This window comes from Acidovorax sp. T1 (assembly GCF_002176815.1).
In the GTDB taxonomy this organism is placed as follows: domain Bacteria; phylum Pseudomonadota; class Gammaproteobacteria; order Burkholderiales; family Burkholderiaceae_C; genus Acidovorax.
Genome location: NZ_CP021648.1, coordinates 3,996,179 through 4,052,354, shown reverse-complemented (window position 1 = coordinate 4,052,354; position 56,176 = coordinate 3,996,179). Strand labels below are relative to the sequence as shown.

The 56,176-nt window shown below is 65.1% G+C and carries 52 protein-coding genes and 2 pseudogenes (1 of these 54 only partly in view); 38 read left to right on the top strand and 16 right to left on the bottom strand.

The genetic code is table 11. The features are described from left to right. Positions 1-103 precede the first annotated feature (103 nt). From CCX87_RS18780 to vapC (CCX87_RS18730), 11 genes and pseudogenes are all read left to right on the top strand, one after another. The gene (locus CCX87_RS18780; RefSeq protein ID WP_087748054.1) at positions 104-892 is read left to right on the top strand and encodes a Stp1/IreP family PP2C-type Ser/Thr phosphatase; all 789 of its coding nucleotides are present in this window, start codon (positions 104-106) and stop codon (positions 890-892) included. Between the two features lie 43 nt (positions 893-935). After that, complete coding sequence (locus CCX87_RS18775) at positions 936-1,595, top strand: FHA domain-containing protein (RefSeq protein WP_087748053.1); 660 nt, start codon at positions 936-938, stop codon at positions 1,593-1,595. A 98-nt stretch (positions 1,596-1,693) separates the two neighbouring features. Next, positions 1,694-2,485, top strand: a complete 792-nt coding sequence (locus CCX87_RS18770) for a 3',5'-cyclic-nucleotide phosphodiesterase (RefSeq protein ID WP_087748052.1) — start codon at positions 1,694-1,696, stop codon at positions 2,483-2,485. A 69-nt stretch (positions 2,486-2,554) separates the two neighbouring features. After that, positions 2,555-2,788 (top strand): type II toxin-antitoxin system VapB family antitoxin, encoded by a 234-nt coding sequence (gene vapB, locus CCX87_RS18765; RefSeq protein WP_087748051.1) that lies wholly within the window; start codon positions 2,555-2,557, stop codon positions 2,786-2,788. Beyond that, the gene (gene vapC / locus CCX87_RS18760) at positions 2,788-3,198 is read left to right on the top strand and encodes a type II toxin-antitoxin system tRNA(fMet)-specific endonuclease VapC (protein ID WP_087748050.1); all 411 of its coding nucleotides are present in this window, start codon (positions 2,788-2,790) and stop codon (positions 3,196-3,198) included. Before vapB ends, vapC (CCX87_RS18760) begins: the two co-directional genes overlap by 1 nt. A gap of 328 nt (positions 3,199-3,526) precedes the next feature. Next, the gene (locus tag CCX87_RS18755) at positions 3,527-3,826 is read left to right on the top strand and encodes a BrnT family toxin (RefSeq protein WP_087748049.1); all 300 of its coding nucleotides are present in this window, start codon (positions 3,527-3,529) and stop codon (positions 3,824-3,826) included. Next, positions 3,810-4,076: a BrnA antitoxin family protein gene (locus tag CCX87_RS18750; RefSeq protein ID WP_087748048.1), complete on the top strand. Its 267-nt coding sequence runs from the start codon at positions 3,810-3,812 to the stop codon at positions 4,074-4,076. The genes CCX87_RS18755 and CCX87_RS18750 overlap by 17 nt, the downstream gene beginning before the upstream one ends. Positions 4,077-4,263: 187 nt before the next feature. After that, positions 4,264-4,884, top strand: a complete 621-nt coding sequence (locus CCX87_RS18745; protein ID WP_087748047.1) for a type IV toxin-antitoxin system AbiEi family antitoxin domain-containing protein — start codon at positions 4,264-4,266, stop codon at positions 4,882-4,884. Further along, positions 4,881-5,123: pseudogene (locus tag CCX87_RS18740) on the top strand (nucleotidyl transferase AbiEii/AbiGii toxin family protein); the annotation flags it as partial. The gene CCX87_RS18745 and the pseudogene CCX87_RS18740, both read left to right, overlap by 4 nt. Positions 5,124-5,210: 87 nt before the next feature. Further along, the gene (locus CCX87_RS18735; RefSeq protein ID WP_087748046.1) at positions 5,211-5,444 is read left to right on the top strand and encodes an antitoxin; all 234 of its coding nucleotides are present in this window, start codon (positions 5,211-5,213) and stop codon (positions 5,442-5,444) included. Then, positions 5,441-5,842 (top strand): type II toxin-antitoxin system tRNA(fMet)-specific endonuclease VapC, encoded by a 402-nt coding sequence (vapC, locus tag CCX87_RS18730; RefSeq protein WP_087748045.1) that lies wholly within the window; start codon positions 5,441-5,443, stop codon positions 5,840-5,842. The genes CCX87_RS18735 and vapC (CCX87_RS18730) overlap by 4 nt, the downstream gene beginning before the upstream one ends. Positions 5,843-5,889: 47 nt before the next feature. On the opposite strand, the gene CCX87_RS18725 is transcribed toward vapC (CCX87_RS18730), so the two are convergent. Next, positions 5,890-7,287 carry a Fic family protein gene (locus tag CCX87_RS18725; protein ID WP_087748044.1) on the bottom strand — a complete coding sequence of 466 codons (1,398 nt, stop codon included), beginning with the start codon at positions 7,285-7,287 and terminating at the stop codon, positions 5,890-5,892. Between the two features lie 610 nt (positions 7,288-7,897). On the opposite strand from CCX87_RS18725, the gene CCX87_RS18720 reads away from it, so the two are divergent. From CCX87_RS18720 to CCX87_RS18705, 4 genes are all read left to right on the top strand, one after another. Beyond that, positions 7,898-8,440: a pilin gene (locus CCX87_RS18720; RefSeq protein WP_087748043.1), complete on the top strand. Its 543-nt coding sequence runs from the start codon at positions 7,898-7,900 to the stop codon at positions 8,438-8,440. A 107-nt stretch (positions 8,441-8,547) separates the two neighbouring features. Continuing rightward, positions 8,548-9,369 carry a hypothetical protein gene (locus CCX87_RS18715; RefSeq protein WP_232476446.1) on the top strand — a complete coding sequence of 274 codons (822 nt, stop codon included), beginning with the start codon at positions 8,548-8,550 and terminating at the stop codon, positions 9,367-9,369. Between the two features lie 329 nt (positions 9,370-9,698). Then, positions 9,699-9,974, top strand: coding sequence for a type II toxin-antitoxin system ParD family antitoxin (locus CCX87_RS18710; RefSeq protein WP_087748042.1), 276 nt, complete (start codon positions 9,699-9,701; stop codon positions 9,972-9,974). Beyond that, positions 9,974-10,267: a type II toxin-antitoxin system RelE/ParE family toxin gene (locus CCX87_RS18705; protein WP_087748041.1), complete on the top strand. Its 294-nt coding sequence runs from the start codon at positions 9,974-9,976 to the stop codon at positions 10,265-10,267. Before CCX87_RS18710 ends, CCX87_RS18705 begins: the two co-directional genes overlap by 1 nt. A 164-nt stretch (positions 10,268-10,431) precedes the next feature. On the opposite strand, the gene CCX87_RS18700 is transcribed toward CCX87_RS18705, so the two are convergent. Together CCX87_RS18700 and moaC are read right to left on the bottom strand one after the other, a co-directional pair. Further along, positions 10,432-11,046, bottom strand: a complete 615-nt coding sequence (locus CCX87_RS18700; protein WP_087748040.1) for a Uma2 family endonuclease — start codon at positions 11,044-11,046, stop codon at positions 10,432-10,434. A gap of 65 nt (positions 11,047-11,111) precedes the next feature. After that, positions 11,112-11,597 (bottom strand): cyclic pyranopterin monophosphate synthase MoaC, encoded by a 486-nt coding sequence (gene moaC / locus CCX87_RS18695; protein ID WP_087748503.1) that lies wholly within the window; start codon positions 11,595-11,597, stop codon positions 11,112-11,114. Between the two features lie 85 nt (positions 11,598-11,682). On the opposite strand from moaC, the gene CCX87_RS18690 reads away from it, so the two are divergent. Continuing rightward, a complete protein-coding gene (locus CCX87_RS18690) occupies positions 11,683-13,239 on the top strand; it encodes a M48 family metalloprotease (protein WP_087748502.1) in 1,557 nt (518 codons plus the stop codon). On the opposite strand, the gene CCX87_RS18685 is transcribed toward CCX87_RS18690, so the two are convergent. The 3 genes from CCX87_RS18685 to CCX87_RS18675 all read right to left on the bottom strand — a co-directional run bounded on the left by CCX87_RS18685 (position 13,207) and on the right by CCX87_RS18675 (position 14,958). Continuing rightward, on the bottom strand, positions 13,207-13,560 hold the full coding sequence (locus tag CCX87_RS18685; RefSeq protein ID WP_087748039.1) for a phage holin family protein: 354 nt from the start codon (positions 13,558-13,560) through the stop codon (positions 13,207-13,209). The two genes, CCX87_RS18690 and CCX87_RS18685, sit on opposite strands and share 33 nt — an antisense overlap. Positions 13,561-13,671: 111 nt before the next feature. Next, positions 13,672-14,124, bottom strand: coding sequence for a hypothetical protein (locus tag CCX87_RS18680; RefSeq protein ID WP_087748038.1), 453 nt, complete (start codon positions 14,122-14,124; stop codon positions 13,672-13,674). A gap of 105 nt (positions 14,125-14,229) precedes the next feature. Next, a complete protein-coding gene (locus CCX87_RS18675) occupies positions 14,230-14,958 on the bottom strand; it encodes a TerC family protein (protein ID WP_087748037.1) in 729 nt (242 codons plus the stop codon). Positions 14,959-15,515: 557 nt separating this feature from the next. Here CCX87_RS18675 and CCX87_RS18670 point away from each other — a divergent pair. Then, positions 15,516-15,950 (top strand): DUF3717 domain-containing protein, encoded by a 435-nt coding sequence (locus CCX87_RS18670; protein ID WP_087748501.1) that lies wholly within the window; start codon positions 15,516-15,518, stop codon positions 15,948-15,950. 73 nt (positions 15,951-16,023) lie between these two features. Here the strand turns inward: CCX87_RS18670 and CCX87_RS18665 are convergent, their stop codons facing one another. Both CCX87_RS18665 and purB read right to left on the bottom strand, forming a co-directional pair. Continuing rightward, positions 16,024-16,584 (bottom strand): YaeQ family protein, encoded by a 561-nt coding sequence (locus CCX87_RS18665; protein WP_010464548.1) that lies wholly within the window; start codon positions 16,582-16,584, stop codon positions 16,024-16,026. 81 nt (positions 16,585-16,665) lie between these two features. Continuing rightward, on the bottom strand, positions 16,666-18,045 hold the full coding sequence (gene purB / locus CCX87_RS18660; RefSeq protein ID WP_087748036.1) for an adenylosuccinate lyase: 1,380 nt from the start codon (positions 18,043-18,045) through the stop codon (positions 16,666-16,668). Positions 18,046-18,147: 102 nt separating this feature from the next. Between purB and CCX87_RS18655 the strand changes: the two genes are divergently transcribed. Further along, a complete protein-coding gene (locus CCX87_RS18655) occupies positions 18,148-18,762 on the top strand; it encodes a glutathione S-transferase N-terminal domain-containing protein (RefSeq protein WP_087748035.1) in 615 nt (204 codons plus the stop codon). Positions 18,763-19,140: 378 nt separating this feature from the next. Here CCX87_RS18655 and CCX87_RS18650 read toward each other — a convergent pair whose 3' ends face one another. Both CCX87_RS18650 and glnE read right to left on the bottom strand, forming a co-directional pair. After that, positions 19,141-20,358: an HD-GYP domain-containing protein gene (locus CCX87_RS18650; RefSeq protein WP_087748034.1), complete on the bottom strand. Its 1,218-nt coding sequence runs from the start codon at positions 20,356-20,358 to the stop codon at positions 19,141-19,143. A gap of 165 nt (positions 20,359-20,523) precedes the next feature. Next, positions 20,524-23,292, bottom strand: coding sequence for a bifunctional [glutamate--ammonia ligase]-adenylyl-L-tyrosine phosphorylase/[glutamate--ammonia-ligase] adenylyltransferase (gene glnE / locus CCX87_RS18645; RefSeq protein ID WP_087748033.1), 2,769 nt, complete (start codon positions 23,290-23,292; stop codon positions 20,524-20,526). Between the two features lie 102 nt (positions 23,293-23,394). Between glnE and CCX87_RS18640 the strand changes: the two genes are divergently transcribed. Genes CCX87_RS18640 through CCX87_RS18625 form a run of 4 tightly spaced genes read left to right on the top strand, consistent with a single transcriptional unit; the run spans position 23,395 to position 31,032 of the window. Continuing rightward, on the top strand, positions 23,395-27,549 hold the full coding sequence (locus tag CCX87_RS18640; protein ID WP_087748032.1) for a YhdP family protein: 4,155 nt from the start codon (positions 23,395-23,397) through the stop codon (positions 27,547-27,549). After that, positions 27,546-28,361 carry a carbon-nitrogen hydrolase family protein gene (locus tag CCX87_RS18635; protein ID WP_087748031.1) on the top strand — a complete coding sequence of 272 codons (816 nt, stop codon included), beginning with the start codon at positions 27,546-27,548 and terminating at the stop codon, positions 28,359-28,361. The genes CCX87_RS18640 and CCX87_RS18635 overlap by 4 nt, the downstream gene beginning before the upstream one ends. After that, positions 28,358-30,403 carry a two-component system sensor histidine kinase NtrB gene (locus tag CCX87_RS18630; RefSeq protein ID WP_087748030.1) on the top strand — a complete coding sequence of 682 codons (2,046 nt, stop codon included), beginning with the start codon at positions 28,358-28,360 and terminating at the stop codon, positions 30,401-30,403. The genes CCX87_RS18635 and CCX87_RS18630 overlap by 4 nt, the downstream gene beginning before the upstream one ends. Further along, entirely contained in the window at positions 30,403-31,032 is a 630-nt protein-coding gene (locus CCX87_RS18625) for a response regulator transcription factor (RefSeq protein ID WP_087748029.1), read from the top strand. The genes CCX87_RS18630 and CCX87_RS18625 overlap by 1 nt, the downstream gene beginning before the upstream one ends. Before the next feature lie 34 nt (positions 31,033-31,066). Here CCX87_RS18625 and CCX87_RS18620 read toward each other — a convergent pair whose 3' ends face one another. Beyond that, positions 31,067-31,714, bottom strand: a complete 648-nt coding sequence (locus tag CCX87_RS18620) for an OmpA family protein (RefSeq protein ID WP_087748028.1) — start codon at positions 31,712-31,714, stop codon at positions 31,067-31,069. Positions 31,715-31,852: 138 nt separating this feature from the next. Then, positions 31,853-31,990 (bottom strand): hypothetical protein, encoded by a 138-nt coding sequence (locus CCX87_RS21160; protein ID WP_198314814.1) that lies wholly within the window; start codon positions 31,988-31,990, stop codon positions 31,853-31,855. Here CCX87_RS21160 and mltA point away from each other — a divergent pair. After that, positions 31,989-33,137: a murein transglycosylase A gene (gene mltA, locus CCX87_RS18615; RefSeq protein WP_232476445.1), complete on the top strand. Its 1,149-nt coding sequence runs from the start codon at positions 31,989-31,991 to the stop codon at positions 33,135-33,137. The two genes, CCX87_RS21160 and mltA, sit on opposite strands and share 2 nt — an antisense overlap. A gap of 132 nt (positions 33,138-33,269) precedes the next feature. On the opposite strand, the gene CCX87_RS18610 is transcribed toward mltA, so the two are convergent. Both CCX87_RS18610 and CCX87_RS18605 read right to left on the bottom strand, forming a co-directional pair. Next, positions 33,270-34,988, bottom strand: a complete 1,719-nt coding sequence (locus CCX87_RS18610) for an MFS transporter (RefSeq protein WP_087748027.1) — start codon at positions 34,986-34,988, stop codon at positions 33,270-33,272. A gap of 150 nt (positions 34,989-35,138) precedes the next feature. Continuing rightward, positions 35,139-35,624: an Lrp/AsnC family transcriptional regulator gene (locus tag CCX87_RS18605; RefSeq protein WP_087748026.1), complete on the bottom strand. Its 486-nt coding sequence runs from the start codon at positions 35,622-35,624 to the stop codon at positions 35,139-35,141. Positions 35,625-35,791: 167 nt separating this feature from the next. On the opposite strand from CCX87_RS18605, the gene CCX87_RS18600 reads away from it, so the two are divergent. The 5 genes from CCX87_RS18600 (at position 35,792) to CCX87_RS18580 (ending at position 45,338) form a co-directional block, all read left to right on the top strand. After that, positions 35,792-39,367, top strand: coding sequence for an indolepyruvate ferredoxin oxidoreductase family protein (locus CCX87_RS18600; RefSeq protein ID WP_087748025.1), 3,576 nt, complete (start codon positions 35,792-35,794; stop codon positions 39,365-39,367). A 298-nt stretch (positions 39,368-39,665) separates the two neighbouring features. Then, positions 39,666-40,001: a preprotein translocase subunit YajC gene (yajC, locus tag CCX87_RS18595; RefSeq protein ID WP_087748024.1), complete on the top strand. Its 336-nt coding sequence runs from the start codon at positions 39,666-39,668 to the stop codon at positions 39,999-40,001. A 156-nt stretch (positions 40,002-40,157) separates the two neighbouring features. After that, positions 40,158-42,041, top strand: a complete 1,884-nt coding sequence (gene secD / locus CCX87_RS18590; RefSeq protein WP_087748023.1) for a protein translocase subunit SecD — start codon at positions 40,158-40,160, stop codon at positions 42,039-42,041. 14 nt (positions 42,042-42,055) lie between these two features. Further along, positions 42,056-43,006 carry a protein translocase subunit SecF gene (gene secF, locus CCX87_RS18585; protein ID WP_087748022.1) on the top strand — a complete coding sequence of 317 codons (951 nt, stop codon included), beginning with the start codon at positions 42,056-42,058 and terminating at the stop codon, positions 43,004-43,006. Between the two features lie 25 nt (positions 43,007-43,031). Beyond that, entirely contained in the window at positions 43,032-45,338 is a 2,307-nt protein-coding gene (locus CCX87_RS18580) for a DUF1631 domain-containing protein (RefSeq protein WP_087748021.1), read from the top strand. Between the two features lie 37 nt (positions 45,339-45,375). Here the strand turns inward: CCX87_RS18580 and dprA are convergent, their stop codons facing one another. Together dprA and CCX87_RS18570 are read right to left on the bottom strand one after the other, a co-directional pair. Then, positions 45,376-46,530, bottom strand: a complete 1,155-nt coding sequence (gene dprA, locus CCX87_RS18575) for a DNA-processing protein DprA (RefSeq protein ID WP_087748499.1) — start codon at positions 46,528-46,530, stop codon at positions 45,376-45,378. Between the two features lie 59 nt (positions 46,531-46,589). Further along, positions 46,590-47,792, bottom strand: coding sequence for a LysM peptidoglycan-binding domain-containing protein (locus CCX87_RS18570; RefSeq protein ID WP_087748020.1), 1,203 nt, complete (start codon positions 47,790-47,792; stop codon positions 46,590-46,592). 200 nt (positions 47,793-47,992) lie between these two features. Here CCX87_RS18570 and def point away from each other — a divergent pair, with 200 nt between their 5' ends. From def to CCX87_RS18520, 10 genes and pseudogenes are all read left to right on the top strand, one after another. Beyond that, positions 47,993-48,502 (top strand): peptide deformylase, encoded by a 510-nt coding sequence (gene def / locus CCX87_RS18565; protein WP_087748019.1) that lies wholly within the window; start codon positions 47,993-47,995, stop codon positions 48,500-48,502. After that, the gene (locus CCX87_RS18560) at positions 48,499-48,999 is read left to right on the top strand and encodes a hypothetical protein (RefSeq protein WP_335622371.1); all 501 of its coding nucleotides are present in this window, start codon (positions 48,499-48,501) and stop codon (positions 48,997-48,999) included. Before def ends, CCX87_RS18560 begins: the two co-directional genes overlap by 4 nt. A 20-nt stretch (positions 49,000-49,019) precedes the next feature. After that, a complete protein-coding gene (fmt, locus tag CCX87_RS18555) occupies positions 49,020-50,096 on the top strand; it encodes a methionyl-tRNA formyltransferase (RefSeq protein WP_087748018.1) in 1,077 nt (358 codons plus the stop codon). Next, positions 50,093-50,914, top strand: coding sequence for an AzlC family ABC transporter permease (locus CCX87_RS18550; RefSeq protein WP_087748017.1), 822 nt, complete (start codon positions 50,093-50,095; stop codon positions 50,912-50,914). Before fmt ends, CCX87_RS18550 begins: the two co-directional genes overlap by 4 nt. Next, on the top strand, positions 50,911-51,246 hold the full coding sequence (locus tag CCX87_RS18545; protein WP_087748016.1) for an AzlD domain-containing protein: 336 nt from the start codon (positions 50,911-50,913) through the stop codon (positions 51,244-51,246). Before CCX87_RS18550 ends, CCX87_RS18545 begins: the two co-directional genes overlap by 4 nt. 84 nt (positions 51,247-51,330) lie before the next feature. Beyond that, a complete protein-coding gene (locus CCX87_RS18540; RefSeq protein ID WP_087748015.1) occupies positions 51,331-52,530 on the top strand; it encodes a phosphoglycerate kinase in 1,200 nt (399 codons plus the stop codon). A gap of 130 nt (positions 52,531-52,660) precedes the next feature. Next, the gene (pyrF, locus tag CCX87_RS18535; RefSeq protein ID WP_087748014.1) at positions 52,661-53,485 is read left to right on the top strand and encodes an orotidine-5'-phosphate decarboxylase; all 825 of its coding nucleotides are present in this window, start codon (positions 52,661-52,663) and stop codon (positions 53,483-53,485) included. A gap of 96 nt (positions 53,486-53,581) precedes the next feature. After that, a pseudogene (locus tag CCX87_RS18530) lies at positions 53,582-54,475 on the top strand (LysR family transcriptional regulator). 115 nt (positions 54,476-54,590) lie between these two features. Further along, positions 54,591-55,571: a Bug family tripartite tricarboxylate transporter substrate binding protein gene (locus tag CCX87_RS18525; RefSeq protein WP_087748013.1), complete on the top strand. Its 981-nt coding sequence runs from the start codon at positions 54,591-54,593 to the stop codon at positions 55,569-55,571. After that, positions 55,568-56,176, top strand: the 5' portion of a protein-coding gene (locus tag CCX87_RS18520; protein ID WP_087748012.1) for a succinylglutamate desuccinylase/aspartoacylase domain-containing protein. The gene runs 378 nt beyond the window's last position; the window shows 609 of its 987 coding nt (coding positions 1-609); it begins with the start codon at positions 55,568-55,570; its stop codon lies beyond the right edge, outside the window. Before CCX87_RS18525 ends, CCX87_RS18520 begins: the two co-directional genes overlap by 4 nt.

Sequence of the window (56,176 nt, the reverse complement as noted above, 5' to 3'; positions counted from 1 at the left end):
CTGACATGGCAGATTTCCTGGTAACCGTGATGAAACCTCCCGCTGTCCGGAATTCGGCGCTTTCACAGTCTTCGGCTGCCTGACGACGCACGCGGCAACCTCCATGACCTACGAATTTTTCGCCCGCACCGACCGTGGACGGGTGCGCAGCAACAACGAAGATGCGGTGGCCTTTGACCGCGATGCGCAACTGGCCATACTGGCGGACGGCATGGGCGGCTACAACGCTGGCGAAGTCGCCAGTGCCATGGCCACCACCTTCATTCGTTCGGAAATGGCGCGTTGGCTCACTCAAATGGGCAAGGCTGCGCAAGTTGTCGACGTTCGAAAGGCGCTCGAAATCTGCGTGGAAAACGCAAACCACGCCGTTTTGGGCGCATCCCTTTCCAACCCCCAGTACGCCGGCATGGGCACCACGCTGGTGGTGGGCGTATTTCGGGGCGACCGGCTCATTTTGGGCCACGTCGGCGATTCGCGTTGTTATCGCCTGCGCGATGGCGTGTTGCAGCAAATCACGCGCGACCATTCCTGGCTACAGGAACAGGTGGACGCAGGCTTTCTCACCCCCCAGCAAGCCGCCGCGTCCGGCAACCGCAATCTGGTCACGCGTGCGCTGGGGGTGGAGCCGCATGTGCAAATGGAAGTGAACGAGTTCCAGGTGGCCCCGCACGATTTGTTCCTCATGTGCTCGGACGGCCTGACCGACATGGTGTCCGATGCCGACCTGGCCGAAATGCTGCGCGCATCCGTGCCGCTGCAAGACAAAGCCACTTTGCTCATCGACACCGCCAATGCCCAGGGCGGGCGCGACAACATCAGCGTGCTACTGGTGCAAACCACAGCGCGCGGCAAGAAACGTGGCTTCATGTCCCGATGGGTCAGGACTGCATGATGCCGTTCACGCATACAACAACTCAACATCTTAGGAGTGGATCATGCCCAGATTGATCGTTTCGATCGACAGCGTTGTCATCAAAGAGGTCGAGTTGACCAAGGACCGAACCACGCTGGGCCGACGCCCCTACAACGACATCGTCATTGACAACCTTGCCGTCAGCGGAGAGCACGCCGTCATCCACATGACCGAAGACGAGGTCGAAATCGAAGACCTGGGCAGCACCAATGGCACCTATGTCAACGCCAAGGCCATCAAGCGCCAGGAGCTGCGCAACGGCGACGTCATTGAACTGGGCAAATACAAGATCCGCTTCCTTCAAGCAGCCGAGAGCGAAAACTTCGAAAAAACCACGGCCTTCAGGCCCAGCATGGCGGCCTCGTTTGCGGCGGCGGCGCCCCGCCCCGCCCCTGCACCAACCCCATCGGGGGTCGCCCCCTATTCGGCGCGCATTCGCGTGCTGTCGGGCGCGGCCGCCGGGCGCGAGGTGGCCTTGCGGAAAGTGGTTACCACCATTGGCAAGCCCGGCGTGGCCGTGGCCGCCATCACCAAGCGCCACCAGGGCCATGTGCTCGCCCACGTCGAAGGGGCCAACATGCCTTTGATTAACGGCGCCCCCATGGTGGGCGCCTCCGTGCCCCTCCAACATGGTGACCGCATCACCCTGGCAGGCACCGACATGCAATTCGAACAAATCTGATAACTCTGTGGGTTGCTGCATTGCCAGCAGCGCCCCGGGGGTGGCTTTTGGGTGCCGACAAAACAGACCGTTCTGATTCAACTTCGAGCAAGGCTGGCATGAAGGTTCGCGTGTTGGGCTGCTCCGGCGCCATTGCCCAAGGCTGCCGCACCACCTCGTTTCTGGTGGATGGGCGCATTCTCATCGACGCAGGCACCGGCGTGGGCGACCTCACCCTGGCAGAAATGCGCCAGATCGACCATGTGCTGCTCACCCACTCGCACCTGGACCATGTGGCAGCCCTGCCCCTGATGCTCGATGCCGTGTCCTCCCTGCGCAGCACGCCGGTGCAGGTGCACGCCCTGCCCGCCACCATCGCCGCGCTGCAGTCCCACATATTCAACAATATCATCTGGCCTGATTTCAGTGGCATACCCAGCGCTGCAGCGCCTTTGCTGGCCTACACAGCACTACAAACCGGGCAGGTGCTGCAGTTGGCCGGCCTGCACATCGAAGTGCTGCCCGCCATCCACACCGTGCCCGCCGTGGGCTACGCCGTGCAGGGCCACACCGGCTGGTGGGTGTTCAGCGGCGACACCGGCCCCAACCCCGCCTTCTGGCAACGCATCAACCAGCTGCCCCTGGCCATGCTGGTCATAGAAACCGCCTTCAGCAACCACGAAAGCGCCCTGGCGCAGCGCAGCCTGCACCTGGCGCCCCACACCCTGGCGCAAGAGCTGGCGCAGCTCGCCCCCGGCAAACAATGCCCCATCTACATCACGCACACCAAGCCGTCCGAGACGCAATTGATCGTGCAAGAAGTGCGCCGCTTCGACGCCCTCACGCACCCTGGTAACGCAGCGCCACATGACATTTCGTGGCTGCAGGCGGGGCAAGCGTTTGAGGTGTAGGGCACAGCTGTGGCACGGCAACCCGTTGCCATATACTTTCGCCATATACCCTTGCCCAGGAGCGCGGCCATGACCATCAGCACCGTCTTCATCAACAACCGCACGCAAGCCGTCCGCATCCCCATCGACCTGCGCCTGCCCGACGGCGTGCGCAAAGTCGAAGTGCGGGCCAAAGGCAACGAGCGCATCATTTCCCCCGTGGGGCAGACATGGGACAGCTTCTTTCTGAACGGCCCTGCAGTGAGCGACGACTTCATGCCAGAGCGCGCCAGCCAGCACCAGGCAGAGCGGGAATCGCTCTGATGCTGCGCTACCTGCTCGACACCAACATCGTCATCTACGTTGTGAAGCGCCGCCCCGTCGAGGTCATGCCGATCTTTAACGCCAACGCCGGCCGCATGGCCATATCGGCCATCACCTTGTCGGAGCTGATGCACGGCGCCGAAAAAAGCAGCAAGGTCAGCGAAAACCTGGCGGTTATCGAAGACTTTTGCAGCCGCCTTGAAGTGCTGCCCTACGGCAGCAAGGCGGCCCAGCACTACGGCGCCATCCGCGCCGGGCTGGAAAAAATCGGCCAGCCCATTGGAGTGAACGACCTGCACATAGCGGCCCATGCGCGCAGCGAAGGGCTCGTCATGGTGACCCACAACGTGGGCGAGTTCGCCAGGGTGCCCGCCCTGCAAGTGGAAAACTGGGTCGGCACGAACAAGTGACCCCCATCGCATGCACCACGGCAAGTCAGAGGGTGCTATGGGGGTCTGACCCCAATTTCTGGTGCCGCGCACGCGCAGAGCCTTGCGCCACGATGCTGCCATCGGCCACCCACTGGCCAAGCCAGCGCTGTGCCGTGCGGCGCGCCACGCTGGGGTGGCGCTCCAGCAACTGCGCCAGCGTTAACCCGGCCGGGGCATTCTGAATGCAGCGCAGCAGATCAGCCGGCTTTGCATGGTCTGCTATGGGGGTCTGACCCCAATTTCTTTGGGGGTCTGACCCCAATTTCTTCGATTTTTAAAGAAATTGATATGATGATAATATACAAATATGATTGATTTCAGCACCATCACCGGATTCAACTGGGATGACGGTAACGCCCGCAAGAACGACAAACACGGTGTTTCCATGGCAGAAGCTGAGCAAGTATTTTTCAACGCTCCGTTGTTACTTGTGGAGGACACGAACCACAGTCAGACAGAGCTTCGCCTTCATGCGCTGGGCAAGACAGACGACGGGCGGGCTTTGCACATCACGTTCACCCTGCGCCAGTCAGGCGCATTGATCCGTGTCATTTCAGCGCGGGACATGCACCGAAAGGAGCGAGCCATTTATGAACAAGCCCACTAAAGCCATTCCCACATTCGCCAACGAGGCCGAAGAGCGTGCCTATTGGGAAACGCACAGCTCGACCGAGCATCTCGATTGGTCGAAGGCCACAAAAGTCACCCTGCCGAACTTGAAGCCCACCACCAAGACCATCTCTCTGCGGCTGCCCCAGCACCTGCTGGACTCACTCAAAGTGGCGGCCAACGCGCGCGACGTGCCCTACCAGTCGCTCATCAAAGTCTGGCTACAAGAAAAGCTGCACAGCCATTGAGTGCGCTGGCTGCGCGGGCTTGTAGGCTCAATGCAGTTCTGGGCGCGGGTCGGGTGGGCCGCATTCTTAAAAAACCTGCCCCAGCAAAATTGGAATCTGACCCCAATTAACCTGACCCCAATTTTTTTGGGTTTCCATTATCAAGTCATTTGTTGACAAATGACTAATAATTACAACAAAATCCCGCATGACACCCAGCTCGGAATCCACCACGCTCGAACAAGCCGTCCTGGCGCTTGCTGAGCGCCAGCCGCTCATGCGTGCGCGCGATCTCGCTGGGCAGGGCCTTCCGACAGTGGTTCTCAGCCGCCTGGTCTCCGTCGGCAAGCTCGAGCGTGTCGCCCGCGGCGTTTACAGCCTGCCGGGGCGCGTGCTCAGCGAGCACCGGTCTCTGGCCGAGGTCGCCCTGCGTGTGCCGCGTGGCGTGGTGTGCCTGCTGTCGGCGCTGCGTGTCCACGGCATCGGCACGCAGGCACCGCACGAGGTCTGGACAGCCATCCCCCACCATTCGCCCACGCCCCGCCTGGACCAACCGGCGCTGCGCGTGGTGCGCATGTCGGGGGCGGCTTTGACCGAAGGCATCGAAACGGTCACGATTGATGGCGTGCAGGTGCCCGTGTACAACGCGGCCAAAACAGTGGCCGACTGCTTCAAATACCGCAACAAAATCGGCCTGGACGTGGCGCTGGAAGCGCTGCGCGATGGCTGGTCACAACGCAAGCTGACGATGGATGCGCTCTGGCGCTACGCCACCGTGGATCGCGTGGCCAATGTCATGCGGCCTTATCTGGAAAGCATCGTGGCATGAGCCGCAACCTGGCTGCCTCCATCCGCGCCCGCCTGAAGCAGCGCGCCGATGCCACGAAGCAAGACTTCAACCTCACGCTCACCCACTTCGGGTTAGAGCGGCTGCTGTACCGGCTGTCCATCTCGCCACATGCCGCCAACTACCTGCTCAAGGGCGCGCTGCTGTTTTCACTGTGGTACGACCAACCACATCGGCCAACGCGCGATGCCGATCTGCTTGGATTTGGCCCGGAGAAATTGGGGTCAGACTCCAATTTGCCTTGCCCTGTTTGCGGGAACACAAGAGAGTAGCTACCATTGGTGATTATCAATGATCAAAGGCACACCATGGAAACCGCCCGTCTCTTTCAATCGGGTCGCAGCCAAGCGGTCCGGTTGCCCAAGGAATTTCGTTTCACAGGGACCGATGTCGGGGTTCGACACTTCGGCAACGGCGTGCTGCTGCTGCCGCTGGACAACCCTTGGGACACCCTCGAAGCCGCCCTGTCGGCTTTCGAGCCCGGCTTTGTGCTTGCGCGCGAACAGCCGCCACAGCAGGTGCGCCCCGAGATTTGCGCATGATTCTGCTGGACACCAACATTTGCATCTACATCATCAACGCCAGGCCACCCGAAGTGCTGGCGCGGTTTCGCCAATACCGCCTGGGCGACGTGGGCCTGTGCAGCGTGGTGGCGGCAGAGCTGGCCTACGGCGTGGCCAAAAGCGGCTCGGCGCGCAACAGGGCCGCACTGGAGATGTTTTTGGCGCCGCTGGAAATACTGCCCTTCGACACCAACGCGGTCTGGGCTTATGGCGACTTGCGCGCCAACCTGGAGCGCCAAGGCCAACCCATCGATGCCCTAGACACCATGATCGCCGCCCACGCACTCAGCCTGGACGCGCCCCTGGTCACGCACAACACACGCGAGTTCGAGCGGGTGCCCGGCCTGCGGCTGGAAAACTGGGTGCAGCAGTCATAGCCCCCCAGGGCGAGCGGGTCAAACTTCACAGGGCCGGATCCATAGGTTTAATCCTTACCCGCCTGCCACGCCGCAAACTCCGACGGCCGCAGCCCATAACGCGCCAGCACACCTTCATGCAGGCGGCGCAGTTCTTCCACGATGAGCGCGTGCACTGCGGGCCGCTCGGTTTCTGGCACGTGCGCGGCCACGGCTTGCGCGATGAGGGCCAGTGCGTCGCCGCCCAGGTGCGTCACCACCGCATGGATGGTTTGCTTGATCAGACCCCGGTAGGCCAGCCGGGTCGGGTCTGGCTCGGCCAAGTCTTGCTTGATGGCCAGATACTCCTGGGTAGAGCGCTCATAGGCCCAGACAAACACGTCGCGCAGCAACTCGACCCGGGTTAACTCATACACGCCCAAAATGGCGCGGCTGTAAGCCTGCTCGGGCACATCCACAAAAGTGAGCGGGCACAGATTGGCGCGAAACAGCGGCAGGTTGGCCGCCAGGCGTGAGGTGCGCTTGTTGATATCCGCAAAAGGCTGCAGATAAGGCACATGCACCAGCATGAAAAAAGACTGCTCAAACGGGTCGCTGATTTGCCCCGCCTTGTCCAGCAGTTCGTTCAGCGCCTCATCGAGCTGCTGCGGCACCGACAGCGGGCGAAACACGCTTTGCCCAATCTCCACCACATGCTGGCGCAAACGCCCCTCGTCAGCCGGGTTGGGCAGCAGGTTTTCTGCCAGTGCCGCATGCAAATTCATCAGCGTGTAGCGGTCCAGGCGCGCAGTGCCAGCGTTCTCTACCAGCAGCTCGATGGCCGATTTGTGGTTCAAGATCATCTGCGTCTCGATGCCCGCCTTGCCAGCGGCCACCTGTCCATGCTCAATCAGCGCCCGCGTATCCAGGCGTGAATACGTGTTGCCCTCCAGTTGGCTAGACGCCCAAGACAAATCAATCAACAGCCGATTCAAGATAGCACGGCTGTAAGTGCCCGCAGGCGCGTGTGCATCGGCGGTTTGGCCCATCTGGTGTAACTGGCGGCGCAGTGGTGCTGGCAGATACCAAGTCAGGTTGGGCTGATAAGCCTGCAGAAAATCGCGCTGATAGCCCACCGGCTTGCGCGCCTGCAGGGGCTGGTCAACGTAAGCCAAAACATCCAGGCTGTCAGCCGACAGCGGGATGGCGGCCGGGAAGCCGTCTGGGCCTGAGCGTGGATGTGGGCCCAAGCCTGGCACGCCTTGCATGGCTGCGGCGCGATAGTGCCGCGCACGCGCAGCGCCTTGCGCCACGATGCTGCCATCGGCCGCCCACTGGCCAAGCCAGCGCTGTGCCGTGCGGCGCGCCACGCTGGGGTGGCGCTCCAGCAACTGCGCCAGCGTTAACCCGGCCGGGGCATTCTGAATGCTGCGCAGCAGATCAGCCGGCTTTGCATGGTCTGTAAGTGGCGCGATTTTGGGTGCCATGGCGCGATTGTGGCGCAATTGTGGCGCAATTGTGGCGCAATTGTGAGGCGGCGGCATGAGCCGCGCCATGGGTTCATCCAAGGTGCGTTCTAGGTGGGCGCCCATCGTTTTCTGTACCGCGCGCCCTGGCGCAACTCAGCCCCGGCAAGCGCTGTCCCATCGACATCACGCACACCAAGCCATCCGAGACGGAGATGATCGGCAAAGAAGTGCGCCGCTTCGATGCCATCACACCCCCCGGCAACGGGGCGCCGCATGGCATTTTCTGGCTGCAGGCGGGGCAGGATTCGAGGTGCAGGTTGCACCTGTTTTGATAGCTGCCAGCGCTTTCTGCATAAGGGCTTGAGGCCAATTGGAGCAAAAATTGGCATCTGACCCCGAATCTCCTCCAAAAACGCACTTTGCGACACTTTCTGTCACGACAAAATTGTCAGCCACACCCGCCGCAAAGACACCGCAGCAACAACCCGCTGCCGATTGCCCCCACAACCAGAAGCGACAGAAACGTCTTGTTGCACCCACCCACTGGCACGGAACCTGCTGCAGCTGTTGCGAACCTGGAGAATCCTTCTGCAGGTTTTCAATTGCAATTGACCTCCAAGGAGTTTTTATGAAGCGTAATCTGCAAAAGGGTTTTACCCTGATCGAATTGATGATCGTTGTGGCGATCATTGGTATTTTGGCGGCTGTGGCTTTGCCTGCTTATCAGGACTACACAATCCGCGCTAAAGTCTCTGAAGGCCTGATTTTGGGTAGTGCGTTGAAGGCGACCGTTGCCGACAATGCAGCTAATGCCGTTGCTGATGCATCCGGTGGTCTGTTTGCTGGTATGACTACAGGCACTGCTGCTGCGCCCACTTTGTGTGCCGCCGCAGGCACCTGTGTTCAGACAGCTCCCACGAAAAACATCGCAACCATTACCGGTACCACTGCCAATGGCATGATTGCCGTTGCGTTTTCGACGGCTATTGCTCCTGCTGCTAGCAACTTGCTGCAAATTTGGCCATCGTCTAACGGAGCACTGTTGGTTGCAGGCACTCCGCCTGTGGGCCCAATCGTGTGGACTTGCTACACCGATGACAAGGCGGCGATCCTTGGTGCAACTAATGGTGCCACGTTGCTCTCCAAGTATGCGCCAGCTGAATGCCGTTAACTTGGCGGCGCTAAATAGCGCTTTGGCTTAAAAAACGCCCGCCCTTGCGGGCGTTGTTGTTGGCGCTCGTAGTAGCTTAACCGTCTCCCCTGAAATTGAGTTTGCCCGTGTTTACCCATCCATATGTGATTTCCGCATCGCTAAAACAGCGCAGTGCCCACGCGCTGCGCGCTGCAACTATTCATCTGCTGTTATCCGTTGCCGTGGCAGGGTTGGTGGGCTTGCTGATATTCGGCATTTGGTTTCCTTCGCCCTTGCGTGAAATATTAGGTGGTGAAAAGCTGTTTTGGTTGATTGTCAGTGTCGATGTGGTTTGTGGCCCACTGCTTACGTTGGTGCTCTTCAATCCGACGAAACCCCGCACCGAATTGCATCGCGACTTAGCACTGATTGCTGCCATTCAATTACTGGCGCTGGGCTACGGCGTCAACACAATGAGTTATGCCCGTCCTGTGGCGTTGGTGCACGAGGTTGATCGATTTAGGGTGGTTAGTTTTGCTGACCTGGATGAAACCGAGGCCTCTAAGTTACCTACGTGGGCGCATCCATGGAGCTTGTCACGCCTACGCACTGTTGGCATTCGCCATCCACGCACTGGGGAGGAAAAATTAGCTAGCATTAGTGCATCGCTGCAAGGAGTGGAACCCAGCCAACGCCTTAGTTGGTGGCAAGACTACGCTTTGAGTGTGCCGCAGGTGTTGCAACTTGCTCGCCCTTTGCCTGAATTACACTCCAAACACCCAAGCCAAACTGCGCTAATCGATGCCGCTGTAGTCAGCGCAATTAATAACCGTGAGTCCGAAGAAACAACTGATCCCATTGCCTTGCGTTGGCTTCCTCTGGTTAGCCGCCGTGCCACTGACTGGGTGGTGCTGTTAGACCCCATCACCGCCCGTGTGCGAGGATATGTGCACGTGGATGGATTTTGAAAGAACGTAATGGGGGTCAGATTCCCATTAATTGCCTCAAACACCTTATCGACGGGGCGCAACTGAGTTTCTGCGGCCAGCCACGCTGTATCAGCAGTGGTCGATCATGGGGCCTCCCATGGGTTGAGGAAACAATTGGGGTCAGATTCCAATTGATTCTGCGACACAGCCCATGGAGAGCGTCTTCGAGGGCCGTGCCGCAGCAGTGGTTGCGTAAAAGCGCAGCAAGCCGGAGAACTTGGGTGAAGTCCGCACACGCAAGGATCATCGGTCGTTTGTGTGGGCGTGGCATAAAATGGCAGAGATTGACAACACCAAGGGTTCTCACCATGTCGCTGAATATCTCACTGCCCGCCGAGCTTGAAAACCGTGTGCGAGACCATGTTGCCTCTGGCATGTACGGCTCCGCGAGTGAAGTCATTCGTGAGGCATTGCGTCTGTTTGAAACCTATCAAGCCGTACAAGCCGCCAGTTTTGCTTCGCTTAAAGCGGACATCGCGCAGGGTGTGGCCGATGTCCATGCCGGTCGGGTCAGTGCAATGGACATGACGGCGATCAAGGCGCAGGGGCGGGCTGTATTGCGGTCTAAACCAGGCGCCGACTGATGGCTCGCGTCACGCTCGCACAGAGTGCGCAGACCGATTTGTTGGAGGCTTGGCTATATATTGCCGAGGAAAGCCAGCCAGCGGCCGACCGCGTGTTGGATGCTATCGATGAAGAGACCCATACGCTTTTGCTTCAACCGCTGATGGGTCGAGCGCGTCCAGAATTGGCTGATGGCGTACGCAGTTGGCCTACTTCAACGCCCTATATCCTGTTTTATCTGGCAGACGATGAAGGCATCACGGTGTTGCGTGTCTTGCACCATGCCCAGGATGTGCGGCGAGTGGTCTTTTGACAGGCCTGTGCCGAGCAAGTCAAAGAAACAATTGGGGTCAAGAAAGAACGTAATGGGGGTCAGAGTCCTATTAATTGCCTCAAACACCTTATCAACGGGGCGCAACTGAGTTTCTGCGGCCAGCCACGCTGTATCAGCAGGAAAAGATTGGGGTCAGATTCTAATTAATTTCTTGATATTGAGGTCTGAGCATCATTCAACGGAGATTCTTTTTCCTCCATGTTGACGTCCTCATACACCCGATCCACCGCCACGTTCAGCCCCACGCTGGCAAATTCCACCGTGTCCCCGCCCTCAGACGGGTACAGCACCCAGTGGCCGGTTTCGTCGCGGCGAAACAGGTCGATGCTCAGGCGTTCCGTGTCCACCAGCGCGTATTCGCGCAGGCTGGGCAGTTTGCGGTAGGCGGCAAATTTGGCGCCCCGGTCGTAGGCCGATGTGGTGGGCGAGAGCACTTCCACCACCAGGCTGGGCGCGGCCTTGTAGTGGCTGTGGGCGCGGTCGGATTCGGCGCAGGTAACGAAGACGTCGGGGTAGAAGAAGGCGTTGTCGGCCTCCACCTGCAATTTCATGTCCGAGATAAAGACGCTGCACGGGCTGCCCCGCAGGTGGTTGCGCAGGGCCATGAACAGGTTGCCGGCCAGGGTGACATGGGATTCGGAGGCTCCGGCCATGGCAAACACTTCGCCATCGAGGTATTCGTGTTTTTCGGGCTGCTCGGCCTCCCAGGCGAGGTAGGACGGGGCATCGAACTGTGGTTTGGTGGCGGGGACGGTCATGGCAGCATCTCCAGGCAAGGGGTGTGGCCTATTGTCGTTGCGCAGGCAGTTGGGCGGGCAGCATTTCACGCCACCAAGCTCCCTGATTTGCCCCCGTGCTTTTCCACCACGCGCACGTCGTGGATGGACATGCCGCGGTCCACGGCCTTGCACATGTCGTAGATGGTGAGCAGGGCAATTTGCACGGCGGTGAGGGCTTCCATCTCGACGCCGGTGGGGCCGACGGTTTCTACGGTTGCAGCACAAAATATGCCTGTAGCGCCCGGCTGGCGTGCGCTGGCAGCTTCAAATTCAATAGCAACGCGGGTCAGTGCCAGCGGGTGGCACAGCGGAATCAGGTCACTCGTTTTTTTGGCCGCCATGATGCCGGCGATGCGGGCGATGCCCAGCACGTCGCCTTTTTTGGCGGTGCCGGCTTCGATGAGGGCCAGGGTGGCGGGCAGCATGTCAATGCGGCCGCTGGCGATGGCGATGCGGTGCGTGGCGGCCTTGGCGGCCACGTCAACCATGTGGGCCTGGCCCTGGGCGTCAAAGTGGGTGAGTGCGGACATGGCGTGGTAACCAGGTGAATCGGTGGGAAACATTTGGGCGAAGGGGCATCATACGTGCATGTGGAACCGCAAACGCACCCCTGCAATGCCTTGGGCTGATGCCTCTTTGGCTGCACAAAAAATTCATCAAAATTCGCCTCCAGCGCTTTCTGGGCGTGCGCTGATAGCTTCTTTATTGATAGCGGTTGGCGCGGGTGCCGCTCTGCCTGTTGCGGCCCAGCCCGCCCTGCCCACCCTGGGCGATGGCAGCGCCCTCACCACGGGCGAAGAGCGCCGCCTGGGCGACCGCATCATCCGCGAGCTGTACCGCGACCCCGATTACATCGATGACCCGGTGCTGGTGGAATATGTGCAGGGGCTGTGGCAGGCGCTGCTGGCGGCTGCACGCGCGCGCGGCGAGCTCTCGCCCGAGCTCGATGAGCGCTTTGCCTGGGAGGTGCTGCTGGGGCGCGACCGCACGGTCAATGCCTTTGCGCTGCCCGGTGGCTACCTGGGCGTGCACCTGGGGCTGATCGGCGTGGTGGCCACGCGCGACGAGCTGGCCTCGGTGCTGGCGCACGAGCTGAGCCATGTCACCCAGCGCCATATCTCGCGCCTGATCGCGCAGCAAGGCCGCCAGACGCCCCTGCTGGTGGGTGCCATGGTGCTGGCCGCGCTGGCCGCCAGCAAGAACCCTGGGGCCGCGCAGGCCATGATGGTGGGCGGCCAGGCGGTGGCCATCCAGAACCAGCTCAATTTTTCGCGCGACATGGAGCGCGAGGCCGACCGCATCGGCTACGGGCTGATGGAGCCCTCGGGGTTTGCACCCCAGGGCTTTGTGAGCATGTTTGACAAGCTGCAGCAGGCCAACCGCCTCAACGACAACGGCTCGTGGCCCTATTTGCGCAGCCACCCGCTGACCACCCAGCGCATGGCCGACATGCACTCGCGGCTGCCGCCGGGCGGCGCGGCACCACCACTGCCGCCCAGCCTGGAGCACGCCATGGTGGCGGCCCGGGCCCGTGTGCTGGCAAACCCTGGGGTGGATGCGCTGCGGCTGTGGATTGCCGAGCCCCAGAGCACCGGCTTTGCCAGCCAGCCCGCCGCGCGCCGCGCTGCGGCGCTGTACACCGCCGCGCTGGCCAGCAACCAGCTGCGGGATTTTGCGGCTGCACGCACGGCCCAGGCCAAGCTGGACGAGGTGGTGCGGGGCGATGCGGCGGCCCAGCGCCAGTCGCAGCGGCTGGCGGCCGAGATCGAGCTGGCTGCCGGCCTGCCCGAGGCCGCGCTGCAGCGTTTGCCCCAGGGCTCCGGCCGACCAGAGCTGGTGCTGCGCACCCAGGCCCTGCTGCGCGTGGGCCGCCCCGCCGAGGTAACCGGCGCCCTGCAGACCTGGGTGGCCACCCACCCGCACGATGCGACGGTGTGGCAACTGCTGGCGAGCGCCTGGCAGGCGCAGGGGCAGCCGCTGCGGGCCGTGCGCGCCGAAGCCGAATCGCACGCCGCCCGTTACGACTATGCCGCCGCGGTGGACCGCTTCAAGGCCGGGCAAGACCTGGCGCGCAAAAGCAGCAGCGCCGCCGACTACATCGAGGTGTCCATCATCGACACGCGGCTGCGTGCGATGGAGCTACTTTTGAAGGAACAGGCCGCCGAGCGCTGATTCGATCAGCAAGCCCAGCACCGAATAGATCAGCGAGCCCAGCAGGGCCGCGCCAAAGCCGGTGACATGAAAACCGCCCAGCACGCCCGCGGCGGCCCAGAACATCAGGGCGTTGATCACAAAGAGAAACAGGCCCACGGTGACGATGGTCACCGGCAGCGTCAGCACCACCAGCACGGGGCGCAGCACGGCATTGAACAGACCGATGACCAGCGCGGCAATCAGGGCCGAGGTAAAGCTTTGCACCTGCACGCCGCTGTAGAGGTAAGCCACCAGCAGCAGTGCCGCAGCGCTGAGCAGCCATTTGAGTAGGAGTTTCATGCGCGCACAATAACACCGGGCTGGCTTTGCAGGCGGCCGGGCGCGCTGGCTGGTGGCGGCGTTCTTGAAACACGACACCACAGGCTGCGCGTCGAAGCCTGGGTGATCGGATCAGGCCATGTCCAGCACCAGCAGTGCGCCCAGCCCGGTCAGCAGGCCGGGCAAGGTGCCCGGAAACAACAGGCGGGCCGACGCAGCGGACGACAGGTCGGCGGCGGCATCCAGCTTGGGCCGGCGGGCATCGACCACACGGGCGGCACCCAGTTCGGCCTGCAATTGCGTGGCCAGCTCGGGCAAGGGGCCTTTGGCCAGCACGGTTGTCACGTTGCCGTGGCTGCCCGACCGCAGCCACGGCAGCAGCTGCGCAAAAAGCTTGTCGGCCCATTTGTCGCGCCAGTTTTCGCGGGCGCGGTGGCTCACCCACTTGCTGACGCGGTGCGTCATGCGCGGGGCGCAGGCCACCAGCACCCAGTGCGTTCCGGCAGCCGCCTCGCCCGCCAGCAAGGGCGCCAGGATCTGCTGCGCATGGGCTGCGTCGTCCACGTACACGATGACTTTGTCCATACCACCTCCAGAGGCGGGAGCATGACAAAGGGGGCATAGTGCCCCCTTTGCGCTAGCCCATTCGCCGGTTTGACGGTTCGCGCACCGGCGGGTTTACGTTTGCCCTCAGCCCTGTGCAGGCGCGGCGGCGGCGCGGCGCGCCAAAATGGCCTTGCCAGCCACAAACACCAGCAAGGCGCCGGCCACGCTGGCCGCGTAGCGGATGGTGTCGGTTTGCGCAATCTTGAACATCCACTGCCACTTGTCAGGGTTGGAGAAGACGGGGTCGGTCACCAGCATGCCGCCCGCAATCCAGCCCAGCAGCATGCCGCCGAGCGTGATGATGATGGGGAAGCGCTCCATCAGCTTGATGACCAGCTGGCTGCCCCAGACGATGATCGGGATGGAAATCAGCAGGCCCAGCACCACCAGCAGGAACTGGTGTTCGCCCGCGTTCTGCGCGGCGCCCGCAATGGCGATCACGTTGTCCACACTCATCACCAGGTCGGCAACGATGATGGTCTTGATGGCGGCCAGCAGCTTGTCGCTGGTCTGGATGTCGCCATGGCCGTCTTCATCGGGGGCCAGCAGCTTCACGCCAATCCATACCAGCAGCAGCGCGCCCACGAACTTGAGGAAAGGCAGCGCCAGCAGCGTCATGGCAAACGCGATCAGGATCACACGCAGCACGATGGCACCGGCCGTGCCCCAGATGATGCCCTTGGTGCGCTGGGCGGGCGGCAGTTTGCGGCAGGCCAGCGCAATGACCACCGCGTTGTCGCCACCCAGCAGGATGTCGATGATGATGATCTGGCCGAGTGCCAGCCAGAATTCGGGCGATGCCAAAAAGTCCATAAATTCCTCAATATCAAAGGGCAAAAGGACGACCCGGCTGCGACTGTAGCGCCGAGTTCGTCCCGGGGATAGGAGGCTTGCTGTGGGCGGATCAGGGGCGTGCCACCAGGGGCAGAGATGGCGAGGTGACGGCCTTGATCAGCCCACGGTGGGCCCATCAAAGGTCTTGCTCGGTTCGGCACCCTGGTGTGTGCCGAACCCGGACCGCCGGAAGCGATGCTTCGTATTGACGACGGTTCCGATGCCATGCCCCCGATCGCCAATGACTGCCTCGGTCGGAACACATGTCGGGAGCTACTCCCCTTCGAAGCGGCGATTGGAACACAGGCCGCGCGGGGCGTGCAAGCCAGAAACCATGGTTTTGTGGGCCATTATTCAAGAGAAATCGGCCTCAAGCGCTTTGCTGGCAAGCGCAGGAAGCTATCAAAACAGGAGTACGCAAAGCCCGCTCGCCCGCCCCCGCGCCAGACAGGGCCACCGGCGTGGCGCCCCGCCCGGGGCACGCCGCGCGGCTATGATCCGTGCCCCGTTGCCCCCTCTTGCTGCAACTGCACGCCATGGCCGCCATCCACATCACCGACATCGAAGCCGCCATCAACCACTGGCGCGAGCGCGCGCCCGCCACTGCTGGGGCGGCGCTGGCGCCCGAGATCAGCGCGCTGGGCGAGGTGTATGCGCGCATGGTGTTCCGCCACGAAGACGAGGCCGACGAGCAAAGCCTGCCGGCGCCGGCGCGGGCCGCCTGGCTGGCCTGGTACGACACCACGCCCGACACGCCGTGCATCGCCATCTGCTCGACCAGCCAGGGCGACGACTGGTGCAAGGGCTGCGGGCGCAGCTTTGACGAGGTGCAGTTGTGGCCCGCCATGGGCCCCGCCGAAAAGCGCGCCGTGTGGCGCCGCATCACGCTGGAACACACCGCCTGGCGCTTCAACCGCTACGCCGAACGCGCGGCCGAAGGGCCCAGCGGCGCGCTCATGCCGCGCGACTGATGCTCTTATTTTGATAGCTGTTAGCGCTTGATGGGAAAGCGCTAGCAGCCAGTTTTATGCAAAACCCGGCGCCTTATTTCCAGCGCACGGGCTCCACATGCACGCTGCCCTGGGTGCTGCTGAGGGTGATGGCCCCCTCCTGCACCGTGGCCTGCAGCTGCATGCTGCGTTCGGCCAGCTGCGCCAGCGCTTGCGAAGCCTCGGTGGGAATGCGCCAGACCTGCAGTTTTTCCAGGCGCGAGAGCTTGGTTTCGATGCCCTTCCACCAGATCTCGGCGGCGTGGTTGAAGCAATACACGATGACCGAATCGGCCTTGCTGCAGGCCTTGGTGAGCGGCTTGTCCTCGGGCTGACCCACTTCGATCCACACGCGCTTGCGGCCGGTGAAGTCGGTCAGCGAGGCATCAGGGTCGTCCGGGTCGGACAGTCCCGCGCCAAACGCCAGGGTGGCATCGCCGTTGCACAGGTCGTTGAGCTGGTGCGCTGCAATGGCCAGGGCCGCCAGCCGCACCATCATGCGCTCGTCGGTCTCGCTCGGGTGGCGGGCCAGCGTGAGCGCGTGGTCGGCATAGTAGCCGTGGTCAATGTCGGCGATTTGCAGGTTCGCCTTGAAGATGGTGGATTTGATGGCCATGGTTTTGTGCTCACAAATAAATAGCTCCCAGGGCTTACCGTGTAAGCGCTGGGAGCTGAAAATGCCAAAAATTGAGGCGGGTCAGACGCGGCGTGCCAGCTCGGCGGCCTTGCCGATGTAGCTGCCGGGCGTCATGGTCAGCAGGCGGTCTTTTTCGGCCTGCGGGATCTCCAGCGAGCGGATCAATCCATGCAGGGCCTCGGCCGTCACCACCTGGCCGCGGGTGACTTCCTTGAGCTTTTCGTAGGCGCCCTGCACGCCATAGCGGCGCATCACGGTCTGGATGGGCTCGGCCAGCACTTCCCAGCTCGCATCCAGGTCGGCGGCCAGGGCTTGCTCGTTCAGTTCGAGCTTGTTCAGGCCGGTGAGCAGCGAGGCATAGGCCAGCGCGGCGTAACCCAGGGCCACGCCCATGTTGCGCAGCACGGTGCTGTCGGTCAGGTCGCGCTGCCAGCGGCTGATGGGCAGCTTCTCGGCCAAATGCTTGAGCAGCGCATTGGCCAGGCCCAGGTTGCCTTCGGCGTTCTCGAAGTCGATCGGGTTGACCTTGTGCGGCATGGTGCTGGAGCCGATCTCGCCGGCCTTCAGGCGCTGCTTGAAGTAGCCCAGGCTCACATAGCCCCAGATGTCGCGCGAGAGGTCCACCAGGATGGTGTTGGCGCGCGCCACGGCGTCGAACAGCTCGGCCATGTAGTCGTGCGGCTCGATCTGGATGCTGTAGGGCTGGAAGGTCAGGCCCAGGCCCAGCGGCTCGGGCGTTTCGATGACCTTCTTGCTGAAGGCTTCCCAGTCAAACTCAGGCCAGGCCGCGAGGTGGGCGTTGTAGTTGCCCACGGCGCCGTTCATCTTGCCCAAAATTTTGACGGCGGCAATGCGCTCGCTGGCGGCCTGCAGGCGCATGAGCACGTTGGCCATTTCCTTGCCCACGGTGGTGGGGCTGGCGGTCTGGCCGTGGGTGCGGCTGAGCATGGGCACGTCGGCAAAGGCGTGGGCCATTTCGCGCAGCTTGAGGATGATGCGGTCCAGGCCGGGCAGCACCACCTGGTCGCGGCCCGAGCGCAGTTGCAGGGCGTGGCTGGTGTTGTTGATGTCTTCGCTGGTGCAGGCGAAGTGCACGAATTCCGACGCCTTTTCGAGCTCGGGGCGCGCTTCGAACTTGCTCTTGATCCAGTATTCGACGGCTTTCACGTCGTGGTTGGTGGTTTTCTCGATCTCCTTGATGGCGGCCGAATCGGCCTCGGAGAAGTTTTTGACCAGGCCCAGCAGGTAGGCGCGGGCGCCGGTGGTCAGCGGCTTGAACTCGGCAAAACCGGCATCCGACAGCGCGATGAACCATGCCACTTCCACCTGAACGCGGCGCTGCATGTAGCCGTGCTCGCTCATGATGGGCCGCAGCGCGGCAAGTTTGGTGGCGTAACGGCCGTCAAGCGGCGACAGGGCGGTGATGGTGGACAGGCTCATGGCGCAAGATTGTAGGCTGCGCGCCACGGTCAGCGTCAGCCAAGCCACTGCCGATAGAATCGCCCGCGTATGGAACAGACAACCCCGCGCAATGGAAGAAACATGAAACTGATCGGTTCCAACACCAGCCCCTACGTGCGCAAGGTACGCATCGTGATGGCCGAAAAAAAGCTCGACTACCAGTTCGTGCAGGAAAACGTCTGGGCGGATGACACGACCATTGCCAAGTCCAACCCGCTGGGCAAGGTGCCCTGCCTGGTGATGGAGGGCGGCGAGGCGATTTTTGATTCGCGCGTGATCGTGGAATACCTCGATACGCTGTCACCCGTGGGCAAACTCATTCCCGCGCAGGGCCGCGAGCGGGTCGAGGTCAAGACCTGGGAAGCGCTGGCCGACGGCTTGGTGGACGCCGCCATCCTGGCGCGCCTGGAAGCCACCTGGGCGGGCCGCCAGGACAGCGAACGCAGCCAGGCCTGGATGGACCGCCAGCTGGGCAAGGTGCACGCCAGCCTCAAGTCCATGGGCCAGGGCCTGGGCGACAAGCCGTTTTGCAGCGGCATCCACCTGAGCCTGTCGGACATCGCCGTGGGCTGCGCCCTGGGCTGGCTGGAGTTTCGCTTCCCCCTGATCGACTGGCGCAGCGAGCATCCCAACCTGGGCAAGCTGCTCGACAAGCTGATGCAGCGCCCGAGCTTTGCGGATACCAAGCCGGTCTGAGGGCCTGAGCGCCGGCGCGGGGCCTTGGCCTCATCCAAAGATGCCGGTGTAAGCCGGCCCCCTCTGGCCGGCGCCTGGAATAAAAGAGTTGCGAAGCGTCCCGAAGCGAATAAGAGAGGGAGGGAGGAGAAGCGCTCCAGGAGGTCAATCGGAACCCTGGGGCCCGAAAGGCTTCGCAACGTCAAACCGGTAAGGCGCCCAATGCGCTCTTGCACTCTACAGAGTGGGGTTATACCGCCAAAGTTCCAGCCCCTGGCTCGAAAAGATCGGCAAAGCGTAACGAGATCATGGAAATCACCGGGGTTGGGGCGCGGTCAGCTGCTGCTTGCTGGCGCGGACCGGGCCCTGGCTGCACCCGCCGGTACCACCCGCATGGAGCTACACCAGGGCCAGCAAGCGGTCCAGGGGCAATTGCACCCGCACGTCCCGGTATGCCACGACGCCCGCGATCTTCCAGGCGGTTTGGGAGGTGTCGCGCGGAATCATCTCGCCGGTGGGCATGCCGTCACGGTTCATCACCACGGCCACGCGGGGTGTGGTGGCCGTGGTGCCACGGCGGAGCACCACAGCCACTTCCTGGGTGGCCAGCCGGACCAAGGCGCCCGGCGGGTAGATGCCGAGCGCTTTGACCAGCGCGGCACCCGCCTCGTCCACCTGGTGTTCTTCGTTGTAGTAGCTGGCCTGCATGGCGGCCGTGACCGGCATGGGCGAGCGCACCACGCGGGGGGCCAGGCGGGCGCCAAAGATATCGGCGCGCTGCAGCAGGCGCGCCATTTGCTGCGCTTCGGACTTCTTCGCCAGCGGGCCGGGCAAGCGGTGGTGATGGCACAGCACCGCTTCCAGCCACACGGGGTCGGTCACCCCCAAGCGGCGAAGCAACTGCTCAGAGCGGCTGGCATGGTCTTCGATTGCCATGATTTGCTGGGCCGTGAGTGGCTGCGACTGCTGGGCCAACTGGTCCTGCAGCTCGGTCATGGCGATGTTCATGGTGAGCCCCGCGCTGCCCAGTTGCAGCACCCGCGCATCGGGCCAACGCAGCATTTCGCGCGCCACCACCATGCACGCGCAGCTCACCAGCATGGCGTGGGTGGCGCTGTACATGCGGGTTTCTTGCGCCGACAGATAAATCAGGGCCAGCAGCGTGGCGTCGGGCGCTTGCTCGCAATTGCGGTTCAGTTCACCGTGCAGGGCCTGAAAACGGCCCTCGAAATCGCCCGCCAGTGGTGCGCGCAGCAACTGGGTGGCACGCAACTGTAGTTGAGGCCAGTCCGGCACATATTTACCATCGCGTTCACGGCCAGCCTGCGTACCTCCCGACTGCGCGCCTGCATGGATCTTCATCGCCGCAATCTGCCCCAGGGAAGTGTCGGACAGCAGCATTTTCTGCAGCTGCGCGAGGTAGGCGCGGTGGCTCTCGCCGGACTCACTCGTGTCTACGCACAGTTGCAGGCCGCGTGCCTCCAGCGATTCCAGTTCGGCACGGGTGCGGATGACATAGCCTTTTTGCGCCAGCAACGCTCCATCCGCACCACGCAGCACAAAAGGCAGCGGATGACCCAACTGGATGGATTTAATGTTCAGGGCAACAAGATTCATGGCGCTCGTTACATTATCTAACCGGTAGGTCGCCATCAAGGGCGAACAACCATGGGAAATGGTTTGCTGTTTGCCAGACCCTCACCTGCCTCGGCGGTCGGGCCCCCTCGCTATTCAAGGCAGGATACTGTCGCGGGATGGCATACCGCGCCATGCACCATGCTTTCAGGTCGCAGCACGCACCGGGTTATCGCCAAAAACCGCATCCCAGAGCGCCAGCACTGCGCGCTGCTCTGCCTGCAGCGCGGGGGGCGCGACTTCGGTCGGCACTTCATCGAGCCGTGCACGGTGCTGCACACGGCGCAGTTCGCGGTAGGCGTCGGCTGCAGCCTGGCCCACACCGGCAGGCAGCAAGCCCACTTGCTCGGCGCGCTGCAGCAGTGCGATGTTGCCCACGTTGCTCACCAACTCAGGGTGCTGGGCGGAATACGCCAGTACAAGGTACTGCACGGCAAACTCGGCATCCACCATGCCGCCCGGGCTGTGTTTCACATCAAACTGCCCCTCGCGCGTGCGATGGGCCGAACGCACGCGCCCGCGCATGGACACGATCTCTGCGCGCAACGCGACGGGGTCTCGCGGCGACGTGATCACTGCTTCACGCACCGCATCAAAGCGGGCCTGCAGGGCGGCACTGCCCAGCACAAAGCGCGCCCGCGTCATCGCCTGGTGTTCCCATGTCCATGCCGTGTTGCTGCCGCGTTGCTGCTGGTATGCCGCGTAGGCATCGAAACTGGTGACCAGCAGGCCGGAATTGCCGTTGGGGCGCAGGGCCGTGTCGATTTCGTACAAATCACCCTCGCCCGTTTTGACGGTGAGCCAGTTGATCAGCTTGCGTACAAACGCCGCATAGATCTCGGGGGCCCGTTCGTCGTCATCGTCGAACACGAAAACGATGTCGAGATCACTGCCGTAGCCCAGCTCCTTGCCGCCGAGCTTTCCGTAGCCAATGATGGCAAATTGCGGGGTTTCGCGGTGCCGGTTTTTGAGGCGGCTCCAGCACCACTGGGCCGAGATGCGCAGCACGCTGTCGGCCAGCGCGCTCAGGTCATCGGCCACCTGCTCGACGGTGATCCGGTGCTCCACATCGCGGGCCAGCGTGCGGAAGGTTTCCGCGTGCTGCGCGCGGCGCAACAGGTTGAGCAGGGTTTCGTCGTCGTCCTCGCCAGTGGACCGCAACGAAGCCAGCCGCAGGGCCAGTTCGCGCTCGAAATCAGCCACGACAAAGCGCTCGGCCAGTAGCGCGTTACCCACCAGTTCATCGATGACACCCGGGTGTTGCAGCAGGTAGCGAGCGGGCCATCGGGCGGCGCCCAGCAGGTGTAGCAGTTGCTCATGCACCGAGGGGCGCTCCAGCAGCAAGGCCAGATAGCTTTCGCGTCGCAGCAGGGGCTCGAGCCAGTTCACAAGGCGCACGGCGGCTTCCTCGGTGACCCGTCCTTCGCCCAGCCACTGCGCCGTGCGCTGGATCAGCCGGAACAGCCGTGCGCGGGCTTCGTCGCGCAACGCGATCACGCGGGGATGGGTGCGCCACTCCGCCACCCGCTTGCGAAACCCGGCAGGCAGTTGTTCGAGCAAGCCTTCCAGCTCGGGTGGGGGCGTGGTGGCCGCGCGCGGCCCGCCGCATCCGCCGCCATTGCATTCCTTCTTGCCATTGCCACCCAGGAGGGTGTCGAACTCCTGTGCCACCAGCTCACGGTGGGCATCGAGTTCATGCAGAAAACCGCAGCAGTCGCTGTGGCCCATGGTGCGGGCAATCCAGGCCAGATCGTCGTCGCGCGTGGGCAGCACATGGGTCTGCTGGTCGTCCAGGTACTGGATGCGGTGCTCCACGCGGCGCAGAAACACATAGGCCCGCGCCAGTGCATCGGCTGTCTCCTGCGGCATGAGCCCGGCCTGGGCCAGCCGTGGCAGGGCATCCAGCGTGGGCCGGCGGCGCAGTTCGGGAAACTGCCCACCGCGCACCACCTGCAGCAGCTGCACCGTGAATTCAATTTCGCGAATACCGCCGCGCGACAGTTTCACATCATTGGCGCGCTCCGGATGGCCGGCGCTGCGCTTGGCGGCGTGCTCGCGGATCTGCCGGTGCAGGGTGCGCAGCGCATCAAACACGCTGTAATCGAGGTAGCGTCGGAACACGAACGGCAGCACCACGCTGCGCAGCGCCAGCACTTCGGCGCTGTCAATGCAGCTTTGCGGCGCCACCACCCGGCTCTTGAGCCAGGCAAATCGCTCCCATTCGCGCCCCTGCACCTGCAGGTAGTCTTCCAGTGCCGCCAGCGATACGGCGGCGGGGCCGGAATTGCCATGGGGCCGCAGGGCCAGGTCCACCCGGAAGACAAAGCCGTGTTCGGTGGTGTCGCCCACCAGGCTGTAGATCATCTTCACCGCATGGGCAAAATATTCATGGTTGGAAATGCGGCCGCGTCCGTCCACGTTACCGGCCGTTTCGCCGTCTTGCGCATAGACGTAGATGAGGTCGATGTCGCTGGATACGTTGAGCTCCCGCGCGCCCAGCTTGCCCATGCCGATCACCCACAGGGGCACCGGCTGCCCATCGGGCGAGAGCGGTGCGCCGTAGCGGTTGTCTAGTTCGCGGCGGGCGTGCAGGCACGCTTGATCGAGCGCGAACTCGGCCAGCTCGGTGACGGCGCGGGTGATGTGGGCCAGCGGGGCCTGGGCTTCGCAATCGAGCCGGATCAGCCGCTCCATGACCAGCTGGCGCAGTATGCGCAGGGCGGTTGCGATGTCGCACCCGCGCGCCTGCAATGCCGCAAAGGCCTGCGCCATGGAGGCCTTGTCCGGCGCGCCGGCCGGCAGCAAGGCCAGATCGTCTGCGTAGCGGCGTTGCAGGCGTTGAAAGAAACGCGAGTACCTCGCCAAGCCGGCCGAGTCAGCGACGGAGCCCGATAATTCAGCGGGATAGGTGGACATGGCGGGGGGTGCGGCGGGCCGCTACATACATAAGGACACCGGTTTCCACTGAACCCACGCCTGGGTCGCGGGTCATAATTCCTGCCACATTCAAGCCCACCAATGATCGATCCATTAAATCGCCCCACACGCCTGCTGCGATTCGTCGCCGGGTTTGCGCGATGGTCGCTGGGTTGCCTGTTGGCCCTGTGGCTGCTGCTGACCGTCGCGTGGGGAGCGCTGCATGGCTGGATTGTGCCGCGTATTGGCGAGTTTCGCCCGCAACTGGAAACGCAGGCCGCACGGGCGCTGGGGGTACCCGTGCGCATCGGTTCCATCACAGCGCGTTCCGAGGGCCTGATCCCCTCCATCGAGCTTCTGGATGTCGCGCTGCTGGATGCCCAGGGGCGAGCCGCGCTGCAACTGCCGCGCGTGGTGGTGGCACTGTCCCCGCGCTCGCTGCTGAACCGCGGTTTCGAGCAGCTCTACATCGAACGCCCCGACCTTGACATCCGCAGGCAGGCGGACGGCCGCATTGTGGTGGCGGGCCTCACTTTCTCCGAAACGGCGGGCGAGGACAACGCCGCCGCAGACTGGCTGTTTTCGCAAGGCGAAGTCGTCATCCAGGGCGGCACGCTGCGTTGGACCGACGAGCTGCGTGGCGCACCCGAGCTGGCGCTGAACAATGTCGATGTGCTGCTGCGCAACAGCAGCTGGCAGCACAACATGCGCATCGCGGCCACGCCGCCGCCGGCCTGGGGCGACCGGTTCACGCTGACCGGGCGGTTTCGCGCGCCGTTGCTGCGGGCACGCGATGGCAACTGGCAGCACTGGAGCGGCCAGCTGTTTGCCGATTTCTCGCGCGTGGACGTCTCCCGCTTGCGCCACCATGCCGATGTGGGCGTTGAGGTGGCGCAAGGCCGTGGCGCCGTTCGCGCCTGGGCCGACGTGCAGCGTGGCCGGATTGTGGGTGGCACCGCCGATCTGGCGCTGACCGACGTCAACGCCACGTTGGGGCCCCAGCTCAAGGCCCTGGCGCTGCCCTCCATCGAAGGCCGGTTGGGCGGCCGGCGGCTGGAGGGCGGCTTCGAGTTTTATACCCAGGGCCTGCAGTTTGCGGCCGACGATGGCCTGGTTTGGCCCGGGGGCAACCTGCGCCTGCAATACACAGGGGCCGCAGGCAAGGCACCCGCCCAGGGTGAGTTGCGTGCGGACCGCCTGGATCTTGCCGCGCTGGCCCAGATCGGCAGCCGCCTGCCACTGGGAACAGCCGCCCATAGCGCGCTGCAAACTTACAGCCCTCAGGGCCTGGTCGACGAAGTGCACGCCACCTGGCGCGGCCCGTTGGACGCCTTGCAGCAATACCAGGTGCGCGGCAAGGTCACGGGGCTGGCGCTGGCTGCCACGCAGCGGGAGGCTGGCCGCAGCGTGCCAGGCCTGAGCGGTGCCAGCCTGGACATCGACATGACCCAGGCGGGCGGCAAGGCCGACCTTCGCATTGCCGCGGGCGAGGTGATCCTGCCCGGCGCCTTTGAAGACCCCGTCGTGCCCCTGGACCAGCTGAGCGCCGACCTGCGCTGGCAAATAGACGGGCAAGGGGATGGGCAGCGCCTGGCGGTGCAGGCCAGCAATGTGCGCTTTGCCAATGCCGACATGCAGGGTGAATTGCGCGCCAACTGGAACACCAGCGATGCCAGCCAGGGCCCGCAGCACGCCCGTTTTCCGGGCGTGATCGACCTGTCGGGCTCGCTGGCGCGGGCCGACGGAACCCGCGTGCACCGCTATCTGCCCTTGGGCCTTCCGGACGACTCGCGCCACTATGTGCGCGACGCCATCCAGGCCGGCACGGCCAGCAACGTGCAGTTCCACGTCAAGGGGCGCCTGGATGACATGCCTGCCAATGACCCTCGGCAGGGCGATTTCCGCATCAGCGCCCGCGTCAAGGACGTGACCCTGGTTTATGTGCCTCCCCGGCTGCAATCCAGTGGCGACCCGCCCTGGCCGGCGCTGACCCAGCTGTCGGGAGAGCTGACCTTCGACCGCTCCTCCCTGCAAGTACGTGCCACCACGGGCGTCTTTGCCGGCACGCCGGGCGTGCGGGTCAGCAAGGTGGAGGCGAAGATTCCCGATCTTTCGCGCACCGTGGTGGATGTCAAGGCCGATGCGCGCGGGCCGCTGCCCGAGTTGTTGACCATCCTGCGCACCTCGCCGCTGGCGCGCATGACCAGCCACGCCCTGGACCAGGCCAGCGGCACGGGCCCTGCCGATTTGCAGCTGCAACTGAGCCTGCCCATCAGCGATATCAACGCATCGAAGGTGCAGGGCCGCGTGGTGCTTGCGGACAATGATGTGCAGATCACCCCGCAAACACCCCTGCTGTCGCGCGTCCGCGGCACCGTGCAATTCACCGACGCTGGATTTTCCGTGAACGGGGTGCAGGCGCGCGCGCTCGGCGGCGACCTGCGCCTGGAGGGTGGAATGCGTGCCCTGGCTGCCGGCGCTGGTCTGACCGAATCCGCCGTGCAAGTGCGGGCGCAAGGCACGGCCACTGCCGAGGGGCTTCAGCAGGCGCGGCAGCTGGGCATGGTTTCGCAGCTGGCCCGCAGCGCCACGGGCAGCACGCCCTACACGCTGGCGCTGGCGTTTCGCAGGGGTATCCCCGAGATACGGGTCACCACCACCTTGCAGGGACTGGGCCTCGCGTTGCCTGCACCGCTAGCCAAGACCGCAGACGCCCTGCTGCCCGTGCGTTTTGAGACCCAGGTGGCCCGCGAATCCATGGCCGCTGTCTCGGCAGGCATGGCCCCGCCACCCCTGCGCGACCAGTTGACCCTGGACCTGGGCTTGCTGGGATCGGCCAGCTACCAGCGAGAGCACCGGGGCAACCAGACGCGCGTGGTGCGCGGGGCCATCGGCATTGGACTGGCCGCCGGCGAAACCGCCCCCATGCCGGTGGACGGCGTGGCGGCCAACGTCCGCGCGGCACACATTGACGTGGACGCCTGGGAAAAGGTGCTGAAACAGGCAACCACCGCCGACGCTGGCACCCCTGCCGCCGCCGCCCACGCAGACAGTGCGGCGCAAGACTATTTGCCCACCGTTGCCGCCGTGCGCGCGCAGACGCTCAATGTGCAGGGGCGCACATTGCACAACCTGGTGGCCGGCGGCTCGCGGGACGGCTCCACCTGGCGTGCCAACCTGGATGCTGATGAACTCAACGGCTATCTCGAATACCGGCCGGCAGGCACCCGGGACAACCCTGCGGGCCGCGTGTTTGCCCGCCTGGCGCGCCTGAAGCTGCCGCAAAGCGCCGCCACGCAATTCGAGGCGTTGCTGGACGAGCAGCCTGGCACGATGCCCGCGCTGGACATCGTGGTGGACGACTTTGAACTGCGCGGCCGCCAGCTCGGGCGCGTGGAGATCGAAGCGCAAAACCGGGGCGGGGATGTGGCCCAGCGCGAGTGGCGGCTGGGCAAGTTCAACATCATGACGCCTGAAGCCACCTTTACCGGCAGCGGCAACTGGGCGGTGGTGGCCGGCGGCGAACGGGCGTTGCGCCGCCGCACGGTGATGAACTTCCAACTCGACATCCGCGATTCCGGCGATCTGCTGGCCCGTTTTGGCATGGAAAAGGTGGTGCGCCGCGGCAAGGGGCGCATGCAAGGGCAGGTGGCATGGATCGGTGCGCCCATGAGCCCGGACTACCGCTCCATGACGGGGCAGATCAACCTGAATGTGGAGTCTGGCCAGTTCCTCAAGGCCGATCCGGGGCTTGCCAAGTTGCTGGGGGTGCTGAGCCTGCAGTCGTTGCCACGCCGCCTGACGCTCGATTTCCGTGACGTCTTCAGCGAAGGCTTCGCGTTCGATTTTGTGCGGGGCGACGTGCGCATCGAGCAGGGTGTCGCCATCACCAACAACCTGCAGATGAAGGGGGTCAACGCGGCCGTGCTCATGGAGGGCAGCGCCAACATCGACCACGAAACCCAGGACTTGCATGTGGTGGTCGTCCCCGAAATCAACGCCATGACGGCCTCGCTGGTCGCCACGGCCATCAATCCGGTCGTCGGACTGGGCAGCTTTCTGGCCCAGGTGTTTCTGCGCGGTCCGCTGATCGAGGCGGCCACCCAGGAATTTCAGATTGGGGGCACCTGGGCGGATCCGAATATCGTGCGCATTCCGCGGCGCAGCCGGGAATCGGGCCGTGCTCCCGCCCCTTCGGGGGCTGCACAACTGCCCGGCAAGACACTTGCGCCCTCCGCGGCCGGAGAGCCCTCATGAAAGTGGCCGCCCTGCAGATGGTCTCTGGCACGCAGCGCAGCGACAACCTGGCCATGGCCCGCCGCCTGCTGGAACAGGCCGCCACGGCAGGGGCCGAACTGGCGGTGCTGCCCGAGTACTTTTGCGCCATGGGGCTGCGCGACACCGACAAGCTGGCGTTGCGTGAAACCCCGGGCGATGGTGTTGTCCAGGCGTTTCTCGCCCGCGCTGCACAGGAGTTGCAGATGTGGGTGGTGGGCGGCACATTGCCCATGCAGACCGCCGATCCGGAGCGCGTGCATAACACCACGCTGGTGTATGCACCCTCGGGCCAATGTGCTGCGCGCTACGACAAGATCCACCTCTTTCGGTTTGACAACGGGCGTGAGCATTTCGACGAGGGCCGGGTGATCGAGGCAGGGGCCAGTCCGGTGCAGTTTGATCTGCCATCGCGCACCGGCCACACCTGGCGCATCGGACTGAGCGTTTGCTACGACCTGCGCTTTCCCGAGCTGTACCGCCTGCACGCCAGCGCGGGAGCCGACCTGCTGCTGGTGCCCAGCGCCTTCACCCACACCACCGGGCAGGCCCATTGGGAACTGCTGCTGCGGGCTCGGGCGGTGGAAAACCTGGCCTATGTGCTGGCCCCCGCGCAGGGTGGACTGCACGAAAACGGCCGCCAGACCTGGGGCCACAGCATGCTGGTCGATCCCTGGGGGCAGATCGTCCACGCCCTGGCGCAAGGTCCGGGTGTGGTGCTGGGCGAGCTCGATGCCGGGCGCGTGCGCCAGGTGCGCGCGCAGCTGCCCGCGCTGGAGCACCGCGTTCTGTGAGTAGCCTGCCGCCCAGCACCCGCACACCCTGGCAGCGCTGGCGCAGCGCCTGGCGCCGGTGGTCGCTCTGGACCTTGCTGGTGGCCCTGGTGGCAGCCATGCTGGTCACGCTGGTATGGCTGGCCGGGCGCTACGAGGCCAGCCAGGTGCAGTCCCGGCTGGAGCGGGACGCCGCGGACGCGAGCTCCGACATCCGCACCGCGCTCGCGCGCAACGTGCAGAGCCTGCAGGCACTGCAGGCGGGTGGCCCGGGCCTGCTGGCCTGGGAGGTCAATGCCACGGAATTGCTGCGGCAACGCCGCGAGTTGGCGCGCATCGAGTGGCGGGACGCCAGCCTGCGCTTGCGCGCCTACGCCCAGACCCCCTACCGCCCTGTGTCGTGGGACGCCGCCAGCCGCGAAGGCTCACATTCCGATGCGGCGCTGGCCTGCACCAATGCCCGCCGGCTGGGCACCCCCGCCTATTCGAGCAGCTATTTCCAGCCGCATGGCGACGGACTGGGTTCTGAAATGATGGAGCTGTGCCTGCCCCTGCATAGCGCCGGGCACCCCGCGGGCTTTCTGGTGGCCACCTTCGCCCTGCAAGAGATGCTGGTGGATTTGGTGGGGCACAACCTGACGCGCAGCCAGGAGGCCTCGTTTACCGAGGCCGATGGCACCCGGCTGGCAGTGCTGGGTGCGGCCCGGCGCGGCACGCGCATGTTCACGGCCCAGCAGCTGCTTGACCTGCCGGGCACCACGCTGGTGCTGCGCATGGACAGCTGGCACGGCGCACCCAACCTCTTTCCCAACGTGCTGACCGCGCTGGTCACCGCCATGTCGATTGCGCTGGTGACTGTGATGGTGGTGCTGGTGCGGGACAACCGCCGCCGGCTGCAGGCGGAGCGTGATCTGGCAGACGCCCTGGCCTTTCGCAAGGCCATGGAAGATTCTTTGGTGACCGGCCTGCGTGCGCGCGACCTGCAGGGACGCATCACCTACGTCAACCCCGCGTTCTGCGCCATGGTGGGGTTCAGTCCGCAAGAGCTGCTGGGGCAAAGCACCTCGGCACCCTACTGGCCGCCCGAACTCGCCGACGAATACCGGCAGCGCCAGGCCAAGCGCTTTGCTGGCGGCATGCCACCGCGCGAGGGCTTCGAATCGGTCTTCATGCGCAAGGACGGCACGCGCTTTCCGGTGCTCATCATCGAGGCCCCGCTGATCAATGCCCAGGGGCTGCACACCGGCTGGATGAGTGCGTTCCTGGACATCAGCGAACAGCGCCGCATCGAAGAGATCTCGCGCGCCTCGCAGGATCGCCTGCAGGCCACGGCCCGGCTGGCCACCGTGGGCGAGATGGCCTCGCTGCTCAGCCACGAGCTCAACCAGCCGCTGGCGGCCATCTCCAGCTATGCCACCGGTTCGCTGAACCTGCTCGATTCCAGCGCCCCCGGCGCGGCCCAACCTGGCCACCTGCAGGATGTGCGCATGGCCATGCAGCACATTGCCCGCCAGGCCGAGCGCGCGGGACGCGTGATCAAGAGCGTGCACGACTTCGTGCGCCGCCGCGACCAGACCCGCGAGGCGGTGAACCCCCAAGAGTTGCTCGATGCCATCCTGCCCATCATCAGCCTTCAGGCGCGTAAGCTCGGCGTGCGCGTGCAGACCTCGGTGGAACCCCATCTGCCATGCGCGCTGTGCGACCGCACCATGATCGAGCAGGTGCTGCTGAACCTGACGCGCAATGCCATGCAGGCCATGGACGACCCTGCCATCCACCCGCGCATCCTGGCCATCCGGGTGCGGCGGGGCGCATCCAATGCGTACAGCGGGTGGCTGGAATTTTCGGTGACCGACGGCGGCGTCGGTATCGCGCCCGAGGTGGCGCAACAATTGTTCACCCCGTTCTTCACCACGCGCGCCGAAGGCATGGGCCTGGGGCTGAGCATGTGCCGCACGGTGGTCGAGCAGCATGGCGGCTTCCTGGCCTATGAGCCCCATGCGCCGCGTGGTACGGTATTCACCTTCACCCTGCCCGTTGTCAGCCAATCTCCTGCCCCCTGATGGAACCTGTATCCGACGCTCTTGTGTACATCGTGGACGACGACGCGGGCGTGCGCGAAGCGCTCGCCTGGTTGCTGCGCTCACGCCGTCTGCTCAGTGAATCTTTCGACAGTGCCGAGGCTTTTGACGCTGCGCGGCAGGCCCGCCCCGCGGCGCACCAGCCGTGCTGTCTGTTGTTGGATGTGCGCATGCCTGGCATGAGTGGTCTGGCCCTGTTCGACCTGCTGCTGGCGCGCGACGACCTGGCCGCCATGCCCGTGATCTTCCTGACCGGCCATGCCGATGTGCCCACGGCCGTCGATGCAGTCAAGCGCGGGGCTTTCGACTTCTACGAAAAGCCGTTTTCCGACAACGCACTGGTCGATCGCATCGAGCAGGCGCTTACCCAGTCGGCCGCGCACCTGGAGCAACTGCGCCAGCGCAGCAGCCTGCAGCTGCGCCTGCAGGATCTCACCGAGCGCGAGCGCGATGTGATGGACCTCGTGGTGGCCGGCCTGCCCAACAAGCTGATTGCCGACCAGCTGGACATCAGCGTGCGCACCGTCGAGGTGCACCGCTCGCGCGTGTTCGACAAGATGCAGGTCAAGTCAGCGGTGGAGCTGGCCAACCTGCTGCGCACCGGCCCGTGAAACCGCGTCGGGCCACTGCGCAAGCGCCTGCGCTTTAGCCGCGGGGGCGCTCGCCTACATAAATCTCGACCCGGCGATTGCGGCTGCGGCCTTGGGCGGTGTCGTTGGTGGCAATGGGCTGGCGCTCACCCATGCCTTCGATCGAGATGCGGCGCCCATCGATGCCCCGGCCCGTGAGGTAATTGCGCGTACTGGCCGCACGGTCCAGCGACAGCGGGTTGTTCACGGCATCGCTGCCGGTGTTGTCGGTGTGGCCGATGATGCGTACGTCGGTGTTCGGGTTGTTGCGCAAGCCCTCGGCGAAACGGTCCAGCACCGGTGCGAAGTTGGACTGGATGTCCGAGCGGCCCACGGCAAAGGAAATGTCGCTCGGAATGTCCAGCTTGAGCTGGTTGTCCTGCGTCTGCGTCACGGCAATGCCCGTGCCCTGCGTGGCCTGCTCCATTTCGCGCTTTTGGCGCTCCATGTTCTGCGACCAGATGTAGGTGCCCAGGGCGCCCACACCGGCACCCACAACGGCGCCTGTGCCCGCGCGACCACCCGTGGCCGAGCTGAGCACGGCACCGGCCAGTGCGCCCACGCCGGCGCCCGTGGCGGTGCGCCGCTGGGTATCGGTCATCTCGGCGCAACCGGTGGCCAGGACGACAACGGCGACGACGCCGGGAATAAAGTATTTGCGCATGGTGAGGCTCCTTGTAAATGATGGGACGGAATGCAAATCCGATGGTGAGTCGGCAGTGTTCACTCTACGCCTTCACCAGGGTATCGGCCAGCACGAACGCGCCATGTAGGACGAAAGCTTGCGATTTCGGCGCTGCGCTCATGGCGCGGGCGGATCGGAGTCTTTGTCGGGCGGCGGCGTCAGTTCACCGCGTTTACGCCCCGAAAACATCGTCCACCAGACAATCAGCGCGAGCACCACCAGCGCCAGCAACGCTTCAAGCAAAATCAGCCCCATGAAATTGACACTCCTGCGCCTTGTGATGACGGCGCTGATTGTAGGAACGCTGGCTGCCTGCTCCACCGCGCCCGCACCAAGCCCCGCGCGACCCGGGGCCATCCCTGCCCCCGGTGACACGGCCATGCCAGGCGATACCGGGCCACTGCCGCCGGCCCTGGTGCAGCCCAAGAGTCGCTGGGTGCCGGTGCGCTGGGCCGAGCTGCCCGGTTTTGCCGACGACGCCCTGCACGAAGCCTGGAACGCCTGGATCAAGGGCTGCGAGCGCCCGGCGCCCGCCTTTGCCCCCCTTTGCGGCGAAGTGCGCCAGCTCAGCATTGCCAGCACTGACGAGCAGCGCGCCTGGATGGTGCGGCGCCTGCAGCCCTACCGTGTCGAAGCCGCCGACGGCAATGCCGAAGGCCTGCTCACCAGTTACTACGAGCCCATGATCGACGCCGCCCGCCAGCCCGGCAACGGCTACACCGTGCCGGTGTACGGACTGCCCGTCGGACACGGCGCCCGCAAGCCCTGGTTCACACGCCAGCAGATCGACACCCTGCCCGAGGCCCTGGCCGCGCTGCAGGGGCGCGCCATTGCCTGGCTGCGCGACCCGGTCGAATCCATGGTGCTGCACATCCAGGGCTCGGGCCGCCTGCAGATTACCGAGGCCGATGGCCGCATTACCACCGTGCGGGTGGCCTACGCCGGCACCAACGACCAGCCCTACCAGAGCGTGGGCCGCTGGCTGCTGGACCAGGGCGCCACGCGCGATGCCACCTGGCCCGGTATCCGCGCCTGGCTGAATGCCAACCCGCAGCGCACCAACGAGCTTTTGTGGAGCAACCCGCGCTACGTTTTTTTCCGCGAAGAGCCCTTGAGCCCGCTGGACGCCCAGTTTGGCCCGCGCGGCGCGCAGGGCGTGCCCCTCACGCCCGGCCGGTCGATTGCGGTGGACCGCCAGAGCATTCCCTATGGCACGCCGGTGTGGCTGGCGTCCAAGGGCCCGCAGGTGTCGATGCAGCGCCTGGTGATGGCGCAGGACACTGGCAGCGCCATCGTGGGCGCGGTGCGGGCCGACTATTTCGCTGGCTGGGGGCCCGAGGCGGGCGAACTGGCCGGGCGGCTCAAGCAGGGCCTGCGCCTGTGGGCCCTGTGGCCGCGCTGAGCGGGCCGCAGCGTGTTGCCTTGGGAGGCCTGCGCTCAATATTTGAGTAAAAATGGCCTCTAGCCCTTGCTGAATAAGCGCTAAAAGCTATGGTTTTGATAGCTTTTTTGGGCAACAAGCCCCGCTGTCGTTTCAGCGCTCCATCAGGTAGCGCACCACCACGGGAGGCGATTCGCCCCGGTGAAACGCCAGCTTGCGCTCGCGCAGCGCCACATCGGAGGCGGTCACCCGGTCGAAACGGCGCAGGTGCTCGGTCCAGGACTCGTCCACGATCTGCTCCACATAGCGCGCCGGGTCGGCCAGGTCGTGCAGCAGGTCGCACGACAGCGCCCCCTGGCGCAGGCGGCTGCGGCGGCTTTCCTGCATCAGTGCGCGAAATTCTGCGGCGCGCGCCGGGTCGATGGTGTATTCGATGGTGACCACCACGCGCCCGGCCTGCGGCGGCGTGGCCGCCACCGGGGCCTTGAACGCCTGCGAGGGGCTCAGGTCTTCTTCCGTGTGGCGATCCGTCACCAGGCGCTGCACCAGGGCCATGGCGGTCACGCCCGTCAGCGCTGCCAGCGCCAGGCTCAGGTGCACCGACGTCACCGTGGCCACCTGCCCCCACAAGGCGGCCCCCAGCGCGGTGGCGCCCATGATGGCCATCTGAAAGATCGACATGCCCCGCGCGCGCACCCAGTTGGGCAGTGCCAGCTGGGCCGACACGCTGAGCGAATTGGCCGTGGTGATCCAGGCCATGCCGCCCAGCACCATGGCGGGCACGGCCACATAGACATTGGGCGCAATGGCCATCACCGCCATGGCGGCCGCCTGCAGCAGCGTGCCGCGCATCACCAGCACATCACGCGCCATGGCCTGGCGCAGCCGAGGCAAAAACATGGCGGCCACAATGGCGCCCGCCCCCATGGACGCCAGCAGCAGCGTGAACGTGCCCGCACCCCCGCCGCCGAGCCCCCTGGCCACCAGCGGCAGCAAGGCCATCAGCGCCGTGGCGTGCAGGAAGAACAGGGCGATGCGCCAGAGCACGGCCCGCATGCGCGGCGACTGGCGCACGAACTGCAGGCCCACGCGCATCGCGCTGGGCAGCTTTTCGCGCCCCAGCGGGCTGGGCACATGGGTGCGCTTCCAGCGCATGATGACCAGGCCAGACAGAACCGATAGCACGGCATTGAGCACAAACACCCAGGCGCTGCCAGCGCTGGCGATGATGGCACCCGCCAGCAGCGGGCCGATGATGCGCGACGCGTTCATGGCCACGCCGTTGAGCGCCAGGGCCGCCGGCAGTTGCGGACGGCTTACCAGCTCGGGCACGATGGCCGAGAACACCGGCCAGCGCATGGCCAGGCCGATGCCGTTGGCAAAAGTCAGGGCCAGCAGCAGCGGCGCCGTCATGCCACCCACCAGGATCGCCGCGCACAGCACCAGTGCCACGGCGGCCACCCAGAACTGCGTGGCGATGAAATAACGGCGCCGGTCCAGGATGTCGGCCAGCGCGCCGCTGGGCAGGCCCAGCAAAAACACCGGCAGCGTGGAGGCCGACTGCACCAGCGCCACCAGGATGGGTGAGGTGGTGAGCGTGGTCATGAGCCAGGCGGCCGCCACGTCGTTCATCCACATGCAGGTGTTGGCCGCCACCCAGGTGAGCCACAGCATGCGAAACACCGGCACCGTCAGGGGGGCCAGGGGCGAGAGCGAGGCCCGCTGGGCGGCGCTTTCGCCCAGCGTGGCGGTGGCGGCCTGTTCAGCGTCCAGGGCGGCGGCGGCCGCTTGTGCCGGCGGCCGGTTGGCCGCGGGCGGCGGTGCGGCAGGGAAGACGCTGTGTGCGCTGTCGTGGGGTGGCTGTGGGGGCATGCCCCGCCATTGTGCGGTGTCCGGCCCGCCAGCGCAGCGCCTGCCTTGGCGACCCGCAACAGCCCATGGGCTTGCACCGATCAGAATTTGATTAAAAACAGCCGCAAGCCCTTTACCAGAAAGCGCATGTAGCTATCTAATAAATAGCAATCAGGTGCGCGCCCGTGCCAGTTGTGCCAGGGGCAGGGCGCCGCTGGCTTTCACCTCGCCCAGCGAAAAACTCGTGTGCATGTCTTTCACATTGGGCAGGTTGAGCAGCACGTCGCGGGCAAACAGCGAAAAGCTGTCCAGGTCGCGCGCCACCACCTGCAGCTCGAAGGTGCCGGTGCCGCTGATGTAGTGGCACGACACCACTTCGGGAATCTGGCGAATGGCCTCTTCCATGGCCCGCGTCAGGTTGCCGGTGCTGCGGTCAGCGTCGAGCCGCACAAAGGCCAGCACGCCCAGGCCGATCTTGTGCCGGTCGATCTCGGCGTGGTAGCCCTTGATGTACCCGGCCTCCTCCAGCGCCCGCACCCGCCGCCAGCACGGCGCGGCCGACAGCCCCACCCGCTGGGCCAGCTCGGCATTGGTCAGGCGGGCGTCGGCCTGCAATTCTTGCAAGATGGCGAGGTCGTATTTGTCTAAATTGTTCATGTTGTGGCAATTTTAAGAAAGATCCTTTCTGAATCAAGGGTAAACACGGCATAAAAACGAAAGCACATATCCGGCGCGCCTGCCTAAACTGCCTGCAAGCCATCTATTTCGACGCCCGCTGCCGCCCACAAGGTGGTGGCAGGGCCGCCATCCCCACGGAGACAGCCATGAACGCCCCCTTGCCCGAATCGATCCGCAGAGCCCTAGAGACTGTCACCCTGGAGGACAAATACACCTTGGGCGAAGGCCGCGCCTTCATGAGCGGCGTGCAGGCCCTGGTGCGTCTGCCCATGCTGCAGCGCCAGCGCGATGCGGCGGCGGGGCTCAACACGGCCGGCTTCATCAGCGGCTATCGGGGCAGCCCGCTGGGCACGTACGACCAGGCCCTGTGGGCCGCCAAGAAGCACCTGGCCGAGAACCACATCGTCTTTCAGCCCGGCGTGAACGAAGAGCTGGGCGCCACGGCCGTCTGGGGCACGCAGCAGCTCGATCTGTACCCGCAGAGCAAAAAGTTCGACGGTGTGTTCGGCATCTGGTACGGCAAGGGCCCGGGCGTGGACCGCTGTTCGGACGTGTTCAAGCACGCCAACATGGCGGGCACGGCAAAGCATGGCGGGGTGATCGCCATCGCGGGCGACGACCACATCAGCAAGAGCAGCACGGCGGCGCACCAGAGCGACCACATCTTCAAGGCCTGCGGCACGCCGGTGTTCTTCCCCAGCAGCGTGCAAGAGATTCTGGACATGGGCTTGCACGCGTTTGCCATGAGCCGCTTCTCGGGCGTGTGGTCGGGCATGAAGACCATCCAGGAGGTAGTGGAGTCGTCCAGCAGCATCCACATCGACCCCGACCGCGTGAAGATCATCACGCCCGAAGACTTTGCCATGCCCCCCGGCGGCCTGCACATCCGCTGGCCCGACGCGCCGCTGGAGCAGGAAGCGCGCCTGATGGACTACAAGTGGTACGCGGCCCTGGCGTACATCCGCGCCAACAAGCTCAACTACAACGTCATCGAAGGCAAGCAAGACCGCTTCGGCATCATCGCCAGCGGCAAGGCCTACAACGACACGCGCCAGGCCCTGGTGGACCTGGGCCTCGATGACGACACCTGCCGCCAGCTGGGCATTCGCGTGCACAAGGTCAACGTGGTCTGGCCGCTCGAAGCCACCATCACGCGCGACTTTGCGCAGGGCCTGCAAGAGATTTTGGTGGTGGAAGAAAAGCGCCAGGTCATCGAGTACCAGATCAAGGAAGAGCTGTACAACTGGCGCGCTGATGTGCGGCCCAACGTGCTCGGCAAGTTCGATGAGCCCGAGGGTGACGGCACAGGCGGCGAATGGAGCATGCCCAACCCCAGCCAGAACTGGCTGCTGCGCGCCAAGGCGGACCTCACGCCCGCCATCATCGCCAAGGCCATTGCCAAGCGCCTGAAGAAGCTGGGCGTGCCCGCCGACATCGTGGCCCGCATGGAGGCGCGCCTGGCCATCATTGAGGCCAGTGAGCGCGCCATGACGTCTCTGTTGGTGGACACCGGCGAGCGCGCCCCGTGGTTTTGCAGCGGCTGTCCGCACAACACCAGCACCCGCGTGCCCGAGGGCTCGCGCGCCGTGGCCGGCATCGGCTGCCACTACATGGCCAACTGGATGCCCGACCGCAACACCTCCACCTTCACGCAGATGGGCGGCGAGGGCGTGACCTGGGTGGGCCAGGCGCCGTTCTCCACTGACCAGCATGTGTTTGCCAACCTGGGCGACGGCACGTACTTCCACAGCGGCCTGCTGGCCATCCGCCAGGCGATCGCTGCGGGGACCAACATCACCTACAAGGTGCTCTACAACGACGCCGTGGCCATGACCGGCGGCCAGACGGTGGGCGAGCGGCCTGAGGGCCATTCGGTGCTGCAGATCATGAACAGCCTGAAGGCCGAAGGCGTGGCCAAGCTCGTGATCGTGACGGACGAGCCGGACAAGTACGACGGCGTGGCCCTGGCCGACGGCGTGACGGTGCACCACCGCGACGAACTCGACACGCTGCAGCGCAAGTTCCGCGAGATCAAGGGCTGCACCACCATCATCTACGACCAGACCTGCGCCACCGAAAAGCGCCGCCGCAGGAAGCGCGGCACCCTGGCCACGCCCGACAAGACCGTGGTCATCAACGAACTGGTGTGCGAGGGCTGCGGCGATTGCTCCACCAAGTCCAACTGCCTCTCCGTGGAGCCGGTGGAGACGGAGTTTGGCCGCAAGCGCCGCATTAACCAGAGCACCTGCAACAAGGATTACTCGTGCGTCAATGGCTTCTGCCCCAGTTTTGTGACGGTGGAAGGCGGCCAGCTCAAGAAGCCCAAGAAGGAGAAGAAGGGCGATTTGTCGGCGCTTCCGAACATCCCTGACCCCGTGCTGCCCGTGGCTGAAAGCGCCTGGGGCATCGTGGTGGGCGGCGTGGGCGGCACGGGGGTCATCACCATCGGCTCGCTGCTGGGCATGGCGGCGCACCTCGATGGCAAGGGCGTCATTACGCAGGACGCCGGTGGCCTGGCGCAAAAGGGCGGCGCCACCTGGAGCCACATCCAGATCGCCAACCGCCCCGACGCCATCTACACCACCAAGGTCGATACGGCCAAGGCCGACCTGGTGATCGGCTGCGATTCCATCGTGGCTGCGCACAAGTACACCCTGGCCGTCATGCAGCCGGGCCGCACCTTTGTGGCGCTCAACACGCACGGCACGCCCACGGCGGCGTTTGTGAACAACCCCGACTGGCAGTTCCCCGGCGGCAACTGCGATGCCGCCATTGCCGCTGCCGTGGGCGCGGCAGGTGTGGGCAGCTTTGACGCCGAGCAGGTGGCCACCCAATTGCTGGGCGACAGCATCTACACCAACCCGCTGATGCTGGGCTACGCCTGGCAAAAGGGCCGCGTGCCGCTCACGTACGCATCGCTGATGCGCGCCATGGAGTTGAACGGCGTGCAGATCGAGAACAACAAGGCCGCCTTCGAATGGGGCCGCCGCTGCGCGCACGACCTGGCGGCAGTGCAGGCCTTGTTCCAGGCGGCGCAGGTGATCCAGTTCGTCAAGAAGCCTTCGCTGGCCGAAATGGTGGCCAAGCGCGTGGAGTTCTTGACCGGCTACCAGAACGCAGCCTATGCCGCTGAATACCAGGCCTTTGTTGAAAAGGTGAAGGCCGCAGAAGCCAAGCTGGGCAGCACCCATCGCCTGACCGAGGCCGTGGCCCGCTACCTCTTCAAGCTCATGGCCTACAAGGACGAGTACGAAGTGGCGCGCCTGCACACCGACAAGGCCTTCACGGACAAGATCGCGAACATGTTCGAGGGCGACTACAAGCTGGTGCACCACCTGGCGCCGCCCCTGACCGCCAAGAAGAACGACAAGGGCGAGCTGGTCAAGCAGCCGTTTGGCCCCTGGATGCGCAGCGCCTTCGGCCTGCTGGCCAAGATGAAAGGCCTGCGCGGCACGGCGCTGGACATCTTCGGCAAGACCGCAGAGCGCCGCATGGAGCGTGCGCTGATCGTCGAATACCGCGCCTGCATCGACGAGCTGCTGGCGGGCCTCACCCCCGAAAAGCTGCCGCTGGCTGTGGAAATTGCCAGCCTTCCCGAAGGCATCCGCGGCTATGGGCATGTGAAGGAGCGGCACCTGAAAACCGTGCGCCCGAAATGGGACGATCTGCTGGTGCAGTGGCGGGGTGGCGCGGCGGCTGCGCCCCAGCGCCAGGCCGCCTGAACAGCGGCGCGCGGGCTTTTCGGGCCATGAAAGTCGGCGCCACTGTATGGGTAATGCTATTAAATATATAGCTACAAGCGCTTGTCCATAAAGCGCTACGTGCCATTTTCATTCATTTTTTCAACTGCCACGGAGAAGTTCACCGTTGCGCGGCAAACACCCGGCGTCGGCCTGGGTCTTAGCCCTTGGGCGCGCCGCAGGGGGCCGCATACAATGCCCCGTTCCGCCCCGGCCGGCGCTTGTGAAGCGTGCCGGCGGCGCGTTTTGTGTTTTGCCCATCCATTGTGGAGTTCTGTCCGTGTTTATTTCTTCTGCTTTTGCCCAGACCGCTCCTGCCGCCGCTACGGGCGGTGGTGACATCATGTCCTCGCTCACGGGCATGCTGCCCCTGGTGCTGATGTTCGTGGTGCTGTACTTCGTCATGATCCGCCCCCAGATGAAGCGCCAGAAAGAGCACCGCGCCATGATCGAGGCCATCGCCAAGGGCGATGAAGTGGCCACCGCTGGCGGCATCGTCGGCAAGGTCACGCGCTTGTCTGAAGGTTTCTTGCACATCGAGATCGCCAGCGGTGTGGAAGTGCAGGTCCAGCGCAGCGCGGTGGCGCAGGTGTTGCCCAAGGGCACGGTCAAGTAAAGATGAACATCCCCCTGAGCGGCTGCGCCGCTTCCCCCTTCTCTCGCGCAACGCGCGGGAAGGGGGACGATGCCAGTGGCCTGGCAAAGCCAGTTCCACGGCATCCCTGGCAGGGGCTGGCGCCATGCGCCATGGACAACTGATAAGAGCGCGATCATGAACCGTTACCCGGTCTGGAAGTACGCGATCCTGGTGATCGTGCTGCTGGTGGGTGCCCTGTACACCCTGCCTAATTTCTTCGGCGAAGCGCCTGCGGTGCAGGTTTCGTCGGCCAAGGCCACCGTCAAGGTGGATGTTGAGGTGCAGCAGCGGGTGCAAGAAGTGCTGAAGGCGGCAGGCGTCACGCCCGACCTGGTGACGCTCGACGGCGGCTCGGTACGCGCGCGCCTGGATACCCCCGACAACCAGCTCAAGGCCCGCGACGCCATCCAGAAGGCGTTGGTGCCCGACCCGGCCAATCCCTCGTACATCGTGGCGCTGAACCTGGTGTCGCGCTCACCGGCCTGGCTCACGGCGCTGCATGCGCGCCCCATGTACCTGGGGCTGGACCTGCGCGGTGGCGTGCACTTCATGCTGCAGGTGGATATGCAGGCCGCGCTGACCAAGAAGGCCGAGTCGTATGCCGGCGACATCCGCACCGCGCTGCGCGACAAGAACATCCGCCATGGCGGCATCAGCCGCGATGGCCAGACCATCGACATCAAGGTGCGCGACGAAGCCACGCAGACGGCGACCCGCAACCTGATCTCCGACCAGTTCACCGACCTGCAGACCGTCAGTACGCCCGACGGCACCGAGTTCCGGCTGCGCGCCACCATCAAGCCCGAGGCCACGCGCCGCGTGCAGGAGCAGGCGCTCAAGCAGAACATCGTCACGCTGCACAACCGCATCAACGAACTGGGCGTGGCCGAACCCGTGATCCAGCAGCAAGGCCTGGACCGCATCGTGGTGCAGTTGCCCGGCGTGCAGGACACGGCCAAGGCCAAGGACATTCTGGGCCGCACGGCCACGCTGGAAGTGCGCCTGGTGGACGAAGGCACCGAAGCGCGCTCGGCCGAAGCCGGCCGGGGCCCCGTGCCGTTTGGCTCCGAGCGCTACCTGGAACGCAACGGCCAGCCGGTCATCGTGAAAAAGCAGGTCATCCTGACCGGCGAGAACCTTACGGACGCCCAGCCCGGCTTTGATGGCCAGACCCAGGAACCCACCGTCAACCTGACGCTGGATGCCAAGGGCTCGCGCATCTTCCGCGACATCACGCGCGAAAACATCGGCAAGCGCATGGCGATCGTGCTGTTTGAAAAAGGCAAGGGCGAAGTGGTCACAGCCCCTGTGATTCGCAGCGAAATCGGCGGTGGCCGCGTGCAGATCTCGGGCCGCATGACGACCGCCGAAGCCAACGACACCGCGCTGCTGCTGCGTGCCGGCTCGCTGGCCGCGCCGATGGAGATCATCGAGGAATTCACCATTGGCCCGAGCCTGGGTGCCGACAACATCGAGCGCGGCATCCACAGCGTGGTCTGGGGCATGGTGGCCGTGGCCGCCTTCATGTGCGTGTATTACCGGCTGTTTGGGGTGTTTTCCACCCTGGCGCTGTCGGTGAACGTGTTGCTGCTGCTGGCCATTTTGTCGATGCTGCAAGCCACGCTGACCCTGCCCGGCATTGCCGCCATGGCGCTGGCGCTGGGTGTGGCGATCGATTCCAACGTGCTGATCAACGAACGCATCCGCGAGGAATTGCGCGATGGCCTGTCGCCGCAGGCGGCCATCCACGCGGGCTACGAACGTGCCTGGGCGACCATCCTGGACTCCAACGTGACCACGCTGGTCGTGGGTCTGGCGCTGCTGGCCTTTGGCTCCGGGCCCGTGCGCGGTTTTGCCGTGGTGCACACCATCGGCATCCTGACCAGCATGTTCTCGGCCGTGTTCTTCTCGCGCGGCGTGGTGAACCTCTGGTATGGCCGCCAGAAAAAGCTCAAGAGCCTGTCGATCGGACAGGTCTGGAAACCAGACGCCGACACCGCTGTGGCCAAAACGAACTAAAGAGGACTGCGGCCATGGAATTTTTTCGCATCAAAAAAGACATCCCCTTCATGAAGCACGCGTTGGTTTTCAACGCGATTTCCTTCATTACCTTTGCGCTGGCCGTGTTCTTCCTGCTCACGCGCGGCCTGCACCTGTCGGTGGAGTTCACCGGTGGCACCGTGATGGAAGTGGCTTACAGCCAGCCCGCCGAACTGGCCAAGGTGCGTGAGACGGTCTCCGGCCTGGGCTATACCGACGTGCAGGTGCAGAACTTCGGCACCGCGCGCGATGTGATGATCCGCCTGCCTGTGCAAAAGGGCGTGACTTCTGCCCAGCAAAGCGAGCAGGTCATTGCCGCGCTCAAGGCGGCCGATCCGGCCGTGACGCTGCGGCGCACCGAGTTTGTCGGCCCGCAAGTGGGCGAAGAACTGGTGCACGGGGGCCTCATGGCGCTGGCCATGGTGGTGGTGGGTATCGTGGTCTACCTGGCTTTTCGCTTCGAGTGGAAGTTCGGCGTGGCCGCCATCATTGCCAACTTGCACGACGTGGTGATCATCCTGGGCTTTTTCGCGTTCTTCCAGTGGGAGTTCTCGCTTTCGGTGCTGGCGGCGGTGCTGGCCGTGCTGGGCTATTCGGTGAACGAATCGGTGGTGATCTTCGACCGGATTCGCGAGGCCTTCCGCAAATACCGCAAGATGAACACGCACGAGGTGATCGACCATGCGATCACCAGCACCATGAGCCGCACCATCATCACCCACGCCTCCACCGAGGCGATGGTGCTGTCGATGTTCTTCTTTGGCGGCCCCAGCCTGCATAACTTTGCGCTGGCACTGACGATCGGCATCCTGTTCGGCATCTACTCGTCGGTGTTCGTCGCAGCGGCCATTGCCATGTGGCTGGGCGTGAAGCGGGAAGACCTTGTCAAGGTGGCCAGGAAGGATGAAGACCCGAACGACCCCAATGCAGGGGCCACGGTCTGAGGCGCTACCGCGCTACCATTGAGACATGCCCGCCCCTTCCCCTTCCCTGCCGCAGCGCCGCCTGGCCCGCCAGGCGCGCCAGAAGTTTGTGGAAGGAATCTGCGCCGGGCTGCTCGACGTGGACAAGACGATTCTGGATTTCCTGACCCAGCTGATGTCCCAGACCGGCACGCAGCGTGAGATGCAGTCGCGGCGCGATACCTGGCAGCTGTACCAGCAGCAGCACCGCGACTGGGTGGCGAACCTGGACAGTGCACTGCGCGAGGCTCTGGCCCCCCATATCAGCACGACACGCGAGACCCGGGCCATTGGCGGCCACTTCGAGTTGCTCAGCGACGAAGTGGTGGAAAACAAGATCGCCGCCTCCCGCATGGCGCTCACGATCACCGAACAGGTCAGTCACCAGCTCGACACGGTGCGGCAGCGAACCCAGTACCTAGAAGGCCAGGATCTCGACAGCAATGACATTTTGCGCCCCGAGGCCGTCTGCCTGATCGTCGTCGAACAATGGTGCAAGGCCGGCTTGCCGCGCACGGATCTGCTGACTGTGGTGGACCCCCTGCAGCGCGACTTGGCCAACCTGCTGCAAAAGCAATACCAGGCCGTGAATGTGTTTTATGTGGAGCAGGGCGTCACCCCACAAAACGACCTGCGCTCGCGCGTGCGCCGGACCGAGGGCGGTACGGTGGCAGGCAGCGATGCCGCAGCGGCCGGACTGGCATCGCAGGCACTGACGCAAAGCCGGGAGGCCATGGCCGCCACACGCGCCGCACCACAGAGGCAGCCCCAGCAACAGGGCATGGGAACGGGAACGGCTTTCGCCACCGGCATGACCCCACTGTCGCGTGCACGCCTGCGGGCCCAGGGCGTCATGGGGCAACTGCGGCGGCTGCTCACCCAGCCCGCCACCGGCTTTGACCTGGTCAACGCACCACCCGCATCGGCCGCGCTGGCGCATGCCCTCACGGCCCACCGCGTCCAGGCTGACACCTATTACAGCGGCGTCGCCACGCTCATCGAAGACTACAGCCCGGCCGCTGTGGTGCAGCTGGCGGGCGCGGTACGGGAGCGTTCCACCGAATTGAAGAAGAAGGCCTCGACGGCAGGAGAAAAAGCCATCATCGAGGTGGTGGCGCTGATGTTCCAGAGCATTCTGGCCGAGGACCGCATTCCCCCGGCCGTGCGTGTGTGGTTTGCGCGCCTGCAGGTGCCGGTGTTGCGCGTGGCCCTGGCGGAGCCCGAGTTCTTCAGCAACATTGCCCACCCGGCCCGCCAGCTCATTGACCGCATGGGGGCGTGCGTAATGGGGTTTGATGCCACCACGATCAACGGCAGCGCCCTGGAGGCAGAGATCCGCCGCGTGGTGCAGGTGATCGAGCAATACCCCGAGACCGGACGGCGGGTCTTTCAGCTGGTGTACGACGAATTTGAAAAATTCTTGTCGAAGTTCCTGACCCAAAAGCAGGCCACCTCGCGCCTCGTCAGCGTGGCACAACAGGTGGAGCAGAAGGAAACGCTGGCGATCCAGTACACGATCGAGCTGCGCACCATGCTGCGCGATATGCCGGTGCGCGAGGAGATTCGGGAGTTCCTCTTCAAGACCTGGGCCGAGGTGCTGGCGCTGTCCGCCGTGCGCGAAGGGCCGCAGCACGCCGATACGGTCACCTTCAAGCGCACGGCGGCCGATCTGGTCTGGGCGGCCAGCGCCAAGCCCAACCGCAGCGACCGGGCTAAAGTCATCCAGAGTCTGCCAGGCCTGCTGCAACGTCTGCGGCAGGGTCTGGCGTTGATGGGGATCAATGGAGTAGCCCAGGACGCCCAGATCAAGGTGCTGACCGATACCCTGGCCGATGCCTTCCTGTCCAAGACGGCCTCCATCCCGCAGGCACACATCGACGCCATGGCCAAACGCCTGGCCAACCTGGAAGATTTCATCGGGGATGCCACGCTGGGCGACATGCCGCTCAATGCCGACAACATCGAAATGATGCTCGGTATCGATGCGTCATCCATCCACGTCATCGCCGACAACGGAGCGCCGGTGGACGACGCCATGGTGGCCTGGGCCCAGGAGTTGCAGCGGGGCACATGGTTCACCCTCGACCACAACGGCGCGTCGGCACAGGTGCAATACGCCTGGCAGAGCCAACGCAAGCAATTGCACCTCTTTGCCGCCACGGACGGCAGCAGCTATCTCATCCAGCTGCGCCGATTGGCGGCCTACCTGCAATCCGGGTTGCTAGTGGCCCAGGACGAGGAAGGCCTGACCCTGCGCGCCACGCGCGATGCGCTGGCCAAGCTGGACGCCAACCCGGAGCGGCTGCTGGGTTGATCCGGGCTGACCCGGCCGGTCCGCAGACCGGGCCCGTTCAGGCGCTGCCCATGCGTTGAAACAACCCGCCCGGAAGCCGGGCCACGGCACCGGCCAGTTCCAGCTCCAGCAGCTGCACCTGCATGGCGGCGGTGTCCATGCCTGTGCGCGCCATCAGGGCATCCAGCCCCACCGGATCAAACCCCATCGCCTGGAGCAGCGCGCTTTCGGGCGGTTTCGATGGGGTCATGCCAGGGGCGGTTGGCTGCGGCGCTGCCTCTGGAGCAGGGAGCTGCAGTTCTTCCAGCACGTCCTGCGCCGATTCCACCAGCTTGGCGCCTTGCCGTATCAGCGCATGGCAGCCGCGCGACTGGGGCGCGTGGATGGAGCCCGGAATGGCGAACACGTCACGCCCCTGCTCCACCGCCATCCGGGCCGTGATCAGTGAGCCCGATGCCAATGCCGCCTCCACCACCAGCGTTCCCTGCGAAAGGCCCGCAATGATGCGGTTGCGCTTGGGGAAATTCGCCGCCAGGGGCGGCGTGCCCAAGGGGTACTCGCTGATCAGGATGCCATGGGCGGCGATGCGCCTGGCCAGCGCCAGGTTCTGGCGGGGGTACACCCGGTCGAGCCCCGTTCCCACCACCGCAATCGTGGCGGGAACGGCGGCGCCCGCCACCGCGCTGTCCAGCGCCCCCTCGTGCGCGGCGGCATCCACCCCCAGCGCCAGCCCGGACACGATGGTGAGCCCCGCCGCATGCAGTGCGCGTGCGAACTGCCGCGCGTTGTCCGCACCCTGGGCGGTAGGGTTGCGGCTGCCCACGATGGCCAGGCAGCGTGCGGCGGGAAAGGGGTCGGCAGCCCATACCGCAGCAGGCCCGATGCCATACAGCACGAGGGGAGGATCTTCCGTCTCCAGCAGGGCCTGCGGGTAGCGCCCATCGCCCAGCGTCAGGAAGACCCGTGCGGCCCCCTCGGGCGCCGCGCTCTGGAGCCACGCCCAGGTGGTCTCCAGCTGCTGCGCCAGACCGGGCGGAACCAGGCGCAGGGCCTGCGCCTGGGCGGACGTCACGCACTGCGCCAGCGTGCCCTCGGACTGCTGAAAAATGACCTGCGGAAGACCGAAGGCCGCCAAAAGGCGGCGGGCAGTGCCGTTGCCAACGCCCGGTGTCAGCGCCAGGCGCAGCCAGCCGGCAAGTTCATCGCGTTCCATGGGGCGGGTGGAGAGGTTCTCGTGCCCGAGGCAACCGCGCGCGGGCTTCGATCCCATCCTTATTCAGGATTGATCAGGCGATCACCCACCCGCACGCCGGTGCGGATTTCCAGAATCAAGGCGTAGGAAACCCGGTCAAATGTGCGGAACACCATGACGTGGCCATTGCGCTCGCTGGGCAGCTTGATCACGGTCTTGGCTGCATCCGTCGTGTCCTTGAGGCGATCGCCCTTGGTCAGGATGTGGAGCACCTGGCCGGCTTCCATGCCGTCCTGCGTGCCCCGGTTGATTGCGATGACCTGGTTCTGCGCCGCGTAGGACACCGAGTTGCCGCCATAGATCGAGACCACGCGCGCATCGACCTTCATCTGGGGGGCGCGCGGCGTGTAGCTGACAAAGGCGCGCGCTGGTGCTGGCAGCAACCGGTCGCCGGCGCGGACCTCTTCCTTGGTCGCTGACAACTCCACGGTGGCTGGCACATAGTCGTAGGCGATACCGCCCTTGCCATCGGCCGTTTCTTCCACCGACTCGCCCCGCACCAACTCGGCCTTGCCTACGTACTGCGCCTCGTAGCCCAGGATTTCACCCGTCAGGGGATCCTTGAGGGCAATGGCATCCCGAAAAACGCGGTAGTGGCGGGACGCGCCCGGTTCCACCCGCAGCGGGCTGGACGCGTCGCCCCGCGCATAGGCCCGATCACCGTCGGCCATCAGCACGCGCTCATCCACCGTGGCGACAATGCGCGGCGCGCGCTGCAGCACCTCGGCGTCCACCACCAGCGGTTCCACCAGGAAGGGCTCGATGAGATGCGGCTTGAGCGTTGGCAGGGCGGAGTCGGCCAGGCTGTCGCTGCGCGTGCGCGGCGATACCCGCACCGTCTCAGGCGTGCCGCGGGCGCTGGTGCGAAGGCGCGCGTAACCGCCGTTTTTTTCGAGATACAGCGTCTGGCCTGGAAAGATCAGGTGGGGATTGGGCAGGGCCTGGAGGTTCATGCCCCACAGCTCGGGCCAGCGCCATGGGCGGTTCAGGTACATGCCCGCAATACCCCAAAGGGTGTCGCCACGTTTCACGACATAGGTGTCGGGCGCTGACGGCGCCAGTTCAGACAGAGGAACACCACGTTCGGCCACCTGTTGCGCCGTGGCCCGCTGGCCACTGGAAACCGGGTAGTTCTGCGCCTGGGCCGGAGCGGCCAGCATGGCGCCGGCCAGTACTGTCAATGCGCCCAGGGCGGTTCGCCACACGCTGGTGAATGCCGTCATGCTGTTCCTTTTGTGATGCATTGTGAAACGCCCCCTCTCTGGCGCCGCGGTCGATTGCGCCATGCAGGCCGCCGGGCAGATACGTTACAAACCATTTTAGATTCTCTGCTCAAGCCCTTGATCGGGCAACGAATATTGCGGCCGGGGGCTGCAGCGCCGGCCAAAAGTGGCGAAAATACCCACAGCTTTCACCTTCATCCATGGCCATTCTTCCCATTCTCTGTTACCCGGACCCTCGTCTTCACAAGGTCGCCCAGCCGGTTCAGGCCGTGGATGCCCGCATCCAGACGCTGGTGGCGGACATGCTCGCCACGATGTATGACGCCCATGGCATCGGCCTGGCGGCAACGCAGATCGACGTGCACGAGCGCGTCGTGGTCATCGACGTCTCCGAGGAACGCAACGAACCCCTGGTGCTGATCAACCCCGAGATTGTCTGGGCCAGCGCCGAAAAGCACCTGAACGAAGAAGGCTGCCTGTCGGTGCCTGGCATTTATGACGGAGTGGAGCGTTTTGATGCGGTGCATGTGCAGGCGCTGGACGCCCAGGGCCAGTCCCGCGTGATCGAGGCAGACGGACTGCTGGCGATCTGCATCCAGCATGAGATGGACCACCTCATGGGTAAGGTGTTTGTGGAATACCTCTCGCCCCTCAAGCGCAACCGCATCAAGACCAAGCTGCTCAAGCAGCAGCGGGAAGCGCGCGAGTGAGCGTTCTGCGCCGCCTCGGCATGGGCGCCAGTGTGCTGGTTCTGGCGGTGCTGCTGTCGGCCTGCGCCTCGCCCGACCGGGAAAAGCCCGGCGCCCGCCGCGCCGACGTGCTGGCCCGACTGGGCGCACCGCACAGCACGACCGCCCTGGACGGCCACCGCGAGCGCCTGCTCTATTCCACCCTGCCGGCCGGCCGCCAGGTATTTCACCTCGACTTCGATGCCACCGGCCACCTGGAACGCGTCGAACAGGTGCTGACCTTCGCCCGCTTTTCGGGCATTGCACTGGACCATTGGAGCCGGGCCGACGTGGAGCGCGCCTTCGGCCCGCCGATGCTGGTCGAGCGGGTGGCCCGCTTTGACGGCGATGTCTGGACCTACCGGTTCATGGACGACTACGAACCGCGCCTGGCGCACATCCACATCGACCGCGCCGGCACCGTGCGCCAACTGCTCTTCACCGACGACCAGCCCCCGGGCGATGACAGGGATTTCTGATCCGCCGCCGCCCCTTCTCCATGAAAATCATCTTTGCCGGAACCCCCGAATTCGCCCGCGTGGCATTGCAGCGTCTGCTGGACGCCGGGTTCACCGTGCCCCTCGTGCTCACGCAGCCCGACCGCCCCGCCGGCCGGGGCATGAAGCTGCAGGCCTCGCCCGTCAAGCAATGCGCCCTGGAGCATGGCATTGCAGTGGCCCAGCCCCGCAGCCTGCGCCTGGACGGCAAATTCCCCGAAGACGCCGCTGCCGCCCGTGCAGCGCTGCTGGCCGCGCAGGCCGATGCCATGGTGGTGGCAGCCTACGGCCTCATCCTGCCGCAGTGGGTGCTGGATGCCATGAGCGCCGCACGGCCGCCCGAAGGCGCGAAGGCCCCCTCGGGGGGCAGCGAACCACGCGCAGCGGGGAGCGTGGGGGCCCATGGATGCCTCAACATCCACGCCAGCCTGCTGCCGCGCTGGCGCGGCGCCGCCCCCATCCACCGCGCCATCCAGGCGGGCGATACCGAGACGGGCGTCACCATCATGCAGATGGATGCGGGCCTGGACACTGGCGCCATGCTGCTGACCGAAAAGCTGCCCATTGGCCCCCGCGACACCACCGCTTCGCTGCACGACCGCCTGGCCAACCTGGGTGGCCGGCTGATCGTGGAGGCCCTGGAGCTGGCTGCCTGCGGTGGCCTGCAGCCTGTCCAGCAACCGGAGCAGGGCGTGACCTATGCCCACAAGATCGAAAAATCCGAAAGCGCGGTGGACTGGTCGCTGCCAGCGCAGGTGATTGGCCGGCAGATCCGCGCCTTCGACCCTTTTCCTGGGGCCAGCACCACGCTGGGCACGGAGAACATCAAACTCTGGGACTATGAAATGAGTAGCTATCAGCGCTTGCCAGACAAGCGTTGCGGCGAGATTTTGTCCATAGACAACACCGGCGTGCTGGTGGCCTGCGGCGAAGATGCCCTGCGCCTGACCACCCTGCAGCGCGCCGGTGGCAAGCGCTTGCCGGCCTCCGAATTCCTGCGCGGCTTCCCGCTGCAGCCCGGCATGGTGTTGGGGGCCGGGCCAGCGCCCGGCGCCACGGGCGCGCCGACCGCGCCATGAGCCTGCAGGCGGTCCGCCAGACCGTGCGCCACCCGGCGTTTCGCCTGGCCATCACCGACATGGCCGGCACCTCGCTGGGCATCGCCGCCTGGGCCCTGGTGACGGGCGTGGCCATGGTGAAGGGCGGCATCTCGGTGTCCATGGCGATTTTCATGTCGCTGCTGGTGTATGCCGGCAGCGCCCAGCTGGCCGTGCTTCCGCTGCTGGCCACCGGCGCACCACTGTGGGTGGTGTGGCTCACGGCGTCGTGCGTGAACCTGCGCTTCGTGATCTTCAGCAGCCTGTGGCGCAGCTACTTTGCCCACCTGCCGCTGCGCCAGCGCCTGGCCATTGGCTACTTCAGCGGCGACGTGATCTTCGTGGCCTTCATGAAGCGCTTTCCCGAACCGCAGCCCGAGCCCGACCAGCTGCCTTATTTCTGGGGCGCCGCCACCACCAACTGGCTGGCCTGGCAGGTGCCGTCGATTGCCGGCATTTTGCTGGCCAACGCCGTGCCCGTGTCCTGGGGGCTCGGCTTTGCCGGTGTGCTGGCGCTGCTGGGGGTGCTGCTGTCGCTGCTGTTCGACCGTGCCACCTGGCTGGCCACGGGGGTGGCCGCCACGGCAGCCATCGCCGCCTTTGCCCTGCCGCTCAAGCTCAACATCCTGGTGGCCATTGCCGCTGCGGTCACCGTGGGCCTGCTGATCGAGGCCGTGGACCGGCGCCGCCACAAGCCCGAGGTGCTGCTGGTGCCGGCCGACAGCATGATCGGCGCCGACGAGCTCGAACAGGTCGAGGCGGGCGACGCGGTGGCCCTGCGCGAGGAGCTGCATCCATGAGCTGGGACTGGCTGGAACCCTTTGTCGCGGTGGCGGGTCTGGCCGTGCTCACCCTGGTGACGCGTTCCTTCTTCATGATCCCCGAGCGCGAGCTGCCCCTGCCCGACTGGCTTAAGCGCGGGCTCAAATATGCGCCGCTGGCCGCGCTCACGGCGGTCATTGCGCCCGAGATTTTCATGGCGCACGGCGCGTTCATCACCACGCTGAAAGATGCGCGCCTGCCCGCCGTGCTGTGCGCCGTTGCCTACTATTTTTGGCGCCGCGGCATTCTGGGCACCATCGTGGTGGGCATGCTGGTGTACCTGCCACTGCACATCGGCTGGGGCTGGTAGGGCGGCGGCGGCGAAGGGCGGCAATGCACAGGCGCCTAAAATGACAGCCCCGTTACCCGAGTCCCCTTCGCGAGCTTCTTGCCCATGAACATCCTGCGTTTTTCCGATCTGTGCGCCCAGAACCGAGTTCGTGGTCAGCGCGTCTTCATCCGTGCCGACCTGAACGTGCCGCTGGATGCCGCCGGCCACATCACCGAAGACACCCGCATCCGCGCCTCGATTCCGTGCATCCGCATGGCCCTGGACGCGGGCGCCGCCGTGATGGTGACCAGCCACCTGGGCCGCCCCACCGAAGGTGCATTCCAGCCTGAAGACTCGCTGGCCCCCGTGGCCCAGCGCCTGTCGGAGCTGCTGGGCCGTGAGGTGCCGCTGATCGCCCACTGGGTGGACGGCGTGACCGTGGCGCCGGGGCAGGTGGTGCTGCTGGAAAACTGCCGCGTCAACGTCGGTGAAAAGAAAAACAAGGAAGACCTGGCCCGCAAGCTGGCCGCCCTGTGCGACATCTTCGTGAACGACGCCTTTGGCACGGCCCACCGCGCCGAGGGCACCACCTATGGCATCGCGCAATACGCCCCCATCGCCTGCGCCGGCCCGCTGCTGTCGGCCGAAATCGACGCCCTCACCAAGGCCCTGGCCCAGCCCCAGCGCCCGCTGGCAGCCATCGTGGCAGGCTCCAAGGTGTCTACCAAGCTCACCATCCTGCAAAGCCTGGCCGACAAGGTGGACCAGCTCATCGTGGGCGGCGGCATTGCCAACACCTTCATGCTGGCCGCAGGCCTGCCTATCGGCAAAAGCCTGGCCGAGCCGGATCTGCTGGACGCCGCCCGGTCCGTGATGGCGACCATGAAGGCGCGCGGCGCCGAGGTGCCGATTCCCACCGACGTGGTCACCGCCAAAACCTTTGCCGCCGATGCACCCGCCACCATCAAGGCCGCCACCGATGTGGCCGAGGACGACCTGATCCTGGACATTGGCCCCGAAACCGCCGCGCGGCTGGCGGCCCAGCTCACATCGGCCGGCACCATCGTCTGGAACGGCCCCGTGGGCGTATTCGAGTTTTCCGCCTTTGAAAACGGCACGCGCACGATTGCCCAGGCCATTGCGCAATCGCCCGCCTTCAGCATTGCCGGCGGCGGCGACACCCTGGCGGCCATTGCCAAATACGGCATCGAGCAGCAGGTGGGCTACATCTCCACCGGCGGCGGCGCCTTCCTGGAAGTGCTGGAAGGCAAGACCTTGCCGGCATTCGAGATTCTCGAAAAGCGGGCCGCCGCCACGTCCTGAAGACTTGCGCTGCTTGCCCGCAGGGGCGATCAGACCAAGGCCGTTTCGACGGCCTTTTTTCATGGGCGCTTTCATGGGTGTTGTCATGGGTGTTTCGTGCCCTTCATGGCGCCGCCTAAAATTGCGCCCCATGACCTTTCTCGACATGCTGCGCAATGCATCCACCCAGAACAACTCGATGCTCTGCGTGGGACTGGACCCCGAACCCACCCGGTTTCCCGCCGACCTGCGCGGCGACCCGCGCAAGATCTACGACTTTTGCGCTGCGATCGTCGACAGCACGGCCGATGTGGCCTGCGCCTTCAAGCCCCAGATTGCCTACTTTGCAGCCCACGGCGCCGAAGACCAGCTTGAGCGGCTGATGCAGCACATGCGCTGCAATGCGCCCCAGGTGCCGGTGATTCTGGATGCCAAGCGTGGCGACATCGGCTCCACCGCCGAGCAATATGCCAAGGAGGCCTTCGAGCGCTATGGCGCCGACGCCGTCACGCTCTCGCCGTTCATGGGATTCGATTCCATCGAGCCCTATCTGGCCTACCACGGCAAGGGCGCCTTTTTGCTGTGCCGCACCTCCAACCCCGGCGGCGACGACCTGCAAAACCAGCGCCTGGCCAGCATCGAAGGCCAGCCCCTGCTGTACGAACATGTGGCGCGCCTGGCGCAAGGCCCCTGGAACAAAAACGGCCAGCTCGGCCTGGTGGTCGGCGCCACCTACCCTCAGGAAATTGAGCGCGTGCGCAGCATTGCGCCCACGCTGCCCCTGCTGATCCCCGGCGTGGGCGCGCAGGGCGGCGATGCCGTGGCCACCGTGCGCGCCGGTCTGCGCCCTGACGGCCCCATCATCGTGAACTCGTCGCGGGCCATTCTGTATGCCTCGGATGGGGACGATTTCGCCACCGCCGCGCGCCACGAAGCGCTGCGCACCCGCGCCGTGCTGCAGGCGGCGGCCGGCTGAGCTGCATGGCACCGCTGGCGACCCCCGCTGCGCCTGCGTGCCGGTGGGGCCTGGGCTGCACCAGCATTCGTAGTCGCCATTTTTTGTCCGCAGGCCATGCAGCTCAAGTGGCTTGAAGACTTCATCACGCTGGCACAGGAGCGCAGCTTCACGCGCGCCGCCGAATTGCGCCACGTCACCCACCCCGCGTTCGGGCGGCGCATCCGCGCGCTCGAAGCCTGGGCCGGCACGCCCCTCGTGGAGCGCGGCGGCGGCCCGGTCACCCTGACCTCTGCGGGTGCCAGCTTTCTCGAAACTGCGGCCCAGCTGGCGCGCAACCTGGCCCAATCGCACGAGGAGCTGCAAAGCCTGGCCGGGCGCTAGGGCCGCACCGTGACGCTGACCACCGGCCGCACCCTGGCCCGCACTGTCGTGGCCGACTGGCTGGTGCGCCTGCGCCCCGTGCTGCAGGACGGCGAGTTGCGCATCCTGACCCGGGCGTTGGCCGACACCGTGGCCATACTGGAGCGCGGTGAGGCGGATTTCTCGCTCGTGTACCACCACCCGGCGCTGGCCATTGCACTGGACGCGCGGCAGTTTACCCACGTCACGCTGGCGGCAGACCGCCTGGTGCCCGTGTCCCGCGCCACGACCGAAGGACGGGCGTTGCACAGCTTTGCCCAGGCGCAGCCCGTGCCCTACCTTGCCTACGCGCCCCAGCTGGCGTTGGGCCGCCTGGTCGAGGACCACCTGGCGCACAACCCCCATGCACCGCGCCTGCAACGCCTGGTGGAATGCGACTCGGCGGATGCCCACTACGAATACGTGCAAAAAGGGCTGGGCGTGGCCTGGTTACCCTGGTCCATGGTGCATGCCGACTGCAAGAGCGGGCGCCTGGCTCCGGCGGGCTCCTCGCGCATGGAAGTACGTTTTGACGTGCGCTTATATCGCCCCAAGCGCCGCTTGGGCCCGCTGGCCGAGGCCGTATGGCAGGCCGTCACACTGCGCTGACCTGCGTGAACTGTTCTTGAATCGGTTCAAATTTGAACCAGTTCGTGCCGTTTCGGCACGAACAGGGAGCCGCCGCCTTCTCACAATGGGGCATCCAACCACAAGGACCAACGCCATGCACTTCCCCACACTTTCGCGCCGCACCGCCCTGGCTTGCGGCCTGGCCTTGCTGGCCTGCGGCCCTGCGGTCGCCCAGGAAACAGCGTATCCCAGCAAGCCCATCACCATCGTAGTGGGCTATCCGCCGGGTGGCAGTACCGACCTGACGGGCCGGGTGGTGGCCACCGAGCTGGGCAACCGCCTGGGCGTGCCGGTGGTGATCGAGAACATCGGTGGCGCAGGTGGCGCCATCGGCGCGCAGAAGGTGGCCAGCGCCGCACCCGACGGCTACACCCTGCTGGTGGGCGCAAGCAACGAGATCGCCATCAACAAGCTGGTGACCAAGAAGGTCAAGTACGACATCAAGGATTTCACCGCCATCGGCCTGATTGCCTCGCAGCCGCTGGTGCTGGTGGCGTCCACCGGCGCGGGGGTGAAGAACCTGGCGGAATTCACGCAGAAGGTCTCCAAGAACCCCGGCAAGTTCAGCTACGGCAGCTCGGGCGTGGGTACCTCGCTGCACCTGGCGGGCGAGATGGTCAAGGAGCAGGGCAAGCTGTTCATGACGCACATTCCCTACCGCGGCGTGGCACCGCTCGCCAACGACCTGATGGGCAACAACCTCGAATACGGCGTGTTCGTGCTCTCCAGCGGACTGCCGCACATCAAGAGTGGCAAGGTGATTGCTTTGGGCACCACCGAAGCCAAGCGCTCGGCGGCCACACCGGACATCCCGGCGCTCTCCGAATCGGCCCAGTACAAGAACGTGGACATCGGCGTGTGGTTTGCCCTCATGGCGCCGGCCAATCTGCCCAAGCCTGTGGCCGACAAGCTCAAGAAAGCCCTGAACGAAGCGCTGCAGGCACCCGAACTGCGCAAGAAGCTTGAAGCCAGCGGCTCCACGGTGTCGGTGCCTGGCGTGAACATCGACAAGTTCCTGAGCAGCGAAGTGGCCAAGTACAAGAAGATCGTCGAATTCGCCCGGATCGAGGAATGATGCCCATGGCCCTGACTTTTGACCTGCCCGCGCCCGACCTGGGCCCTTGGCGCGCCGGCAACACCGGCACCGAGGGCGTCTGGCACTTTGACTCGGGCCAGCCCGGCCGCCATGTGATGATCAGCGCCCTGGTGCATGGCAACGAGCTGTGCGGCGCCTGGGCGCTGAAAGGGCTGCTCGAATCCGGCCTGCGGCCGCAGCGGGGCCAGCTCACGTTGGCCTTCTGCAACCTTGAAGCCTTCGACCGGTTCGATGCAGCCCACCACGACGCCTCGCGCTTCACTGACGAAGACCTGAACCGCCAGTGGCTGGACGAGCGCATCCATGCCTGCGACACCCGCGAGCGCCGCCGCGCTGCGGCCCTGCGGCCTTTCGTGGCGAGCGCCGACTGGCTGCTGGACATCCACTCGATGCACGAGCCCTCGGCTCCGCTGTTGCTCACCGGCATGCAACCTCGCAACCTTGAGCTCGCGCGAACCATGCGCGCGCCAGAGCACGTCGTGATCGATGCCGGGCACAAGGACGGCGTGCGCATGCGCGACTATGGCCGCTTCGGCCTGCCCGACGGCAACGGCCCAGGCCAGGGGGGCGACACGCGCTCGCTG

Bases quoted from the DNA above. Each gene is read 5' to 3' on its own strand.
- CCX87_RS18780 (WP_087748054.1), top strand. From the start codon at position 104: ATGACCTACGAATTTTTCGCCCGCACCGACCGTGGACGGGTGCGCAGC.
- CCX87_RS18775 (WP_087748053.1), top strand. From the start codon at position 936: ATGCCCAGATTGATCGTTTCGATCGACAGCGTTGTCATCAAAGAGGTC.
- CCX87_RS18770 (WP_087748052.1), top strand. From the start codon at position 1,694: ATGAAGGTTCGCGTGTTGGGCTGCTCCGGCGCCATTGCCCAAGGCTGC.
- vapB (WP_087748051.1), top strand. From the start codon at position 2,555: ATGACCATCAGCACCGTCTTCATCAACAACCGCACGCAAGCCGTCCGC.
- vapC (WP_087748050.1), top strand. From the start codon at position 2,788: ATGCTGCGCTACCTGCTCGACACCAACATCGTCATCTACGTTGTGAAG.
- CCX87_RS18755 (WP_087748049.1), top strand. From the start codon at position 3,527: ATGATTGATTTCAGCACCATCACCGGATTCAACTGGGATGACGGTAAC.
- CCX87_RS18750 (WP_087748048.1), top strand. From the start codon at position 3,810: ATGAACAAGCCCACTAAAGCCATTCCCACATTCGCCAACGAGGCCGAA.
- CCX87_RS18745 (WP_087748047.1), top strand. From the start codon at position 4,264: ATGACACCCAGCTCGGAATCCACCACGCTCGAACAAGCCGTCCTGGCG.
- CCX87_RS18735 (WP_087748046.1), top strand. From the start codon at position 5,211: ATGGAAACCGCCCGTCTCTTTCAATCGGGTCGCAGCCAAGCGGTCCGG.
- vapC (WP_087748045.1), top strand. From the start codon at position 5,441: ATGATTCTGCTGGACACCAACATTTGCATCTACATCATCAACGCCAGG.
- CCX87_RS18725 (WP_087748044.1), bottom strand. From the start codon at position 7,287: ATGGCACCCAAAATCGCGCCACTTACAGACCATGCAAAGCCGGCTGAT.
- CCX87_RS18720 (WP_087748043.1), top strand. From the start codon at position 7,898: ATGAAGCGTAATCTGCAAAAGGGTTTTACCCTGATCGAATTGATGATC.
- CCX87_RS18710 (WP_087748042.1), top strand. From the start codon at position 9,699: ATGTCGCTGAATATCTCACTGCCCGCCGAGCTTGAAAACCGTGTGCGA.
- CCX87_RS18705 (WP_087748041.1), top strand. From the start codon at position 9,974: ATGGCTCGCGTCACGCTCGCACAGAGTGCGCAGACCGATTTGTTGGAG.
- CCX87_RS18700 (WP_087748040.1), bottom strand. From the start codon at position 11,046: ATGACCGTCCCCGCCACCAAACCACAGTTCGATGCCCCGTCCTACCTC.
- moaC (WP_087748503.1), bottom strand. From the start codon at position 11,597: ATGTCCGCACTCACCCACTTTGACGCCCAGGGCCAGGCCCACATGGTT.
- CCX87_RS18690 (WP_087748502.1), top strand. From the start codon at position 11,683: ATGCCTTGGGCTGATGCCTCTTTGGCTGCACAAAAAATTCATCAAAAT.
- CCX87_RS18685 (WP_087748039.1), bottom strand. From the start codon at position 13,560: ATGAAACTCCTACTCAAATGGCTGCTCAGCGCTGCGGCACTGCTGCTG.
- CCX87_RS18680 (WP_087748038.1), bottom strand. From the start codon at position 14,124: ATGGACAAAGTCATCGTGTACGTGGACGACGCAGCCCATGCGCAGCAG.
- CCX87_RS18675 (WP_087748037.1), bottom strand. From the start codon at position 14,958: ATGGACTTTTTGGCATCGCCCGAATTCTGGCTGGCACTCGGCCAGATC.
- CCX87_RS18670 (WP_087748501.1), top strand. From the start codon at position 15,516: ATGGCCGCCATCCACATCACCGACATCGAAGCCGCCATCAACCACTGG.
- CCX87_RS18665 (WP_010464548.1), bottom strand. From the start codon at position 16,584: ATGGCCATCAAATCCACCATCTTCAAGGCGAACCTGCAAATCGCCGAC.
- purB (WP_087748036.1), bottom strand. From the start codon at position 18,045: ATGAGCCTGTCCACCATCACCGCCCTGTCGCCGCTTGACGGCCGTTAC.
- CCX87_RS18655 (WP_087748035.1), top strand. From the start codon at position 18,148: ATGAAACTGATCGGTTCCAACACCAGCCCCTACGTGCGCAAGGTACGC.
- CCX87_RS18650 (WP_087748034.1), bottom strand. From the start codon at position 20,358: ATGAATCTTGTTGCCCTGAACATTAAATCCATCCAGTTGGGTCATCCG.
- glnE (WP_087748033.1), bottom strand. From the start codon at position 23,292: ATGTCCACCTATCCCGCTGAATTATCGGGCTCCGTCGCTGACTCGGCC.
- CCX87_RS18640 (WP_087748032.1), top strand. From the start codon at position 23,395: ATGATCGATCCATTAAATCGCCCCACACGCCTGCTGCGATTCGTCGCC.
- CCX87_RS18635 (WP_087748031.1), top strand. From the start codon at position 27,546: ATGAAAGTGGCCGCCCTGCAGATGGTCTCTGGCACGCAGCGCAGCGAC.
- CCX87_RS18625 (WP_087748029.1), top strand. From the start codon at position 30,403: ATGGAACCTGTATCCGACGCTCTTGTGTACATCGTGGACGACGACGCG.
- CCX87_RS18620 (WP_087748028.1), bottom strand. From the start codon at position 31,714: ATGCGCAAATACTTTATTCCCGGCGTCGTCGCCGTTGTCGTCCTGGCC.
- mltA (WP_232476445.1), top strand. From the start codon at position 31,989: ATGAAATTGACACTCCTGCGCCTTGTGATGACGGCGCTGATTGTAGGA.
- CCX87_RS21160 (WP_198314814.1), bottom strand. From the start codon at position 31,990: ATGGGGCTGATTTTGCTTGAAGCGTTGCTGGCGCTGGTGGTGCTCGCG.
- CCX87_RS18610 (WP_087748027.1), bottom strand. From the start codon at position 34,988: ATGCCCCCACAGCCACCCCACGACAGCGCACACAGCGTCTTCCCTGCC.
- CCX87_RS18605 (WP_087748026.1), bottom strand. From the start codon at position 35,624: ATGAACAATTTAGACAAATACGACCTCGCCATCTTGCAAGAATTGCAG.
- CCX87_RS18600 (WP_087748025.1), top strand. From the start codon at position 35,792: ATGAACGCCCCCTTGCCCGAATCGATCCGCAGAGCCCTAGAGACTGTC.
- secD (WP_087748023.1), top strand. From the start codon at position 40,158: ATGAACCGTTACCCGGTCTGGAAGTACGCGATCCTGGTGATCGTGCTG.
- secF (WP_087748022.1), top strand. From the start codon at position 42,056: ATGGAATTTTTTCGCATCAAAAAAGACATCCCCTTCATGAAGCACGCG.
- CCX87_RS18580 (WP_087748021.1), top strand. From the start codon at position 43,032: ATGCCCGCCCCTTCCCCTTCCCTGCCGCAGCGCCGCCTGGCCCGCCAG.
- dprA (WP_087748499.1), bottom strand. From the start codon at position 46,530: ATGGAACGCGATGAACTTGCCGGCTGGCTGCGCCTGGCGCTGACACCG.
- CCX87_RS18570 (WP_087748020.1), bottom strand. From the start codon at position 47,792: ATGACGGCATTCACCAGCGTGTGGCGAACCGCCCTGGGCGCATTGACA.
- def (WP_087748019.1), top strand. From the start codon at position 47,993: ATGGCCATTCTTCCCATTCTCTGTTACCCGGACCCTCGTCTTCACAAG.
- fmt (WP_087748018.1), top strand. From the start codon at position 49,020: ATGAAAATCATCTTTGCCGGAACCCCCGAATTCGCCCGCGTGGCATTG.
- CCX87_RS18550 (WP_087748017.1), top strand. From the start codon at position 50,093: ATGAGCCTGCAGGCGGTCCGCCAGACCGTGCGCCACCCGGCGTTTCGC.
- CCX87_RS18545 (WP_087748016.1), top strand. From the start codon at position 50,911: ATGAGCTGGGACTGGCTGGAACCCTTTGTCGCGGTGGCGGGTCTGGCC.
- CCX87_RS18540 (WP_087748015.1), top strand. From the start codon at position 51,331: ATGAACATCCTGCGTTTTTCCGATCTGTGCGCCCAGAACCGAGTTCGT.
- pyrF (WP_087748014.1), top strand. From the start codon at position 52,661: ATGACCTTTCTCGACATGCTGCGCAATGCATCCACCCAGAACAACTCG.
- CCX87_RS18525 (WP_087748013.1), top strand. From the start codon at position 54,591: ATGCACTTCCCCACACTTTCGCGCCGCACCGCCCTGGCTTGCGGCCTG.